This is a genomic window from Marivivens sp. JLT3646 (genome assembly GCF_001908835.1).
GTDB classification, from domain to species: domain Bacteria; phylum Pseudomonadota; class Alphaproteobacteria; order Rhodobacterales; family Rhodobacteraceae; genus Marivivens; species Marivivens geojensis.
Window position 1 is genome coordinate 57,672 of sequence record NZ_CP018572.1, and the last position, 57,206, is coordinate 114,877.

At 55.7% G+C, this 57,206-nt stretch carries 53 protein-coding genes, 1 pseudogene and 1 riboswitch (1 of these 55 only partly in view); of the genes and pseudogenes, 30 read left to right on the plus strand and 24 right to left on the minus strand.

Going from position 1 to position 57,206, the window contains the following annotated elements; translation table 11 throughout:
* Positions 1 to 260 carry the 5' portion of a cobalamin biosynthesis protein CobW gene (cobW, locus tag BSK21_RS00285; RefSeq protein ID WP_067552102.1) on the minus strand. 817 nt of this gene lie to the left of the window's left edge, so only the first 260 of its 1,077 coding nucleotides appear in the window; its start codon is at positions 258 to 260; its stop codon lies off the left edge, out of view.
* 13 nt (positions 261 to 273) lie between these two features.
* Here cobW and BSK21_RS00290 point away from each other — a divergent pair, with 13 nt between their 5' ends.
* Complete coding sequence (locus tag BSK21_RS00290) at positions 274 to 642, plus strand: DUF1636 domain-containing protein (RefSeq protein WP_232230443.1); 369 nt, start codon at positions 274 to 276, stop codon at positions 640 to 642.
* Here BSK21_RS00290 and BSK21_RS00295 read toward each other — a convergent pair.
* Positions 639 to 1,313, minus strand: coding sequence for a CbtA family protein (locus tag BSK21_RS00295; RefSeq protein ID WP_067552105.1), 675 nt, complete (start codon positions 1,311 to 1,313; stop codon positions 639 to 641). The genes BSK21_RS00290 and BSK21_RS00295 overlap by 4 nt on opposite strands.
* A gap of 18 nt (positions 1,314 to 1,331) precedes the next feature.
* The gene (locus tag BSK21_RS00300; protein ID WP_067552109.1) at positions 1,332 to 1,499 is read right to left on the minus strand and encodes a CbtB domain-containing protein; all 168 of its coding nucleotides are present in this window, start codon (positions 1,497 to 1,499) and stop codon (positions 1,332 to 1,334) included.
* Positions 1,500 to 1,531: 32 nt separating this feature from the next.
* Positions 1,532 to 1,750, minus strand: a riboswitch (cobalamin riboswitch).
* 201 nt (positions 1,751 to 1,951) lie between these two features.
* On the opposite strand from BSK21_RS00300, the gene smc reads away from it, so the two are divergent.
* Entirely contained in the window at positions 1,952 to 5,407 is a 3,456-nt protein-coding gene (gene smc, locus BSK21_RS00305) for a chromosome segregation protein SMC (protein ID WP_067552112.1), read from the plus strand.
* On the opposite strand, the gene BSK21_RS00310 is transcribed toward smc, so the two are convergent.
* The 6 genes from BSK21_RS00310 to BSK21_RS00335 all read right to left on the minus strand — a co-directional run bounded on the left by BSK21_RS00310 (position 5,394) and on the right by BSK21_RS00335 (position 10,789).
* Positions 5,394 to 6,284, minus strand: coding sequence for a glycosyltransferase family 2 protein (locus tag BSK21_RS00310; RefSeq protein WP_067552115.1), 891 nt, complete (start codon positions 6,282 to 6,284; stop codon positions 5,394 to 5,396). The two genes, smc and BSK21_RS00310, sit on opposite strands and share 14 nt — an antisense overlap.
* Positions 6,285 to 6,287: 3 nt before the next feature.
* Positions 6,288 to 7,451, minus strand: coding sequence for a lytic murein transglycosylase (locus BSK21_RS00315; protein ID WP_067552118.1), 1,164 nt, complete (start codon positions 7,449 to 7,451; stop codon positions 6,288 to 6,290).
* A gap of 53 nt (positions 7,452 to 7,504) precedes the next feature.
* Positions 7,505 to 8,404, minus strand: a complete 900-nt coding sequence (gene cbiB / locus BSK21_RS00320; protein ID WP_067552121.1) for an adenosylcobinamide-phosphate synthase CbiB — start codon at positions 8,402 to 8,404, stop codon at positions 7,505 to 7,507.
* Entirely contained in the window at positions 8,401 to 9,339 is a 939-nt protein-coding gene (locus BSK21_RS00325; protein WP_067552124.1) for a threonine-phosphate decarboxylase, read from the minus strand. Before BSK21_RS00325 ends, cbiB begins: the two co-directional genes overlap by 4 nt.
* Positions 9,339 to 9,710: a DUF1636 domain-containing protein gene (locus BSK21_RS00330; RefSeq protein WP_067552126.1), complete on the minus strand. Its 372-nt coding sequence runs from the start codon at positions 9,708 to 9,710 to the stop codon at positions 9,339 to 9,341. Before BSK21_RS00330 ends, BSK21_RS00325 begins: the two co-directional genes overlap by 1 nt.
* 104 nt (positions 9,711 to 9,814) lie before the next feature.
* Positions 9,815 to 10,789: a glutathione S-transferase family protein gene (locus BSK21_RS00335; RefSeq protein ID WP_067552129.1), complete on the minus strand. Its 975-nt coding sequence runs from the start codon at positions 10,787 to 10,789 to the stop codon at positions 9,815 to 9,817.
* A gap of 290 nt (positions 10,790 to 11,079) precedes the next feature.
* On the opposite strand from BSK21_RS00335, the gene BSK21_RS00340 reads away from it, so the two are divergent.
* The 8 genes from BSK21_RS00340 (at position 11,080) to BSK21_RS00375 (ending at position 18,267) form a co-directional block, all read left to right on the plus strand.
* Positions 11,080 to 11,316, plus strand: a complete 237-nt coding sequence (locus BSK21_RS00340; RefSeq protein WP_067552132.1) for a DUF6732 family protein — start codon at positions 11,080 to 11,082, stop codon at positions 11,314 to 11,316.
* Complete coding sequence (locus BSK21_RS00345; protein ID WP_067552135.1) at positions 11,313 to 12,656, plus strand: sirohydrochlorin chelatase; 1,344 nt, start codon at positions 11,313 to 11,315, stop codon at positions 12,654 to 12,656. Before BSK21_RS00340 ends, BSK21_RS00345 begins: the two co-directional genes overlap by 4 nt.
* A gap of 70 nt (positions 12,657 to 12,726) precedes the next feature.
* Positions 12,727 to 13,365 (plus strand): precorrin-8X methylmutase, encoded by a 639-nt coding sequence (locus BSK21_RS00350; RefSeq protein WP_074038924.1) that lies wholly within the window; start codon positions 12,727 to 12,729, stop codon positions 13,363 to 13,365.
* Complete coding sequence (locus BSK21_RS00355; protein WP_067552140.1) at positions 13,362 to 14,558, plus strand: bifunctional cobalt-precorrin-7 (C(5))-methyltransferase/cobalt-precorrin-6B (C(15))-methyltransferase; 1,197 nt, start codon at positions 13,362 to 13,364, stop codon at positions 14,556 to 14,558. The genes BSK21_RS00350 and BSK21_RS00355 overlap by 4 nt, the downstream gene beginning before the upstream one ends.
* Positions 14,555 to 15,256, plus strand: a complete 702-nt coding sequence (gene cobI, locus BSK21_RS00360; protein ID WP_067552294.1) for a precorrin-2 C(20)-methyltransferase — start codon at positions 14,555 to 14,557, stop codon at positions 15,254 to 15,256. The genes BSK21_RS00355 and cobI overlap by 4 nt, the downstream gene beginning before the upstream one ends.
* On the plus strand, positions 15,247 to 17,052 hold the full coding sequence (gene cobJ / locus BSK21_RS00365; RefSeq protein ID WP_067552143.1) for a precorrin-3B C(17)-methyltransferase: 1,806 nt from the start codon (positions 15,247 to 15,249) through the stop codon (positions 17,050 to 17,052). Before cobI ends, cobJ begins: the two co-directional genes overlap by 10 nt.
* Positions 17,049 to 17,816 (plus strand): precorrin-4 C(11)-methyltransferase, encoded by a 768-nt coding sequence (gene cobM / locus BSK21_RS00370; RefSeq protein WP_067552146.1) that lies wholly within the window; start codon positions 17,049 to 17,051, stop codon positions 17,814 to 17,816. Before cobJ ends, cobM begins: the two co-directional genes overlap by 4 nt.
* A gap of 100 nt (positions 17,817 to 17,916) precedes the next feature.
* Complete coding sequence (locus BSK21_RS00375; protein WP_067552149.1) at positions 17,917 to 18,267, plus strand: hypothetical protein; 351 nt, start codon at positions 17,917 to 17,919, stop codon at positions 18,265 to 18,267.
* Positions 18,268 to 18,318: 51 nt separating this feature from the next.
* Here BSK21_RS00375 and BSK21_RS00380 read toward each other — a convergent pair whose 3' ends face one another.
* Entirely contained in the window at positions 18,319 to 19,488 is a 1,170-nt protein-coding gene (locus tag BSK21_RS00380; protein WP_067552152.1) for a MalY/PatB family protein, read from the minus strand.
* Between the two features lie 114 nt (positions 19,489 to 19,602).
* Here BSK21_RS00380 and def (BSK21_RS00385) point away from each other — a divergent pair, with 114 nt between their 5' ends.
* Genes def (BSK21_RS00385) through BSK21_RS15800 form a run of 4 tightly spaced genes read left to right on the plus strand, consistent with a single transcriptional unit; the run spans position 19,603 to position 21,686 of the window.
* Positions 19,603 to 20,124, plus strand: a complete 522-nt coding sequence (gene def / locus BSK21_RS00385; RefSeq protein ID WP_067552297.1) for a peptide deformylase — start codon at positions 19,603 to 19,605, stop codon at positions 20,122 to 20,124.
* Positions 20,124 to 20,621, plus strand: coding sequence for a peptide deformylase (def, locus tag BSK21_RS00390; RefSeq protein ID WP_067552155.1), 498 nt, complete (start codon positions 20,124 to 20,126; stop codon positions 20,619 to 20,621). Before def (BSK21_RS00385) ends, def (BSK21_RS00390) begins: the two co-directional genes overlap by 1 nt.
* 4 nt (positions 20,622 to 20,625) lie before the next feature.
* Complete coding sequence (gene fmt, locus BSK21_RS00395; protein ID WP_067552158.1) at positions 20,626 to 21,522, plus strand: methionyl-tRNA formyltransferase; 897 nt, start codon at positions 20,626 to 20,628, stop codon at positions 21,520 to 21,522.
* The gene (locus BSK21_RS15800; protein WP_156529616.1) at positions 21,522 to 21,686 is read left to right on the plus strand and encodes a hypothetical protein; all 165 of its coding nucleotides are present in this window, start codon (positions 21,522 to 21,524) and stop codon (positions 21,684 to 21,686) included. Before fmt ends, BSK21_RS15800 begins: the two co-directional genes overlap by 1 nt.
* Here BSK21_RS15800 and BSK21_RS00400 read toward each other — a convergent pair whose 3' ends face one another.
* Complete coding sequence (locus BSK21_RS00400; RefSeq protein ID WP_067552161.1) at positions 21,687 to 22,310, minus strand: trimeric intracellular cation channel family protein; 624 nt, start codon at positions 22,308 to 22,310, stop codon at positions 21,687 to 21,689.
* A 245-nt stretch (positions 22,311 to 22,555) separates the two neighbouring features.
* On the opposite strand from BSK21_RS00400, the gene BSK21_RS00405 reads away from it, so the two are divergent.
* From BSK21_RS00405 to BSK21_RS00420, 4 genes are all read left to right on the plus strand, one after another.
* On the plus strand, positions 22,556 to 23,806 hold the full coding sequence (locus BSK21_RS00405) for an integrase arm-type DNA-binding domain-containing protein (RefSeq protein WP_067552164.1): 1,251 nt from the start codon (positions 22,556 to 22,558) through the stop codon (positions 23,804 to 23,806).
* On the plus strand, positions 23,803 to 24,135 hold the full coding sequence (locus tag BSK21_RS00410; protein WP_067552167.1) for a hypothetical protein: 333 nt from the start codon (positions 23,803 to 23,805) through the stop codon (positions 24,133 to 24,135). The genes BSK21_RS00405 and BSK21_RS00410 overlap by 4 nt, the downstream gene beginning before the upstream one ends.
* Before the next feature lie 143 nt (positions 24,136 to 24,278).
* A complete protein-coding gene (locus BSK21_RS00415; protein ID WP_074038925.1) occupies positions 24,279 to 24,473 on the plus strand; it encodes an AlpA family transcriptional regulator in 195 nt (64 codons plus the stop codon).
* 93 nt (positions 24,474 to 24,566) lie between these two features.
* On the plus strand, positions 24,567 to 27,803 hold the full coding sequence (locus BSK21_RS00420; protein WP_156529617.1) for a toprim domain-containing protein: 3,237 nt from the start codon (positions 24,567 to 24,569) through the stop codon (positions 27,801 to 27,803).
* 805 nt (positions 27,804 to 28,608) lie between these two features.
* On the opposite strand, the pseudogene BSK21_RS00425 reads toward BSK21_RS00420, so the two are convergent.
* The 9 genes and pseudogenes from BSK21_RS00425 to BSK21_RS00465 all read right to left on the minus strand — a co-directional run.
* Positions 28,609 to 28,716 (minus strand): annotated as a pseudogene (locus tag BSK21_RS00425) (transposase); the annotation flags it as partial.
* A 200-nt stretch (positions 28,717 to 28,916) separates the two neighbouring features.
* On the minus strand, positions 28,917 to 30,002 hold the full coding sequence (locus BSK21_RS00430; protein WP_067552172.1) for an alpha/beta hydrolase: 1,086 nt from the start codon (positions 30,000 to 30,002) through the stop codon (positions 28,917 to 28,919).
* 152 nt (positions 30,003 to 30,154) lie between these two features.
* On the minus strand, positions 30,155 to 31,279 hold the full coding sequence (locus BSK21_RS00435; protein ID WP_067552175.1) for an ABC transporter permease: 1,125 nt from the start codon (positions 31,277 to 31,279) through the stop codon (positions 30,155 to 30,157).
* Positions 31,280 to 31,281: 2 nt separating this feature from the next.
* Entirely contained in the window at positions 31,282 to 34,050 is a 2,769-nt protein-coding gene (gene rbbA, locus BSK21_RS00440) for a ribosome-associated ATPase/putative transporter RbbA (RefSeq protein WP_067552178.1), read from the minus strand.
* A gap of 3 nt (positions 34,051 to 34,053) precedes the next feature.
* Positions 34,054 to 35,091, minus strand: a complete 1,038-nt coding sequence (locus BSK21_RS00445) for an HlyD family secretion protein (RefSeq protein ID WP_067552181.1) — start codon at positions 35,089 to 35,091, stop codon at positions 34,054 to 34,056.
* Positions 35,092 to 35,094: 3 nt separating this feature from the next.
* Positions 35,095 to 35,973: an LOG family protein gene (locus BSK21_RS00450; RefSeq protein WP_074038926.1), complete on the minus strand. Its 879-nt coding sequence runs from the start codon at positions 35,971 to 35,973 to the stop codon at positions 35,095 to 35,097.
* Positions 35,970 to 37,382: an MBL fold metallo-hydrolase RNA specificity domain-containing protein gene (locus BSK21_RS00455; protein ID WP_067552185.1), complete on the minus strand. Its 1,413-nt coding sequence runs from the start codon at positions 37,380 to 37,382 to the stop codon at positions 35,970 to 35,972. The genes BSK21_RS00450 and BSK21_RS00455 overlap by 4 nt, the downstream gene beginning before the upstream one ends.
* Positions 37,379 to 38,023: a TetR/AcrR family transcriptional regulator gene (locus tag BSK21_RS00460; RefSeq protein ID WP_067552187.1), complete on the minus strand. Its 645-nt coding sequence runs from the start codon at positions 38,021 to 38,023 to the stop codon at positions 37,379 to 37,381. The genes BSK21_RS00455 and BSK21_RS00460 overlap by 4 nt, the downstream gene beginning before the upstream one ends.
* Positions 38,023 to 38,430: a hypothetical protein gene (locus tag BSK21_RS00465; protein ID WP_067552190.1), complete on the minus strand. Its 408-nt coding sequence runs from the start codon at positions 38,428 to 38,430 to the stop codon at positions 38,023 to 38,025. Before BSK21_RS00465 ends, BSK21_RS00460 begins: the two co-directional genes overlap by 1 nt.
* 173 nt (positions 38,431 to 38,603) lie before the next feature.
* On the opposite strand from BSK21_RS00465, the gene BSK21_RS00470 reads away from it, so the two are divergent.
* The gene (locus BSK21_RS00470) at positions 38,604 to 40,526 is read left to right on the plus strand and encodes an alpha/beta hydrolase (RefSeq protein WP_231924837.1); all 1,923 of its coding nucleotides are present in this window, start codon (positions 38,604 to 38,606) and stop codon (positions 40,524 to 40,526) included.
* A gap of 41 nt (positions 40,527 to 40,567) precedes the next feature.
* On the plus strand, positions 40,568 to 40,969 hold the full coding sequence (locus BSK21_RS00475) for a hypothetical protein (protein ID WP_067552193.1): 402 nt from the start codon (positions 40,568 to 40,570) through the stop codon (positions 40,967 to 40,969).
* A 65-nt stretch (positions 40,970 to 41,034) separates the two neighbouring features.
* On the opposite strand, the gene BSK21_RS00480 is transcribed toward BSK21_RS00475, so the two are convergent.
* From BSK21_RS00480 to BSK21_RS00490, 4 genes are all read right to left on the minus strand, one after another.
* Complete coding sequence (locus BSK21_RS00480; RefSeq protein ID WP_067552196.1) at positions 41,035 to 41,484, minus strand: hypothetical protein; 450 nt, start codon at positions 41,482 to 41,484, stop codon at positions 41,035 to 41,037.
* A gap of 212 nt (positions 41,485 to 41,696) precedes the next feature.
* Positions 41,697 to 42,404 (minus strand): IS6 family transposase, encoded by a 708-nt coding sequence (locus BSK21_RS00485; protein ID WP_067552199.1) that lies wholly within the window; start codon positions 42,402 to 42,404, stop codon positions 41,697 to 41,699.
* Positions 42,405 to 42,445: 41 nt separating this feature from the next.
* Positions 42,446 to 42,661: a hypothetical protein gene (locus tag BSK21_RS15805; protein WP_156529618.1), complete on the minus strand. Its 216-nt coding sequence runs from the start codon at positions 42,659 to 42,661 to the stop codon at positions 42,446 to 42,448.
* 88 nt (positions 42,662 to 42,749) lie between these two features.
* Complete coding sequence (locus tag BSK21_RS00490; protein WP_067552201.1) at positions 42,750 to 43,448, minus strand: helix-turn-helix domain-containing protein; 699 nt, start codon at positions 43,446 to 43,448, stop codon at positions 42,750 to 42,752.
* Positions 43,449 to 43,705: 257 nt separating this feature from the next.
* On the opposite strand from BSK21_RS00490, the gene BSK21_RS00495 reads away from it, so the two are divergent.
* The 10 genes from BSK21_RS00495 (at position 43,706) to BSK21_RS00540 (ending at position 56,729) form a co-directional block, all read left to right on the plus strand.
* Positions 43,706 to 45,118, plus strand: coding sequence for an MFS transporter (locus tag BSK21_RS00495; RefSeq protein WP_067552204.1), 1,413 nt, complete (start codon positions 43,706 to 43,708; stop codon positions 45,116 to 45,118).
* A 65-nt stretch (positions 45,119 to 45,183) separates the two neighbouring features.
* Complete coding sequence (locus tag BSK21_RS00500; protein WP_074038927.1) at positions 45,184 to 46,581, plus strand: NarK family nitrate/nitrite MFS transporter; 1,398 nt, start codon at positions 45,184 to 45,186, stop codon at positions 46,579 to 46,581.
* A gap of 64 nt (positions 46,582 to 46,645) precedes the next feature.
* Positions 46,646 to 50,374 carry a nitrate reductase subunit alpha gene (locus BSK21_RS00505; protein ID WP_067552207.1) on the plus strand — a complete coding sequence of 1,243 codons (3,729 nt, stop codon included), beginning with the start codon at positions 46,646 to 46,648 and terminating at the stop codon, positions 50,372 to 50,374.
* On the plus strand, positions 50,371 to 51,894 hold the full coding sequence (gene narH / locus BSK21_RS00510; protein ID WP_067552210.1) for a nitrate reductase subunit beta: 1,524 nt from the start codon (positions 50,371 to 50,373) through the stop codon (positions 51,892 to 51,894). Before BSK21_RS00505 ends, narH begins: the two co-directional genes overlap by 4 nt.
* Positions 51,894 to 52,607 carry a nitrate reductase molybdenum cofactor assembly chaperone gene (gene narJ, locus BSK21_RS00515; protein ID WP_067552303.1) on the plus strand — a complete coding sequence of 238 codons (714 nt, stop codon included), beginning with the start codon at positions 51,894 to 51,896 and terminating at the stop codon, positions 52,605 to 52,607. The genes narH and narJ overlap by 1 nt, the downstream gene beginning before the upstream one ends.
* 11 nt (positions 52,608 to 52,618) lie before the next feature.
* Positions 52,619 to 53,317, plus strand: a complete 699-nt coding sequence (gene narI / locus BSK21_RS00520; RefSeq protein WP_067552212.1) for a respiratory nitrate reductase subunit gamma — start codon at positions 52,619 to 52,621, stop codon at positions 53,315 to 53,317.
* Positions 53,318 to 53,322: 5 nt separating this feature from the next.
* A complete protein-coding gene (locus BSK21_RS00525) occupies positions 53,323 to 54,132 on the plus strand; it encodes a peptidylprolyl isomerase (RefSeq protein WP_067552215.1) in 810 nt (269 codons plus the stop codon).
* Between the two features lie 178 nt (positions 54,133 to 54,310).
* On the plus strand, positions 54,311 to 54,928 hold the full coding sequence (locus BSK21_RS00530; protein ID WP_074038928.1) for a carbonic anhydrase: 618 nt from the start codon (positions 54,311 to 54,313) through the stop codon (positions 54,926 to 54,928).
* The gene (locus tag BSK21_RS00535; RefSeq protein WP_067552218.1) at positions 54,925 to 56,199 is read left to right on the plus strand and encodes a molybdopterin molybdotransferase MoeA; all 1,275 of its coding nucleotides are present in this window, start codon (positions 54,925 to 54,927) and stop codon (positions 56,197 to 56,199) included. Before BSK21_RS00530 ends, BSK21_RS00535 begins: the two co-directional genes overlap by 4 nt.
* Positions 56,200 to 56,210: 11 nt before the next feature.
* On the plus strand, positions 56,211 to 56,729 hold the full coding sequence (locus tag BSK21_RS00540; RefSeq protein WP_067552221.1) for a DUF2478 domain-containing protein: 519 nt from the start codon (positions 56,211 to 56,213) through the stop codon (positions 56,727 to 56,729).
* The last annotated feature ends 477 nt before the right edge of the window (positions 56,730 to 57,206 follow it).

Below are 57,206 nucleotides of genomic sequence, written 5' to 3' on the forward strand. Positions count from 1 at the left end.
AGTTTTTCCATGGTCGGAATGAAATCGTCGGCAACGGTGCAGCAGATGCAACCGTTCGACAGTTCCATGATGTCGTCTTCGGTGCAGGTTTCTTCTCCGCAGCCTTTCAGGATGTCACCGTCGACGCCCAGATCACCAAACTCGTTGATGATGAGAGCAATACGTTTGCCCTTGGCATTTTGCAGGATGTGGCGGATCAACGTGGTCTTACCAGCACCGAGAAAGCCGGTGACGACGGTTGCAGGAATCTTGGCAGGCATGGCGGGCTCCGTTATGGGTCGCGTATATTTGGCCCGAATGGGCGGGAAAGGAAAGGCGATGGCGGATCGCATCACCATTTGTGAAAGTTGCCAATCCGGCGGTGCGCCCAAAGGGGCCGCGTTGGCGGATCAGCTACGGTCTATGGTGCAGGCTGAGGTCGCAACAACAGACTGCATGATCGTTTGCGGCAAACCCGTCACCGTTTCATTTCGTGCAACGGGCAAGGCCGCGTATCTGTTCTCGGGCATCGATCCTGACACGCAGGCCGAAGAGATCGCAGAATTCGCCCGACTTTATGCAGAGGCCGAGGATGGCATCGTGAATGATGTCAGGTCCATCGGCCAACTGCGGTTTTGTTTGATCGGACGTATTCCAGCCTAATCGCGTTCCCAGAGGGCGCCGGCGAAATAGCCAAGCGATAGCCAAGCGATTGCTGCGACCCCAAGACTGCGGGCGACGAATAGCGATCCGACCTCTGGCGGGGCATACCCATAATAGGTGTCCAGATGCGGCGCACCTATGAGATGGGGTAGCGCGATCAGGATCACCGCAAGCGCATAGTGGGCATTCATCTTCCCAAACGCAAAGAGGCCTAGACCCGCTGCCGTTGCGGCAACCGTTGCAATCCACCAGTATTGACGGATGTCCAAGTCTGCGCTTGCCGTTCCAGGAAGTTCAGGTGGAAGACCGAACGCTGGCGCGAGGTTCATCGCAAAAAATCCGCAAAGCCCCCAAACCAATCCCGAGCGAGCGGTAATTTCCACGCCCCGCTTCGATACGATTGCGAACAGCGCGACCATGATAAAGGCGAGACCCGTGTAAGTCACAAGGTTGCTTGCGAAGGTCGAAAAGTGCCGCGGCAACTCTGACCAAACATCGGGACGTCCTGCAGGCGACATGGGGCCGAGATCAGTAAAATGAACCCGATCACCAAATTCATAAAGTTCACCTTCCATCATCACAGGAACGACAAAGGTGAATTGCAGAAGGGCTGCGAGAGCCCCCGCAGCCAGACCAGCGAACAACGCGCTGGTTAAAATCTTTTTGCTCATTGGATCAGCAGTGCTGCCTTAGTGGCAGGGGAAGCCGATCGAGTGACGCGAGTCGTGCGTCAGATCGTGCGCGGTAGCCGAGTGGCTCAGGCCAGCTGCGAAAACGAGGCCGAGGCCGAGGATTGCAGCAGCGGCGATGGACATCACTTCAGAGTTGATGCGCGCGATAGCGAAAACTTTGGTCATATTTCTTCTCCTGTTCCGTCACACCCGACGGATGGTTTCCAACTGTGCTCGGTCGGTCTCCTGGCTCGCGGGTCGCTGCGTTTCCCCTACCTTCCCGGTTTCCCAGTGGTTTTTAGGGGCACGCTCGCCGCATACAGTCGCGGGGGCGGCTGCGGAATTGGCCCTCCGGATGGGATCCGGCCTTACCGCATTCCCGGTTATCCTCTGACGCTTTGCGTACGTGGTGAGGCACCGAACATCTCTTTGTGCGATTTTGAAGGCCCCTTCGTCAAGGCGGATTCGCGACATCTTGCGTAGTCCAAACGTCGCGATCTCAACGGATACAGGGCTATGAGCTTTCGATATTTTGTGGATAACTCGCTCAAATCCGCCACATGCGGGGTGGTTTCGTTGACTCTACAGGGCAAGGGTCGCCAAACTGCGAAACGTTCAGAATCATATGAGTTTTCCGCGTGAAGTTTACCAAGCTGCGTCTCAATGGCTTTAAGAGCTTTGTTGATCCGACCGATCTTATCATCGCGGACGGTCTAACGGGCGTTGTTGGGCCGAACGGCTGCGGTAAATCCAATCTTCTTGAGGCCCTGCGCTGGGTGATGGGTGAAAACCGTCCGACCGCGATGCGGGGCGGCGGGATGGAAGACGTGATTTTTGCGGGGGCTGCGACGCGGCCCGCTCGGAACTTTGCCGAAGTTTCTTTGGTAATTGATAACGCAGAACGGCTGGCGCCAGCGGCGTTCAACGACGCGGATAACCTCGAAATTGTTCGTCGTATTACCCGCGATATCGGCTCTGCTTATAAAGTTGGTACCAAAGACGTCCGCGCTCGCGATGTGCAGATGCTGTTCGCAGACGCGTCGACGGGTGCGCATTCTCCTGCCTTGGTCCGACAAGGACAGATTTCAGAGCTGATCAACGCGAAACCTAAAGCACGTCGTCGTATCCTCGAAGAAGCGGCGGGCATTTCCGGCCTTTATCAACGTCGTCACGAGGCTGAGCTAAAGCTCAAGGCCGCAGAGGCGAACCTCGAACGCGTTGATGATGTGATTGAGCAATTGTCGAACCAACTGCAGCAATTGGCGCGTCAGGCGCGTCAGGCAGCGCGATATCGCGAGATCGGTGAAAAGCTCCGTCAGTCCGAAGGCATGCTGCTCTATCGCCGCTGGAAAGAAGCCGAAGAAGCTCGAATGAAAGCGGTAGAGGTCTTGCGAGAGCGGACCGTTGAGGCCTCTCAGGCCGAAGGGAACGCGCGTTCTGCAGGGAAACTTCGAACAGAAAAAGAGGATGCGCTGCCAGCCCTGCGCGAAGAAGAAGCCATTGCCTCGGCGGTGTTGCAACGTCTTCAGGTCCAGCGCGACGCGCTAAAAGATCAAGAGGCGCGGGCGCTAGAGACAATCCAAACGCTGAAGAATCGGATCGATCAGTTGGCGCGGGATATCGAACGCGAGGCGGGCCTGAATAAGGACGCGGGCGAAACGATTGAACGGCTCGAGTGGGAGCAGCGTGAAATCGCGAAAGCTGGGCAGGGTCATGAAGGCCGCCTTGAAGCTGCGCAGGCCGCTGCGCGTGAGGCCGCGGCGACCTTGCAGGATCGCGAAACGATGATGTCAGAGCAGACAGAGGATGTGGCCCGTTTGGCGGCTCGACACCAGTCTGCGCAGCGATTGATTGAAGACAGCCGCAAGACCTTGGCCAAGGCAGAAGAAGACGCGACCCGTGCCCGCAAAGCCATGGCTGACGCTGAGGCTGCATTGGAAAAAGCCGAAGCAGATTTCGAGTTGGCGCAAGAGGCCGAAGAGATTGCCCGTGCGACGGCTGAACATGCCGAAGAAACCCTGATTGAGGCCGAAGCTGCCCGTGCGGATGGTCAATCGCATGAGGTTGATGCGCGGGCCTTGCGGTCGGCTGCTGAGGGTGAGGCAAATGCCTTACGTGCTGAAGTCGCGGCATTGTCAAAATTGGTCGAACGTGACGCAAAAGAGGGCGGTCAGATCCTAGATCTGTTGTCGGTCAAGTCCGGCTATGAAAAGGCACTGGGTGCAGCATTGGCAGATGACCTGCGCGCGCCTGCGGTTGGTGCTGATGCCAAATCTGGTTGGGCGGCTTTGCCTGCATACGCGACGCCGCAATCTTTACCGTCAGGTGTGGAACCTTTAACCATCTACGTTGACGTTCCAGACGTTCTGGTTCGCCGTATGGGGCAAGTCGGTTTGGTCGATGCCGCAGATGGTGCGCGGCTCCAAGTTGATCTGCAGCCTGGGCAAAGGCTGGTGAGTGTAGAAGGCGATCTGTGGCGTTGGGATGGGTTCCGCGCTGGGGCCGAAGATGCGCCGTCGGCGGCTGCGCTTCGTTTGCAGCAGATCAACCGACTGAATGAGTTGCGTGCGGATTTGGATGTTGCGACCGAGCGTGCAGATGCCGCACGTATCGCCCACGAAGACGTCACAATGCGACTCGAGAAGCTGACGCAAGCTGACCAGATGGCGCGCACCGCGCGTCGTGCCGCAGATCAACAGGTCGCGGATGCGGCCCGTGCACTGTCGCGTGCTGAGGCGGAGCGCAACCTGTCCGAGGGTAAGAGAGAAAGTTCTGGCCTTGCTCTGCGTCGCCATGAAGAAGAAGCGATGACTTCGCGCAAGGCGTTATCAGAGGCCGAAGCGACAGCCCGTGCACTGCCAGATTTGGCGGATGCGAGAGCAGCGGTCGAGGACGTCAAGATGACGGTCGAAGCCGCCCGCATGATGATGATGACCAAGCGCGCTGCGTTCGATGAAGTGCGCCGTGAAGGCGATGCACGTCTAAAACGGTCTCAGGAAATCACCAAAGAGATCAGCGGATGGCGCCACCGTCTGGATACCGCGACGAAACGGACGTCCGAATTGGAAGAGCGCAAAGCGGAGAGCGAAGAGGCGCTCTATGAGGCCAATGAGGCGCCAGAAGAAATTGCTGCTAAGCGCGATGAACTAGCTCAGGCGATCGAAGAAGCTGAGGAGCGCCGTAAAGGGGCTGCAGATAATCTGGCAGAGGCTGAAACGGCACTTCGTGACGCACAAATGGCGGAACGGGATTGCGAACGTCTGGCATCCGAGGCGCGCGAGGCGCGTGCCCGCGCTGAGGCCCGCAATGAGGCCGCTCGCGAAACTGTGGCTTATGCCGCCGAACGGATCATGGAAGCGCAGGAAACGACGCCTGATAAGCTCCTTGATGCGTTGAACGTTGATCCAGACAAGATGCCGCCTGCCGAAGAAATCGAAGTTCAGGTGAACAGCTATAAACGTCAGCGCGACGCGCTGGGCGCTGTTAACCTTCGAGCCGAAGAAGACGCGGTTGAGGTTCAAACCGAGTACGACAAACTCACTGGCGACAAAGTAGATTTGGAAGAAGCGATTAAAGCCCTACGGCAGGGGATCTTTGGTCTGAACCGCGAGGGTCGCGAACGCCTTTTGACTGCATTCGAGCAGGTTAACGAGAACTTCGGTATGCTGTTCACTCACCTCTTTGGTGGTGGCGAGGCAAAGCTGGTTCTGGTCGAGTCTGATGACCCGCTCGAAGCTGGCCTTGAGATCATGTGTCAACCACCCGGTAAAAAACTGTCGACGCTTTCGTTGTTGTCGGGTGGTGAGCAAACCTTGACCGCGATGGCGTTGATCTTTGCGGTATTCCTCGCGAACCCTGCGCCTATATGTGTTCTGGACGAAGTTGACGCGCCATTGGACGATGCAAACGTGACGCGCTTCTGTGACCTTTTGGACGAGATGACACGTCAGACGAACACGCGTTTCTTGATCATTACCCACCACGCTGTGACGATGGCGCGGATGGATCGCTTGTTTGGGGTGACGATGCAAGAACAAGGTGTTAGCCAGCTTGTGAGTGTCGATCTCAAGAAGGCTGAAGCTATGGTTGCCTGAAGGCAGCGACCTTGGCTGGCAGGTCTAGGTTTGCCTCAATGAGTAAGTTTTCCTCGGCCAATTTCAGGGCGAGCCATGGTTTTATCGTCATGACTTGCTCGTAGAATGCGGCGATGTCGTCGACAGTGGCACCGTTAAGGTGGCGCTTCATTTCCTCATTGCCGCGATACCCGCCGTGTTCGAGCCGATATGGAAGACGCGCAATCCAATCGGCGCGATTTTGGGCATGGAAATGCAGCAGTTTGATGCCGTCATGAAAGGGAATGCCGCGTAGTTGTTGCCCATCAACCCAAGCCCCATGAATGCGCGGTTCGAGATCGGTGCGCCCTGTTCGAAAAAATGACTTTCCAGCGACATGGCTCAACGCGCCCTTACGGAGGGCGGGGGCATATTGACGAAACGACTGTCGCCAGCGTTGGCGCAGGTCTTTGCCCTTGAGCGGCGCACGAAAGAGGTTCGCATCGAAAACAGGAAGCCCGTGAGGGGAATGGACCGCTTCCCATGGACGCATGCGGACCATGCAATCTGATGCGGTATTCAACACCGAGCCAATCGGTTCGTCACTGTAGATAAACTCGTCCACGTCAATATGCGCGAGCCAGTCTAAGGGTGCGGTATCGTAAACCCGCTTCATATTCGCGGCTTGGCGGGGTTGGTGCGCGTCAGGACGCGAACCGAGGAGGTTAATCCAATAGGTTTCGTCGCATTTGACCACCGTTAACTTTGGGTTGCCCTCAAACGCAGCGGCCGCTGGGTCGTCTGGATCATCAAAGTGAAGCCAAATATGCGAAGCCCCGATGGACAGATGATAGGCGACAAATGCCTCCACCTCGGCGTATGGAGCCTTGACCGTCGTGCATATTCCCCAGTCGGCCATTGATTAGAGGCGGTTCAATAGATCGCGCGTTGGCCAAGCGTCCGCGGGCAAACCGAGCCGCTCTTGCTCTGTCTGAACGGCTTCGCGGGTCATTTCACCGATGATCCCATCGACCCCACCGACATCGTAGCCGCGGGCTTCTAGTCGACGCTGCAGGGTCATGATTTCTTCGCCGCTCAACGCAGGGTCGGGGTTGCCTGCGTTATAGGCTGGGGCCCCTTCTAGACGGGTTGCAAAGTACGCTGCGGTGGTCACGTAGACCATCGACTTGTTCCATTCGAAATAGACATGGAAATTCGGATAAGCGAGGAAGGCTGGTCCCTTTCGGCCCATAGGTAGCAGGATCGAAGAAGGCAAATTGGCAATTGATCCACTACGGGCCTGAACGCCTAAATTCGCCCACTCGCGCCCAGACATTTGGTGGTTCAGCCCAGTGAGAGACCAGTCGAGGTCTGCGGGAACGGTGACTTCTTGCAGCCACGGTTCATTCGCGCGCCAGCCGAGAGACGACAGCATCGCAGCACCGGACATCAAGGCATCAGGCGAAGATCCTTTGAGGTCTACGTGCCCGTCCCCATCTCCATCTTGACCGTTTTCAAGGATGTCTTTGGGCAACATTTGCACCTGTCCTATTTCGCCGGCCCACGCGCCTCTGGTGTTCGTCGGGCTAAAATCCCCGCGTTCAAACAGGGCGAGAGCTGCGAAGATTTGCGGACGGAACAGGTCTGGTCGGCGGCAATCATGAGAAAGCGTAACAAGCGCATTGAGGGTGTTAAAGTCGCCTTGAACCTGTCCGAAATCGGTTTCGAACGCCCAAAACGCCAAGAGAACCCCGCGATTGATGCCATATTCACGTTCAATGCGGTCGAAAACGGAATCGAAACGGTCAGAATAGATCGCGCCGTTGTTGACCCGATTTTGTGAAATGAGGCTGCGCGAGAAGTCGATAAAGTCCTTTTGGAAAACACCTTGCCGACGGTCAGCCCGAATAACGGCATCGTCTTGGCTGACGTTCGCAAAGAACTGGTCGACGGTTGCGCGATCGTGGCCACTCGCAATGGCTTCTTGTTTGAGGCCGCCGACAAAACTCGCAAAAGAACCACCGCAAGTCGCGGCCTGTGCCGAAGTTGCGCAAAAGGCGACGATGAAAGGCAAAACAAAACGCATGGGACCTCCGACAATTTGGCTAGAGGGTATCAGTCGGATCAGCGCTTGCAACCTTAGATAAAAGTGATGCCCAAGATCACGATAAATGCGATGCCCCACGCCCGCCAGAGTTCGCGAACAGCGCGGTCCACGTCCTCGGCGGCGGCGTCTTTTCGTCCGTCTACATTGACCCACGGATAATCGCTCATTTCGCCGTGGTAAGCGCGAGGACCCGAAAGAGCGATCCCGAGGACGCGAGATAGCGCTGCCTCAGGCCATCCAGCGTTCGGGCTACGGTGCAAGCCTGCATCCTTACGGATCGGTGAGAATTGCCATAGGTTCGGTTTTAGAGCCACAAAAAGGATGGCGGTCAGGCGAGCAGGAATGAGGTTCAGGAGGTCATCGAACCGCGCGGCGGCCCAGCCGAACTGTTCATGGCGCGGTGTTCGGTAGCCGATCATGCTATCGGCGGTGTTCGTGATCTTGTAAATTAAAAGACCGGGCAACCCGCCTACCGCAAACCAGAACAGCGGAGCCAGTACGCCGTCGCTAAAATTCTCGGCAGCGCTTTCGATTGCTGCGCGGGCGACGGCGGGCTCGTCGAGTTCGGCAGTGTCACGCCCTACGATCATGGCGACAGAGGCACGGCCTGCCTCAACCGAAGTACGCAGTCCCTTAGCTACGTCTGAAACGTGTTCTACCAGAGACTTTTGCGCGAGGAGCATCGCGCCGACGATCGCTTCAGCCCAGACGCCAGGCAAATCCTGAAGGCCCTTGCCTAATAGTGCGAACATCACGACGAGAATAGCGAAGGATGCGATGCCTTTGTCCTTGCGATGCGAACCCTGATTAAAATTCGTGTCGATAAAACTGACGCATTTCCCCATCAAAACAGCAGGATGCGGAAAGCGCGACCAGAGCCACTTTGGCTCTCCAAAAATCGCGTCCAGCACCATGGCCAACAGAACGCTCATAGCGCGGCCTCTAGTTGATCCCATTGGTTGGGCGCAGGAAGACCAAGACGGATCCACGTTTTCGAGTAGGGGAAAATGCGCGACCAGATATGGTTTTGGGCCAAACGATTTTGCCAGTTGGCTGCATCATCGACATCGTAGAGCCTAAAGAGTGGTGTTCCCCCGACCAACGTCGCACCTTTTCTCAGCATAAGGTCATCGAGGCGTTGTGCGTCTTGGTTCAATCTAATTCGTGTATCGACGGCCCATGCGGTGTCTCGCAAAGCTCGCGCACCAATCTCAAGAGCGGGGCCATTCACGGACCACGGTTCTTGAAGGGCTTTCATTTGATTGATGAACGACGGGGCAGCGATCATGAACCCCAAGCGTAGTCCCGCAAGACCCCAGAATTTGCCAAAGCTCTTGAGAACGACAATTCCCTCGTCCGCGGCGCGGGCGATATGGGATTGTTCAGGCCAAACGTCGCAAAAGCTCTCGTCGATCACGGTTAGAGGGCGGTCACCGAAAATGTCACTGGACCAGAGTCTGCCATCGGGATTGTTCGGATGAACGTAAACGTGGCTGGTCGCGTTTGCCGCATCGCCATTGGCGAGCTTGCCCGCTGCATCAAACGCGGCGGCATGTTCGTTATAGGTCGGCGTAGGGATATAGACGCTTTTGCTATCTGACAGGTTGGGCATTCGCGCGATGAGCGCTGAGGCGCCATTCGCGGGCAAGATTTCGGCGCCTTCGGGCACGTTCCAAAACTCACGAGCGGCGGAAATGACCTGATCCATTGCATCGCTGTCAGGAAGGGTATTCCACGCATCTGGCGAGATATCACCGACGGGGTAGGGGACTGGATTTATCCCTGTAGACAGATCAATCCAGTCAGAACGATGGCCGCCCCATTTTGCGACGGCCGCATCAACGCCCCCACCATGATCGCGGGCCATTAGTTTTGCTCCGGCAAGGGAATGTGGCGAGAGACAAAATGTCCTTTCACGCCGATAGGCCATTGGCGGAAGGGTACTTGGCCCGTTTCGCTTTCTGAATGCATGATGGCGTAGTCGACGATTGCCTGCGCATCGGACGGGGTCGCATCAAACATGCCGAGGGAGTAGCTAATTTTCCCTGCGCCTTGAACAATCACGTTGCACGCACGTTCGCATCCCATTGTGCATGTTACGCGGCGCGTGTTGATCCCGGCAGGTTGCGCAGCGGCTTCAATCAGTTCAGCAAAGGCTTCACCGTCTGTTTTGTCCATGCCGCGTTCGCCCCAATCAGCGCGCTTGCACCCTGCACATATGGTAATCCAGCTGGTCATTGATCATCCTCTTGCTTCGCGCCTTTTGAACCCGATTGGGGACCGCGAAACAAGAGTAGGACGTCAACTTCGTCTGTACAGGTCAGGACACGACCAAGATGCTACTATCCGCGTCCATGTGGTGCGTTCCAGTCCAGATCGGGCCCGACGGGGACAATGCGGTGCGGGTTAATCGTGTCGTGGCTGTAGTGATAGTGGTGGCTGATGTGATCGAAATGGGTCGTCTCTGCAACGCCTTCGATCTGATAGAGCTCGCGGGTGTAGGCCCAGAGGTTCGGATATTCGATCAGCTTACGACGGTTACATTTGAAGTGCCCGTGGTAGACAACGTCGAAACGAACGAGCGTCGTCCAGAGACGCCAGTCGGCTTCGGTCAAGGTGTCGCCCGTCAAATATCGGTTGGTCGACAGAATACCTTCGAGCCAGTCTAGGCTTTCGAACAGAGGGCCTACAGCTTCTCCATAGGCGGATTGGCTGGTGGCAAAGCCTGACTTGTAAACGCCGTTGTTTACCGTGTCGTAGATGCGTTCGTTAAGCGTCTCGATCTGATCGCGCAGGCTTTCTGGCCAATAGTCGTCCGTGTTGCCCGTGATGTCATTGAATGCGGAATTCAGCATCCGAATGATCTCTGAACTTTCATTCGAGACAATCGTCTGACGTTCTTTGTCCCAGAGAATTGGCACGGTCACGCGACCAGAAATCGTCGGATCAGTTCGAGTGTAGATGTCTCGCAGAAACGGCAAGCCAAAGAGGGTATCGCCAGTTGCGCCGTCGAAGTCGGTTTCAAAGGTCCAGCCATCGCTTAGCATGTGAGGGTGAACGACGGAGACACTGATGTGGTTAGTCAGGCCCTTTATTGCGCGGAACACAAGCGTGCGGTGCGCCCAAGGGCAGGCGTAGGATACATAGAGGTGGTAGCGACCGCTTTCGGCTTTGAACCCACCTTCGCCAGTTGGTCCAGCTGATCCATCAGCGGTGATCCAGTTGCGAAAGGCAGCCGTCGTACGAACAAATTTTCCACCCGTCGATTCGGTGTCGTACCATTCGTCTCGCCATGTGCCGTTGTCGAGAAAACCCATCGTGTGTCCTTTCGTGTTGAGCCCAAGAGATAGGCAAACGGCCTGCGCAGGCAACCGAACTGTTCGAACATGTCCCTTGCGTCACCGCACAGGTCGTTTTCGATCTACCCTGCGACGTTTAACCGTTTGCCCCCTATGCCCTACCCCTGTAGGAAGTCCCGAGACGAAGCCTAAACTAGGCCAGAGCGGTTGGTGGTGCGGCGGTTGACCTGAACTGGGACCAAAGCTCACGTCGTCCGATCCCCGCACTTTCGCGGTCCTCTGGTCTTTATCGGAACGGAGGTCACGCCATGCGCAGCGCACTTACTCTTATCCTTTTGCTGACGGCAAATGCCGCCTCGGCCCACGTGGGCCATTTGGGCGAGATGGCTGGGCATGATCATTGGGTGGCAGGTGCGGCGCTGGGTCTTGCGATCCTTCTAGGGCTTCGTGAGGCTTTGAAGGCGCGTAAGGAAAACGCTGAGAAGGCGTCAAAAGAGGCTGAAGAAGCCGAAGAAGAAGTCGAAGGCGAAGAGGTGCCAGCATGAAAACGGGTGTAATGATCTGCGGCCACGGTTCGCGGAGCCAGTCGGCAGTTGATGAGTTCAAAGTGCTGGCTGAAAAATTGCCCGCTTATCTGCCGTCGGACTGGATGGTTGATTATGGCTATCTCGAGTTTGCGAACCCTGTAATCCGCGATGGTCTGGACAATCTGCGGAACGCTGGCTGTGAACGTATCCTCGCTGTTCCGGGCATGCTCTTTGCGGCGATGCATTCGAAAAACGACATTCCCACCGTGCTGAACACCTATGCGGCAAAGCACGGGATCGACGTGAAATACGGTCGTGAGTTGGGTGTCGATCCTAAGATGATCGCTGCTGCAGCAGACCGTATTCAGACTGCCGTTGACGCTGCGAACGCAGACCTTGGTGATGTGCCGATGCACGAAACCTGTTTGGTTGTGATTGGGCGCGGTGCTTCTGACCCTGATGCGAATAGCAACGTGTCCAAGATTGCTCGTATGCTTTGGGAAGGTATGGGATTTGGTTGGTGTGAGGTTGGTTATTCTGGCGTCACATTCCCGCTGGTCGAGCCAGCCCTCCAGCATGTCGCAAAGCTTGGCTACAAGCGCGTCGTTGTGTTTCCGTACTTCTTGTTCACGGGCATTCTGATCGACCGTATTTACGGCTTTACCGATCAAGTTGCCGCTGAACACACAGATATCCAGTTCGTCAAAGCGGGCTATCTGAATGATCACCCAAAGGTTCTCGAAACCTTTGCGGAACGTATCAAAGAACAGACGGGCAGCGTTCCTGTTCCGAACTGTGGTATCTGCCCGTTCCGTGCGCAGGTTCTGGCGGTTGAGGACGGCGAAACGAACCAAATTTCGCCAGAAGAGCGTCGCGCGGCACTTGAGGCGAGCGGCCACCCTGCCTACGGCGAAGTCCCTCCTCCGACTTGCGTATTGTGCAAATATCGCACCGAAGTGATCGGCTTTGAGGCCGAAGTGGGTGCTGTGCAAGAAAGTCATCATCACCACGTCGAAGGCCGAGGGGCGAGCGCGCCGGGGTCTAACGTTGCGGACTGTTCGCTATGCGATACCTTCTGTACGGGTCTGTGCCGTCTGCAAGGTCACGCTCATCACGACCACGGCCATCACCACCATGACCATGATCATCATCACCACCATGATCACGATCATCACCATGGGCACGATCATCACCATGGGCACCACCACCATCACGATGATGGGCATCATCACCATCATGACCACGATCACCACCACCATCATGGGCATGATCACGGGCACGACCATCACCATGCTCCTTATCCGCACGCCGATCACCCATTGGGTCCAAAGAGCGCGCTGAAATCCAAGAAGCCCTGAGTATCACACCCGCCCCCACCCCTCTGAACGAGGCGTCGGGGCGGCCGCTGCCCTGACAGGGAACCGAAATATGCGCCCTTACGAAAAAGACCCGTCCGCAATTTACGCGCAGAGCTTTGCCACTGTGCGCAAAGAGGCGCGGCTCGACCGATTTCCGCAGGACATGCAGCCTTTGGTGACGCGGTTGATCCATTCCTGTGGCATGGTCGAAATCGCAGATCGTCTGGCGTTTTCTCCGTCTGTATATTCCGCGGGTCATGCAGCGCTTCAGTCAGGCAAGCCGATCTTGTGTGATTGCGAGATGGTCGGCGCAGGGATCATTCGTCGCTATTTGCCCGCCCAGAACGACGTGATCGTGACATTGAACGATCCTCGTACCCCTGAATTGGCTCAAGAGATTGGGAACACCCGAAGTGCCGCTGCGGTTCGTTTGTGGGAACCTCATATTGAGGGCGCTGTGGTCGCAGTCGGTAACGCGCCGACAGCACTTTTCCACCTTCTTGAATTGATCGACGAAGGTTTCCCGAAACCCGCTGTCATTCTCGGTTTCCCTGTTGGTTTCATTGGCGCTGCTGAGTCAAAAGCAGAACTCGCTGCAAATTCACGTGGCATTGAATTCGTTGCCCTCAAGGGCCGCAAAGGTGGATCTGCGATGGCATCCGCTGCGGTCAACGCCCTCGCTGCAGGTTTGCCCGAGGAACGGACATGACCGCTTGGCTCAACATTGTTGGGATCGGCGAAGACGGGATGGACGGTTTGACGCCTGTCACCCGTGCGACGGTCGAGCAGGCTGATGTCGTCATCGGTGGTGAACGCCATCATGGACTGACCCCTAACCTCAAGGCCGAACGGATTGCATGGCCGTCGCCGTTTGATGCGCTGATCGACACGATTCGCACACATCGCGGAAAACGCGTCGTGGTTTTGGCGACCGGCGATCCGCTTTGGTATTCGGTAGGGCCAAAAATCGCGAAGTCTTTCGAAGCGGACGAGGTGGTGTTTCACCCACAGCTTTCAGCGTTTCAATGGCTCGCCGTTCGGATGGGGTGGAGCCTAGCCGACCTCGAAACGCTGACCGTTCACGGGCGACCAGTACAGCAGATGGTCCCGTTTATACGACCGAATGCGCGGCTGTTGCTATTGACCACAGGCGCACAAACGCCGTCTGAGGTTGCAGAGATTTTAACGGCGCGTGGCTATGGCGCATCGCGGATCACGGTGTTCGGTGCGCTGGGCGGTGATCGGGAAACGCGATTTGACGGGATTGCGTCTCAGTGGAACCACGTTGTGCCTGACTTCAACAGTATGGCTGTCGAATGCGTTGCTGGAGACGGCGCACAAGTGTTGCCGCTGATGGGGCTGCCTGATGATGTGTTCGCCTCTGACGGCACAATGACGAAACAAGAGGTCCGTGCAATCACACTGGCGAAGCTCATGCCGATGCGTGGTGCGGTCCTTTGGGACATCGGCTGCGGGAGCGGGTCGGTGGCGATTGAATGGATGCGTGGCGCACGGGATGCGGTGGCATTCGGAGTTGAGCCTCGGGCGGATCGCATCGCCCTCGCGACCCAGAATGCGTTGGCGCTGGGCGCGCCTCGGTTAACCGCAATTCAGGGTCATGCGCCCGAGAGTTTGGCTGGATTGCCGAAGCCCGACGCGGTCTTTGTCGGCGGCGGATTGACGGAACAGACGTTTCAGATCGCGTGGAACGCATTGTCTAGTCATGGCCGTTTCGTTGCGAATGCCGTCACCCTCGAAACCGAAGCCGTATTGCGCGACCTACATTCGAAATTTGGCGGACAACTGATCCGTCTCTCGGTTGAACGTGCAGAGCCCGTGGGCCGCCTGACAGGCTGGCGACCGGCAATGACCGTCACCCAATGGAGCCTTGTGAAATCATGACCGGAACACTCTACGGTGTTGGCCTCGGGCCGGGCGCACCTGACCTGATGACGCTGCGCGCCGCCCGCTTGATCCAAGGGGCAAAAGTTGTCGCTTACCCTGCGCTGGTTGGTGGCGAAAGTTTTGCCCGCTCAATAGCTGCTGATTTGATTTCAGTGGATGCAAACGAAATCCTCATGGAAGTCCCTATGACGACCGAACGCGGCCCTGCACAAGCGGCCTACGACGTAGGCGCCGCGCAGATTGCTGACGCGTTGGAAGCAGGGCAGGATGTTGTCGTTCTTTGTGAAGGTGATCCGTTCTTCTACGGTTCCTTCATGTATCTGTATGCTCGCTTGTCCGACAGATTTACATGCGAAGTCGTCCCAGGTGTGACGTCGATTACGGCATGCGCTTCCGTCGCTGGTCGGCCCTTGGTTGCTCGTAATGAACGCCTAACCGTGCTGCCAGGCCCCCTGCCAGAAGATGAACTACGTTCACGAATTGCTGGTGCGGAAAGTGTGGCAATTATGAAAGTGGGCCGTCATTTGACCAAAATTCGTGCGGTAATTAGCGAACTGGGGTTGGTCGAACATGCCACCTACATCGAACGCGCGACCCTGCAAAATCAAGTCGTCCTTCCGTTGCGCGATGCGCCGGAAAATGCGCCTTACTTCTCAATGATACTTCTGACAAAGGGAGCCGACCCGTGGCTGTAAAACCTGTTGTGATGGCGCTTTCGCGCTCTGGTGAGGCCGTGGCGCATAAAATTGCCGCTGCCTTGGGTTTGGCTGTTCACGGACGTGAAGGCCGTGTCGATCAAGCGGATGCGTATTTCGCAAATGCGTTGGATCATGCGCGTGATTTGTTCGCTGCGGGCGTTCCGATCATTGGTGTGTGTGCCTCTGGTATTTTGATCCGTGCTGTTGCCCCGCTTCTGTCTGATAAGCGCAGCGAACCACCCGTTCTTTCAGTGAGCGATGACGGTTCGGTCGTCATTCCGCTATTGGGCGGACATCGTGGCGCGAACCGTTTGGCGCAAGAGATAGCAGTTGCCTTGAATGCCAAAGCTGCGGTTACCACCGCAGGCGACGTTGCGATCGGTGTTGCGCTTGACGCGCCGCCCGCTGGCTATCGACTGGCCAATCCGCTGGACGCCAAAGATGCAATGGCAGCTATTCTGGCCGGTGAAGGGATTTCGCTGACCGGCGAGAACATTTTCGACCTCGAAGCCGATGGTGGAGCGGTCAACCTTGTCGTGTCAGAGACACCAGTCGAAGGGAACGCGAAGACGCTCGTTTACCATCCTCAGACCTACGTCGTCGGGGTTGGGTGCGCGCGCAATGCTGACGCCGAAGAGCTTTGGTCCCTTGTGACCACGACCCTGCAAAACGCAGGTATCGCACAGGGTGCTGTTGCCTGTGTTGCGACCATCGACCTCAAAGGTGACGAGCCTGCGATGAACACAGTCGCTAAACGCCTTGGCGTGCCGTTGCGTCTGTTTACAGCTGAAGAACTCGAGGCACAGAAGGTCGCGAACCCGTCTGATGTTGTGTTTGCCGAAGTAGGGTGCCACGGCGTGTCCGAGGGCGCGGCACTCGCTGCGTCGGATGGTAAGCTGGTCGTCGAAAAGACCAAGACCGCGAATACGACCTGTGCGATTGCGCGGGCAGATCCTCCGATCACCGAAATGAAGGGCCGTTCCCGTGGTCGTCTATCGGTCGTTGGAATTGGACCGGGTCAAGCAACATGGCGGACACCAGAAGTGTCCAAATTGGTCGCTGAGGCCGATGAACTAGTTGGTTATGGATTTTATATTGATCTTCTAGGCCCGCTCGCACATGGAAAAATTCGCAGCGATTTCCCGCTCGGCGGTGAAGAGGATCGTTGCCGATATGCGCTGGAACGCGCTGGCGAAGGGCGCAATGTTGCTTTGGTTTGCTCGGGCGATGCGGGCATCTATGCGATGGGTGCGCTGACGTTCGAATTGCTGGACCGTTCGCCAGAAGCCCTCGGCGTCTCGGATGCGGCACGTCGTGTTGATGTCGTCTGTTCACCGGGTGTTTCTGCGCTTCAGGGTGCGGCTGCTCGGGCTGGCGCGCCGCTGGGTCATGACTTCTGTACAATTTCGCTGTCTGATCTTCTGACACCGCGTGATGACATTATTCGCCGTCTCCACGCCGCTGCTGAAGGTGACTTTGTCATCGCGTTCTACAACCCCGTTTCGAAAACGCGGCGCACGCTGTTGGCTGAGGCACGTGATATCCTTCTGCAGCATCGCCCTGCAGATACGCCTGTGATGCTGGCTTCCTCGCTTGGCCGTCCCGAAGAATATGTTCGTTATCGTCGTCTCGCCGACCTTGAGGTGGATGAAGTCGATATGCTGACCGTTGTTCTGGTTGGTTCGTCAAATAGCCGTCTGGCGCAACTGGGCGAAGGTCCACGTATGTTCACGCCCCGTGGGTATGCTCGCAAAATTGATGGCGACCTGAGCGGTGAAAGGAATTCCAAATGACCGTATTTTTCATTGGTGCTGGACCAGGTGATCCAGAGCTGCTCACGATCAAAGCTCAACGTTTGATTGGCGAATGTCCTGTGTGTCTCTACGCGGGTTCGCTGGTCCCCGAGCAAGTCGTTGCCTGTGCGCCTGAAGGGGCACGGGTCATGGATACCGCACCGATGACGTTGGATGAAACGCACGCGGAAATCTTGGCTGCTCATCAGCGCGGAGAGAACGTAGCGCGCGTCCATTCTGGTGACCCGTCTCTTTACGGTGCAATTGCCGAACAGATTCGCCGTCTCAAAGCAGACGATATCGACTATCAGATTGTGCCGGGTGTGCCTGCTTACGCCGCTGCTGCTGCGGCGCTCGGTCAAGAACTCACGATCCCCGAGCTTGCGCAGTCGATAGTTCTCACTCGTATGTCGATGAAATCGACATCGATGCCCGCAGGTGAAACGCTTGAGAACTTCGCAAAGACGGGTGCGACCCTCGCGATCCACCTTGGCATTCGTGCACTTCGCGAAATCGAACGCCAGCTTGCGCCCTATTACGGCTCTGATTGTCCCGTTGCGGTTGTGTATCGCGTTGGTTGGCCAGACCAGATGATCATCCGTGGAACAATCTCTGACATCCATGCCAAAGTGCGCGACGCAAAGATCACTCGGACGGCTCTTATCCTAGCAGGGCCTGCCTTGGGTGGGGGGCATGGTTTTCCTGACTCGGCTCTTTATGACGCGGCGCGTCCACATGTTCTGAGGCCCAAAGCTAAGGCGTAACGCGGCGTTTCCTGTGGAAATTTTGCAACAGGCACAAATGGATAGGTTGATTTGCTTTTTATTAAGCTCATCATCCTACCCAAGTCTGGAGGAGACGCCCATGTCCGAATTTCTACCCGAAGCCGTTCGCCAAGGTCTTGAAGATGCGCGCCGCGCCGCATTGTTGCGGTCATCGCGCCTCTGCGTTCATGACGGTGATGACGTCTATCGTATCCTTCGCATGTGGGACACGGGCTTTGCTATGGATGCCAAAGACGCGCCAAAGTTGCGCGGTCACGTCAAGATCTATGACGGTCCCAAGTACATGTACCAAGCCCTAGTGGTCACGTCGCGCGAGGAAGAAGGCGAACGTGTATTCGACTTTAAATGGCATCAAGCGGCTGCGGACGGCCCCGCTGCCGATTTCGTACGCGCTCGAGAGTTGCCCGCTGGATATCTCACCAGCAGTTAAACTGTAGCAGCATTGCTGGGGGAGGCTGCCCTCACCCCAACTTGCGAATCGTTATTGAAGGTCTGAAAACGCTGCCTTGAGACGTCCTACAGCGTCTTCAATCCGCGATCTCGGTGTTGCTAAGTTGAAGCGCAGGAAGTTTTCACCACCGAGGCCAAAGCTTGGTCCATGGTTCGGCGCAATTTTAGCAGCGGTCTGGACCCGTGATGTAAATTCGTCGCGTGTCATTCCTGTGCCTTCAAAGTCGACCCAAGCGAGGTAGGTCGATTCTAGTGCCATCGATTTGACCCCTGGGATCGCATTTACGCCTTCGTCAAAGAGACGTCGATTGCCGTCCAAGTAGATGCAAAGTTCATCAACCCACGCGGCGCCTTCTGGTGAGTAGGCGGCCATGGCCATGAACAATCCGAATGAGTTGGGCGAAAGGCCAAGCGCAGCCATGCGAGCGGCAAATTTGGCCCGCAGGTCTGGATCAGCGATGATCACGTTGCCCGAATGGCTCCCCGCAATGTTAAATGTTTTAGTTGTTGCGGTCATCATGACGAGGCGGTCTTCGATCCCGTCGATCTTTGTCATCGGGATGTGAGTGTGACCAGGCATTATCAGGTCGTGGTGAATCTCGTCCGATACAAGGATGAGGTTATGGCGTTTTGCAAAGGCGGCGACGGCCTCTAGTTCTGCCTTTGACCAAACCCGGCCCCCCGGATTGTGCGGAGAGCAAAGAATGACCATTCTTTCCGAGCCTGTCATCTGAGCATCATAGGCGTCGAAATCGTATTCATACCGACCGTTGTTGTTCACCAGTTGGCATTCGACCACGTTACGACCAGCCGCACGAATGACGCGGGCAAAGGCGTGGTAAACTGGGGTAAAGAGGACAACGCCGTCACCGACATTGGTGAACGCGTCAACACAAAGCGCTGTGCCGTTGACCAGACCATGCGTGGTAAAAATCGATTTCGGATCCACGCTCCATCCATGGCGGTTTTCCATCCACCAACAAATCGCATCTCGATAGGGTCCGTCGTTTCCGAAATATCCCATGACACCATGGTTTGCCTGATTGTGGATCGCTTCGCGCACGCAATCGGGTGCTGCAAAGTCCATATCCGCGACCCACATCGCGAGGCCATCATCGGGAGAAACGCCATAGATGGCCTGCATCTCGTCCCACTTGACGTTATGGGTGCCGCGACGGTCGATGATTTCGTCGAAATTCATTGGGATCTCCAGAGTTCAGGCCAGCTTTGCGCCAATGTTTGCGTTGATCTGATCCAAAGGTCCAGTGGTGAGCCAATCCTTGCGGGATCGCACGGGAAACGCTACATGCCGATCATGACATTGCGACCCATCTTGATCCATCCCGACCCGCGCCTGAAAAAGGTTGCTGACCCCGTTGCAGAGGTTTCGAAAGAAATCCGCAAGCAGGCCGACGATATGATTGAAACCATGTACGATGCCCCTGGTATCGGGCTTGCCGCGCCGCAGATTGGTATCTTGAACCGACTGCTGGTCATGGATGCGCAGCGTGATCCAGAGGCAAAGCCAAATCCGATGGTTCTGATCAATCCTGAAGTCATTTGGGAGTCGGATGAAAAGAACGTCTACGAAGAGGGCTGCCTCTCTATCCCCGATCAGTTCGCCGAAGTTGAACGTCCGAAAATGGTGCGCGTCCGTTGGCTCGATCTGGACGGTAAGATGGTTGAAGAAGAGTTCGATAACCTCTGGGCGACCTGCGTTCAGCACGAAATCGACCACCTCAACGGAACGCTGTTCATCGATTACCTGAAGCCGCTCAAACGGCAGATGATCACGCGTAAAATGCAAAAGTTAAAACGCGAATTGGCGCGCGGCTGATGGCGCATCGTCCTTTCGTCATGTGGCCTCATCGGTCATTGCGCACACCTGCGGCACCTGTCGAGGCCATCACCGATGACATCCGTGCCATTTGGTCTGAGATGGTCGAGGCGATGGATGCAATGCCGGGCGTTGGCCTCGCTGCAGTTCAGTTGGGTATTGATCTACGTTTGGCCGTTGTTGACTGCTCGGACGAGCGTGGCAAAGCTGTAAAAATGGCGAACCCTGAGGTGCTTCACGCGTCGGTTCAGCCTCGCGACCATGAAGAAGCCTCTCCGAATTTGCCTGGCGTTTCGGCCAAGGTTACACGGCCACGTGCCGTGACTGTTCGCTTCTTGAACGAGCAGGGCGAAATGGAAGATCGCGACTTTGTTGGACTATGGGCAACCTCGGTTCAGCATCAGATCGATCACCTGAACGGCAAAATGTATTTCGACAATCTGTCGAAGGTGAAGCGTGATATGCTGATCCGTAAGGCAAAGAAACTGAACGGATAATCCAATGCGCATTGTGTTTATGGGGACCCCTGAGTTCTCGGTTCCGGTCTTGCAGGCGCTGGTCGATGCCGGCCACGAAGTTCTCGCAGCTTATTCTCAGCCGCCGCGCCCTGCAGGTCGTGGTAAAAAGGATCGCCCAAGCCCCGTTCAGGCTCGTGCAGAAGAACTCGGTATCCTTGTTCGTCATCCCGTGAACTTTAAAGACGCAGAGGATGTCGCGGCGTTTGAGGCTCTACAGGCAGACGTTGCCGTCGTGGTTGCCTACGGTTTGATCCTTCCGCAGAGCCTATTGGATGCCCCGAAGCACGGGTGCCTCAATATCCATGCGTCTTTACTGCCGCGTTGGCGTGGCGCGGCGCCCATTCACCGCGCGATTATGGCAGGTGATGCTGAGACAGGCGTCTGTATCATGCAGATGGAGGCCGGATTGGACACTGGTCCAGTTCTGATGCGTCAGACCACCGCGATCGGTGCGGAAGAAACGACAGGGCAATTGCATGATTGGCTGTCTGACATGGGGGCAAAACTAATCGTTGAAGCCCTGTCTCGCCTAGATACGCTGACCCCTGAGGTCCAGCCACAAGACGGCGTGACCTACGCTTCCAAAATCGACAAGGCAGAAGCGCATGTCGATTGGACTCAGCCTGCGGATGTGATTGACCGTCAGATCCGTGGATTGTCGCCATTCCCTGGTGCGTGGTGCGATGTGAATGGGGAGCGGGTTAAGCTTCTCGGTTCCAAATTGGCCAAAGGCGATGGTAAGGTTGGGCAAGTCCTGCACGGCTTCACCGTTGCATGTGGTGAGGGCGCGGTAGAGATCACGCGCCTTCAACGTGAAGGCAAAAAGCCAGTCACCACCGAAGATGCCCTCCGCGGCATGACATTGCCGGAGCACATCTGATGTTCCTCCTCATGGGATTGCCGCGCATGGCGCTGAATTTCATGATTTGGTTTCTTATCTGGATGTTCACGCGACCAGGTGGATGGCTTTTCGCCTGTGTTGCCGTGGTGCTTGCGGTAAAAACCCTCCCCCCCGAACTCTGGGGGATGGCTAACCCAGAATAATCACTGGCGCGGCGGACGGCTCTTATAGGCAGGCATCGACCATCCAAGGGCGAGGCTTCCAGCCCGCAGTGCGAACGTTACGCCAGCACACAACATCAGCGCGATGGGCTGTGTGATCCCTGCGCCAATCGCAAGCATCGCCGCCGCGGCCCCTATGAATGCCGCAGAGATATACAATTCGCCCTGTTTGAGGACCAGCGGGACCTCATTGCAAACCACGTCGCGCATCAAACCGCCGAAACAGCCTGTCGTCACACCCATAATCAAAACGATTGGCCATTCCTGAGAGTGGTTCACGGCCACGCCGACCCCGGTCGGAACTGCCACCGCCAGAGCGGCAGCATCTAGCCAAGTCAATGTTTTTAAGCGGCTTTCAAGGAGGTGGGCGGTAAAGAATGTGCCCATTGCAGCGACCGCCGCAATAACCAAAACGATTGGTTTGTCGATCCAAAACAAAGGGTTTCGATCCAACAAAAGGTCACGAACCGTGCCGCCACCGACCGCAGTCAAAGCGGCGATAAAGAAGAACCCAACTGGATCGAGCTGCGCACGACTGGCCACCAATGCGCCTGTCAGCGCAAAGATAAACACAGACGAGTATTCGAGAATTTCAAGAAATGACATCGCTCCTCCTCGGTCTGTCGTAGCACAGATTTGCTGCGATGGGACCAAAGAGTAAGTCTAATTAACGATGCCAGATAATGGCGGAGACGAAGGGAGCGAAACCCTTCAGTCATTATTGATGTAATTTGAAAAATTTACCTTATAAATATACATATATTGTGTATTATTGTGTAGGTTTGTATCTGACAGTTTCTTAAAATTTCATGTCATTTATGTATCCAAAATGTATCCAGGAAGGAGTGCAGATGACACTTGCTACAGACTTAGCAATCCGAAAGTGGAAGCCATCGAAGGACGGTGAAGCTGTCGGTACAGGTGGAAGGACTAGTCTTTATATTCGCGGTTGGAAAACCGGAGCTAAGGCTTTTTACTTCCGTGCTAAGACGTGGATCAAATTGGGTGATTATCCTGACGTTTCTCTTGCGCTCGCAAGGGAGATATCAACGGTTGCCAAGCGTATGTCGCGTGAAGGTTTTGGCGTTGATGCTCTCCGTCGTGGTTTTGCGAATGCAAAAACCGCGACAGAGTTTGAAGCGATTGTAAGGGGGGACATTCTGTCCGGACTTTCAGTCTGTGGCGCCACAACTGCACCTACCTATGATGAGCTCTGGAATGAATGGTACAATGGGCGCAAAGCAAAGCTGCAAGACGGGCCAAGTCGACGTCGACCTGAAGCAATTCACTTGCATCACATAAAGCCTGTATTGGGAAATCGACCAATTACAGAAATCAGAAGGCGGGAAATTTTTGATCTTTTAGAACCACTTTTCCACGAAAAGCCAGTCACCGCTGGGCATGCGCTAGGTCATATTCGAGCAGTTTTCGAGCGAGCTGCAAACAGAGAACTGATCGACGCAGACCCGACCCCCAATAAGTCGGCATTTGCCGACGCAATTGCAAGAAGAGACGTAAAGCATCACGGGACATTATCTCCCGACAGGATGCCAACTTTATGGACATGGCTCGGGACAACCGATGCCAGCAAAGCAACGCGCCTCGCTATTTTGACGGCTATGACCTCGGGTCATAGGATCGGGGTTATCATTAATGCTGAATGGGAGCATATTAACGAAGAAACCGCTGTTTGGACTGTACCAGCTCGTACGGACCACGTCACGCCGGGCCGCATGAAGTCCGGACGAGAATATGGATTGCGTTTACCTGATAAGCTGCTGGAAAGCTTACTTGACCTTAGACGCTCTCCAACGCAGCGGTATGTGTTTGAAAGTCCAACTACAGCTGGCCCGATCTCGTCGAACGCTATTCTCAAGACATTAAAGAGATTTGATGCTGATCTCACTGCGCATGGATTTAGAAATGCCATTAAGGGATGGTGTCGAAGCGCTAATCCGCCAGTTCCTGATCACATTGCTGATGCGTTTTGTGACCATAGTTTACGTGGTCTAGATGCAGCCTATCGACGTGGTGACACCAGTGCTGAGCGAGCTGATTTGGCAAGGCGTTTGTATGACTTTGTTACGGCGGCACCAGAATGATTGATGACAAACGCACCTTAGCTCGAGCAAAAGTTATACATGAACTTATCGACTACAAAGCAAATGGAGACAGGCGTCACCTGGCTGCCATTGCTGAGATGATGGCAGAATATATCGGATTACCTGATGCCGGCGCCGAAATAGCTGCCATCTTATTATCAGAAAAAACGCTGCCAAAGTTGAATGCAAAAATTGGAATAAATCAGCAAGTAGAGGATGCTCTCATACGCCATCTTTGGATCAGTTGGAGGGGAAAAAGGCCAAACCATGAAGTCTATACGGCTATTAAAAAATCCTCATCCAGAACAATTTGCCAGGGTGGGGCATGACCAACGAGGGTGCTGAGGAACGCATTCGCAAACGCATCGAGCGTATGGGGATCGATAAAGTGGACAATTCGTAAAAACTTGTCCTTGGACGGACCATTAGTATCTGTGTTCATTGCTGTGTCAGGACAAAACGGAGCGTATCCATGCCTGACACTCTCAACCAAATCCGCTGGCTAAATGCCCAGCAAGTTGCGGCGCGCTATGGCTGCGGTCGTGTAACCGTTTACCGGATGGTAAAACGCGGTTTAATTCCAGCTCCAATCCAGTTTTCTGGGCGAATGAGCCGTTGGGACATACAGGCTCTCGACGCAGCCGACACAAGTCGCGGCAGCAAATAACACAATCCGTCTGCTTTGGAGACCCCGGGTTCATATTCCCCAGTCGCGCACTGGGCATTTGACGCTGGTCCGCCAGCCACCAAGTGGCTCGATGTGGATCAAGTCAAATCAGCGCTGAATGAACGCGCTGAAGGGCTTTTCCGACAGTTCTGGGGTGAGCCTGAGCGTCCTAGTGCGCGCGAATGGCGGCTCAAGGGAACCACTAGCAAAGCGATGATTATGCGCGGCGCAAAACGTGGTCTCTGGTATAACCACAAAACGGGCGAGGGCGGCACTCTATTAGATTTTGTGGCAGTCGAGATGTCGGGCCTTTCATCCGCGAGGGATGACTTTCATCGCGTTTTACAGGATGCTTCCCGGCTGTGCGGCGCAGACCTTGATGAACCTTTGGACTTGGCAATCATCCAGGCCAAGGCTGCTGCACGCATTGCTCAACAGGCAATAGAGGAAAGAGAAGAAACAGCGCGCCGTGAGTTAATCATTGAAGCTCTAAAGTCTCGAAGCGAACCAATCGAGGGCAGTCCAGCGGCTGCTTATCTCCGTAGTCGTGGAATTTCTCAGGTGCCTCGAGGTTGGGTCTATTTACCATCGGTACCTGACTTACCGATAAAACATGCAAGATATGCGGCATTAGTTGTCTTTGGCGAGGATGATACCGGTCAGGTAAAAGGTGGGCAGCGTATTTTGCTTGGTCCAAATGGCACCAAAGCTGAGGTTGAGGTCCGGAAGGTTGGGTTTGGCCAAGTAAACGGATATCCAGTCAGGCTAAATAAAGGCTGTAATGGACCGCTCATTATCGCAGAAGGACCTGAGACTGCTGCTGCAATCGCACAGGTTGTAGATCACGAAGTCTGGGCAGTTTTTGGAGTTTCAGGGTTTGCCGGGGTCTCAGTACCAGTGGGTCGCGAAGTCATACTGTGCCCTGATCAAGATGCTGCCGATAGCCCAGCTGGAAAGACATTTTCTAAAGCCGTCCAGGCATTGGTTGAAAAAGGTGTCGCTGTCAGGATTGCGATTGCACCTGAACCAGAGGGTAGCAAGCGTGATCTCAATGACACGTTAATACACCAAGGCGCTGAGGCGGTCAGGAATGCGATAAAAGCTGCCAAGATTGTCAAACATTGCGAAGCAGTGGATTGTGATGAGTGCATCTCCCTTCCGGAAATCAGTGCCGAAGATGCACGGCTAATTTTACGTGATGAGGTGGTAGCTGGACTACGGCGCCCAGGTGTCACGTTGATTGAGGCGACCTTAGGCCTGGGAAAAACCTCCGCTACGATTTCCGCGCTTGATGACCTACTGGCGACCAGTGACGCGGGTGCAGTTGTTCTTGCAGTACCAATTCATCGTTTAGGCAGACAAATGGTCAAAGATATTCGCGCGGTAGTGCCAAAGCGTCGCGTCGTACAGGTGTACGGGGCAGAGGCCCAAGACCCTTTCAATCCGGATGAAACAGTCTGTAAGCGGCTTGACGAATATCGCGAGCAAGCTTCGCTCATGTTGGACGTCGAAGAGTTATGCAGTGTATGTGCGTGGAAAGACAAATGCCTGCACCAGACAAGCAAATCGAAGTGCGCCGACGTATATATCGTTTCACACCAACGATTGAAATCTGATGGATTGCCGTTGAAGCAGTGGCAACACCTTCTTGCAACGGTTGTCGATGAAAATCCTGTAAACGCTTTAGTTTCGGTATCTGGCCGTGGAGTGCCTTTATCAGCTCTGATTGAAGCGCCAACCCGCATTTCAAACAAGGAAGGCTGGCAGAGCTTTGCGGATGCGGATGCTGAAGCGAGTTTAAAGCGGTATCGGAAGAAAATTAAGGAAACGATAATCGCGAACGGAGAAGGTTATCTACGGAGACAAGCGCTAGAAAAATGGACGATTGAAGAGGTCGATGGGGCCCGAAAGTTAGAGTGGCGTCGCAAGATTAACGATCCCAGTCATCCCGAAGTGAGTGGCAACAAAAGTCTACCGACCATTAACCGTCTTCTAAAGGAGTTTGGGCGGCTGTTAGCCAAAGACGAAAGCCACGAGCTTAATGCACGGGTAGAAATCCGAAAAGGTGGACAAGGCCTCGAAATCCTATTGAACACTTTGCGGCCAATTAATGAAGCCTGGCTTCAGGCCCCAGTGCTGATGCTTGATGCTACCGCAAATGTTGAAATAGCGGCGCTCTTGGCTGGTCAGGAATTGGCACATCACGTCGAGATAAGAGCTTCTGAGAATATCTCGGTAAAACAAGCTATCGACTTGTCTGGTGCAAAGAGCCACTTCTTTGCGCGCGGTAGGACTACAGGAAACGTAGAACGGATAAGCAATTGGATTAGGTTGCAGACGCTAACGGATGGACAGACTGCCGTTATAAGCAACAAGCGAACGATTGAAGCTCTAGACCTGCCCGACAGTGTGGCAAAAGCACATTTCAACGCCCTGCGTGGGTTGAACAATATGCAGGAGACCGATCATCTCATTATCATCGGCCGCACTCTTCCTCCGGAGGCTGCAATCGCTCGTTATGTCGCCGCCCTTTGGGGCGAACCAGTAACCGGCGGATTAGTGCGTGATGCGTCGATCAAACGGATCGAAATAGGTGCGGTTGGAAAACCGCAAATCGTAAAGAGAGTTGGCACATCTCACAGCTGCCCCAAAGGTCAGGCAGTGCTGGCTATGATCCGCGACAACGAAGTTATTCAGGCGATCGGTAGACTTCGAGGCGCCAACCGCAAGGCTCCGGCTCGCGTTACCTTAACTTCGGATGCTGTTACTGGCTACGCCGTCGAACCAGCGATGTTAAAATCTGAAATCAAGCTCTCAAACATTCTGTGGCCGATGCTGTCACGTGGCGTTGCCTTCCTTTCAGCGGCACAAGCCGCAAAGGCTTATCCTGACTTATATGCGAGCCAACAGGCGGCGCAAAAGGTATTTGGCGCTGCAAATGACTGGACAACTTTTCCCATAAAGAGCCTGTATGGAAAAGGTTGTGCAGTCGCTACAATAAGGACACCACGGTCTAGAAATACGACAATAGCTTTGATTGCTCCATGGATTACTGATGTTTATGAGGAGATCGAAAAGCATTTGCCTGGTGCGCTAGTGTTAAATGTCGAATGGCCTCCAAATGCGCGCGCGACTGAAAATGCTGCTCAGGTTCACAATGAGGCCCAGCACGCAGAAGTGCTTGAAAGTGCAGCGGCAAACCGAATGCGAAAACTTGCAGACCCGGACGGTGTATCTCGAACACCGGAAGCTATTGAAGCAGTTTGGGATTGGGCAGAAGCCTTGGCAAAAAAGCTTCAACATAAAGATGCAGAAGACGGTAATGCCTAATAGCGGTTATCATTCAAAGTCGCTCCTACCACTTTGGTATTTCCAGAGTGGCGCACTTAGCCCCGATGACCTCAGCAATGTGCGAATTCATTCACTATTGGCAGCGTAGTTTCTTAATGCGCAAAATAAGCGGGTCCTTCTCGAATAACCCCGCTGCGAGTGGTTCGGGCCGCTGACTTTGGCTAGCGATGGGGTGTCCTATAGGGAGGTCAACAGGCCCCTCGGAAATTAAGCGAGCCGGTGAATTACTTTTGGGTCACCAAAGAACCTCTGGTTCGAATCTTGTTGCCACCGCCATTTCCCCTTTACAAAACTTCACATCGGACGCACTGGGCGTAATTTCCTCGTGAAATCAAAGGGACTTAGCAACGTTCAAGGGGCTACTGAGAGTAAACATTTCGGCAAAGTCGGTCTCAAACGGCGATTTGTCTCAAAAGCAACGAACCTCGTGGATTTTAGGCCCTTGTTTCAAAGTTATTTAAAATCAGTGTGTTGGTGAAATTTCGCCTCTTTGAATTTTCCAGATGATAACTCCTGAGCAGTCGATCCTATGCAAGAACTGATTGGTAAGCGCGTATTTAACTCCTTGTAGCGAACGGCACAAAGCGGACCTTCAGGCATGCTGCGGCGAACAGCGGCTTTGAGCCCACACTGTGAATTCGAACTTTGTGTTGCGAGCGCTCGCAGCACAAATAATGCTGCATCTGCTCAGTTGCCGGTGTCGCGATGCAGCAAAGAAACCGGTCAGTCATACGAACCGCCGCGAGCATGAAATGGCCAATTAACACACTGCGGACATGGCTCAATTCTGCGCGCCTGCATCGTGGCCCGCGAAGATCGCGTTTTTTCTTTGTAAGGCAATCGGGCGGATGTTGCGTTCAACGGCATTAGCCGTCAGAACTACGCGGTATTCTTGCGAGGAACTCATTTGTAGCATCCATAGAGATACTCCCTTCAAATCTATGAAGGGTCGGAATCGCAGAATAAAGTCATCACTGAAAGGTGGGGTCTAATCTGCGCTTACAATAGATCTGGAAAGGGTTGAAGCTATGTTTCGGAAGTCATTAACGGCATATCTACGAGACCACAATTTGGGGGCGAACTGATAGGTGCTCATTGACGGGTCGCCACAAGAGTGGCGCTTATAGGCTCCAGGACAAATGTACCCGCGTGAGCCAGTGATGCAAATGTGGTCAGCGTCTCGTGCGGAATGACACTCATCAATGCGGCGAACTTAGTGTGCGTAGTTCCATCCAATGTATCCACTTTTGATATGTCTACCACTCGGACACCGTTTGCTGCCGCAAGAGATTGAACTCGGGGATCGTTTATATCTGTTGTTCCCACTCTGCGACGTGATCCCGCCAGCCGTTCCGAAAACCGCAAAACGCGATCATCTGGAGAAACGAGCAGAGTCATCGGCGGGTTCAGCTCGCCAATGGTTTGTATCTGACGGCGAAAGACATCTATGTCGATATCCGGCGCGGCCAGTACCACATTTTCCAAACGTTCGATTACCCTGTCCTGGCCGCTTAGCCTGAGCTGGCGTAGAGCCTCGGCGACAAGAAAGCCGCCCATGCTGTGCCCAAACAAGGTGATGTTTCCGACTGCCGGGTCGGCAGCGGCAATCGTCAGCAGTTCAACCAGATCGTCCCGCGAATAGGTGACAGCATCCTTATCGGCGACATAGCCCGTCATGGATGCGGCAGACGGCCAGGCAAAGAGGATGGGCAATTCCTCTAGGTTTCCGTCGACAGAAATTTGCGCCAGCCGGAACAGGGATTCCGCGAAGTTATAGTTATAGCCATGAACAAAGATCAAGACATCGCGCTTGCCTGTGACGTTGGTACCTCGACTGGATCGCAATAAGCCAACATCCAACGTAAATTCTGGCAGAACCGTTCGATTTGTCACGGCAAAGCTAGTCTGTAGGTCCGGTTGGGACACTGGCCATTCAATCTGTGTGACATTGTGAATTGGTGGAATGGAGATCGTGAACGCTTCATAGTTGAGCGCGGGTGCTCGAACGTCGGAGTAGCTGCCTGTGCTGATATCTCGTGCGCGTGTCGTGGCAACGAGAAGGCTCACGCTTTGAGCCGTAGTGTCGTCTTCAGCGACAACTGACAGCGTCTCTGGTCCGAGTCGTAGTGCACAACCAGCCGCCGCAAGGAACAGCAAAATAGGAAGCAACTGGGTCAAAGGGTTGAAATCATTGCGTTGGGGAAGGATACACTCAGTGTATTCCTCGTGCTGTAAAATTTAAGGTCTATCCGTCACGTTCCGTATTCTACATGGATGCCCTGACACTGTGAGAACGTTGTTTGCTGGCGCACTCCACACATCTGTAATGGTCATCCGGACAAACTCATTGAACGACGAAACAGCGCGAGGCTCGCGAGGAAAAACCCGGTGCCCAATCCGGCCATCAACGACAATTCGAACCAGACTGCACTTGGACCGGCCCCCCTGAACACAACCGCCTTAGCGAATGCCAGAAAGTGCCGTGACGGCAAGACCATGGTCAGTCGTTGCACGATGTCTGGCTGGCTTTCGACCGCGCCCATGCCGCCCGACAGCATGATGATCGGGATCACGACCATAATCACCAAAAGTGCGAATTGCGCCATGCTACGCGCCAAAGTGCCCAGAAACATTCCGATTGCGGCAGCGGCGGCCAGATAAATCGCAGTTCCGGTCAGAAGCAAAGGAATCGATCCCGCCACCGGCACCTGCAACACCTGCTGCACAACGAAGAACAGCGACAGCGTGAAGGCCGCCAGCACCACGACGACATTGGCCAGCACCTTCGATAACGCGATCTCGAAGGGCGTCAACGGCATCACCATCAAATGCTCGATGGTGCCCTGCTCGCGTTCGCGCAGCATTGCGGCCCCGGTCAGCGCGATCGTCAATAGCGAGAGCTGGTTCAGGAGCGAGGACACGGCCTTGAACCAGACCGGGTTGCCATTGGGGTTGAAGGCGCGGCGCAGTTCCAGTTGCAAGGCGGGGGCTGGCGCGTCCGGGCTGCCCGAAAGAAAAGCGCGGGTCTCTGAGAGCAGGATGTTGGCGATGTAATCGGTGCCAAGCTGCGCCTGACTGACTGCGGTAGCATCGACCTCAAGCTGGGCGGCGGGCATCAGGCCGGCGATCACATCTGCCTCGAATCCGGGCGGAAAGCTGAGGACGAACATGATCTGCCCCGCGTCCATTTCAGGCCTTACCTGATCAGGTGTTATCATCACCGGCGGTTGGAACCACGGGGGGCCAAGTGCGTCGGTGAGTTGCCGGGTCAACGCAGAGCTGTCCTCGTCAAGAATGGCGATGGCTGCGTTATAAACCGTGTCTCCGGCCCCGCTGGCCTCGAGCATCACGGCGACAACAAACGACCACATGATCAGGATCACCATCACCGGATCGCCGAGCACACTTTTCAGCTCTTTACCTGCGAGCCAGAAGATATTTGTCAGCCTTCGCATGATCACTTCTCCTGCTTGCGCAGGGCCAGAACGGCCAACAAGGTCAGGACCGGTCCAAAGGCGGCCAGACGCAGCAGGTGCCCCGACAGTTCAGACAGGCCGAGCCCCTTGGTAAAGGTGCCGACGCTGATGCCCATATACCAAGTGGTCGGCCAGAACGTGCCCATGATCCGCGCCGCACCTTCAAGCGAGGAAACGGGCGTGATCATGCCGGAGAATTGCAGCGTTGGCATTACCGAAAGGATCGCCGCCGCGAAGACCGCCGTCACCTGCGTGCTGGTCAACATCGATACGACAAGACCGTAACCTGTCGCCGCCACCGCATAGAGCAATGCGCCCAGCACCAGCGCCGCAGGATCACCCTTGAGCGGCACACCCAGCACGGTCACCACAAGCGCAGTTAGGATCACGAAATTGAGCAGCGTGATGCCGATATAGACCAGTTGCTTGCCGATCAGGAATTCGGCGCGGGTGGTCGGCGTGACATAAAAGTTGGTGATTGTGCCGATTTCTTTTTCACGCGCCACGCTGACCGCCATCAGGATCGCTGGGAACAGCAGCAGCAATAGCGGCGGGATCGACGGGCCGATTGCGGGCAGGCTTTCCATCGCCGGATTGTACTGAAAGCGCGGGATCAGTTGCGCGGGCGCAGCCGCCGCTTGCGATTGGGACATGGCCAGCACGTTCAGCGCCGGGGTCGATTGCGCATCGCTGGACAGGATACTTGCTTGTGCGCCTTCGACATAGCTTTCCACCGTGCCTGCACGGTTGGTGTCGGACCCGTCGATCAGGGCAGCAATTTCGGGCGACTCGCCCCGCCGCACCATCCTGCCGAAATCCGGCGGGATTTGCAGCGCAAGCGCCAGTTCTCCACTCGCCATGCGGCGGTTCAGCTCGTCGTTGTCTGAAATCGGCGGGCGTTCGGAAAACCAGGCAGAGTCCTGAAAACCCGACAAATAGGCGCGGCTTTCGGGGCTTCGGTCAAGATCGAAGGCCGCGAAGGGGATATTGCGCACCTCTTGCGAGATGCCGAAGGACATGATCAGCAGCAAAAGCGCAGAGCCGACAAAAGAAAACACCAGTCGCACCGGATCACGCCGCACCTGCATCGCTTCGCGGGTGGTGAATGCCAGCATACGCTGGATGCTGAACCGCGACGCGGGTGTGTCATGCTTTTGATCATTGCTCACGGTTAACAGGCCCTCATCTGCCGGGGCCTCAGCTGGTTGAGCGTCTAGCATGTAAGCAATGAAGGCATCCTCCAGCGTCTCGACGCCACGTCCCGCAATCAGCGCCTTGGGAGCATCCGACACCAGAACCTTGCCGGCATGCATCAGGGAAATGCGGTCGCAGCGCATGCCTTCGTCCATGAAATGGGTCGAAATAAAGATCGTCACCCCATCGCGGTGCGCCAGTTCCAGCAGCATCTCCCAGAAGGCGTCGCGGGCCTGCGGATCGACGCCTGATGTCGGCTCGTCAAGGATCAGGATATCGGGACCGTGGATCACCGCGACCGCCAACGACAGGCGCTGTCGCACACCCAGCGGCAGCGATGCGGCGCCCTGATCGAGATAGGGCTCAAGCCCGAAGCGTGGGACCAATTCACCCATCCTCTGCGCGGTGAGCTCACTGCCGAGGTGAAACAGCCGCGCGTGCAAGAGCAGATTTTCGCGCACCGTCAACTCGCCATAAAGCGAGAAGGATTGCGACATGAAGCCGACGCGCCGACGCGCATCGAGGTTCTGCGCGTCCACGGGTTTGCCAAAGATCCACGCCTCTCCTGTCGTGGCGGGTGTGAGCCCGGTCAGCATCTTCATGGTCGTGGTCTTGCCGCAGCCGTTAGAGCCGAGAAAGCCGAAAATCTCGCCGCGCGCGATCTCGAAGCTGACAGAATCGACAGCAGTGAAATCGCCAAATCGTTTGGTCAGATTTTCGGCGCGAATGGCAGGAGGGCCCGTCTCGGTTGCGGTTGTAGGGGCAGGCTGAGGGGTTACTCCTGGCCCCTTGCTCTCGCCGCCAAGCAACGCCACATAGGCGGCCTCGACAGTTCCGGTTCCAGTGCGCTCCATAAGTTCGGCGGGGCTGCCAGTCGCCAGGATATTGCCCGCATCCATCGCCACCAGATGACCAAAGCGCGCGGCCTCTTCCATATAAGCAGTGGACACCAGCACGCTCATGTCGGGGCGGTCGGCGCGGATCGTGTCGATCAAATCCCAGAACTGGCGACGCGACAACGGGTCAACGCCAGTCGTCGGTTCATCCAGCAACAGGAAATCGGGATCGTGGATCAGGGATGCACACAGGCCCAGCTTTTGTTTCATCCCGCCCGAGAGCTTGCCTGCGGGCCGGTCCATGAACGGCGCAAGACCGGTGGCGCGGGTCAACCGCGAAATCTGTGCTGCGCGTTCGGCCTTGCCCAGCCCGAACAACTTGCCGAAGAAATCCAAGTTCTCCTGAAGGCTGAGGTCGTGATAAAGATTGCGCCCCAGCCCCTGCGGCATGAATGCGATCCGCCGCCCGACATCGGCCCGGTGAGCGGCACTGGCCATGTCGCCACCCAAAGTCTCAACGCGGCCGGCCTGTAACTTTTTGGCCCCGGCGATCAGCCCCATAAGGGTTGATTTTCCCACCCCATCCGGCCCGATCAGCCCGACCATTTGCCCTGCGGGGAGGTCGAGCGTCACATCGCGCAGCGCCAGCACCTTGCCGTAGTGGTGTTTCACCCCCGCCAGCCTTGCGGCTATCAGAATTGGGGCGTCAGCCGTAGTCATCGGTCAGTTCCCGCCATCCGCGCCATCCTGCAGCGCTGGCAGGACTGTTGCGACCGGTGGCGTCAGCCCTTCGGGCCAATCGGGAACAGAGCCGTCGGGCCCTGCCAGGCGCACCCAAGCCACACCACGCACCCCGGTTTTGACCTGCGCGAGGCGTTCGGCCACCAGCTCTTGCGGAATGCGCACACGGATGCGGAACATCAGGCTTTCGCGTTCTTCAACGGTTTCGACCTGTTTCGGGGTGAATTGCGCCTGCGGGGCGACGAAACTGACCAAAGCTGGTACTGCGATATCGGGCATGACGTCGACCACGATCCGCGCCTCGTCACCCAAACGCACCCTCGGGGCGGCGCTGGCGGGCAGGAAGAACTCCATATAGACATCGCCAAGGCTGACCAGTGTCAGCACCTTGCCACCCCCGCCCAGAACTTCGCCCGGCTGCGCAAGACGATAGAGAACACGCCCCGCCTGAGACGCATAAAGCGTGCTGTCGGCAATGCGCGCCTCGATTTCACGCAGGGCAGCGGTTTCGGCGTCAACAGCCCGTTGCTTGGCCACGACGCCAGCCTGTGCGGCGGTGCGGCCTGCCTCGGCCAGTTGCGCCTCGGTGCGGCGGATATCCAACTCTTCGCCGCTGACCACGCCGCGTTCATTCAGCGTTTCGGCGCGGGTAAGCTCGCTTTGCGACAACGCTAGCCGTGCCTCGGCTTCGGTCACCCCGGCCTGCGCGACGGCCACAGCCGCCTCGGCGCTGGCAACTGCTGCCTCAGCCCGCATTTTTTGCGCCTCCAACTCGGTTGTATCCATTACTGTCAGCACATTGCCGGGTTGCACCAAATCACCCTCGCGCACGGTGATTTCCGAAACCCGCCCGGCCAGACGGGTGGAAATGTCGACCAGATCGGCTTCGATCCGTCCATTGCCACGGGCAAACCCTTCAGGCGGCAGATCGCTGGGTTCCAACAAGACCTTCCAACCGGCGTAGCCCAGAAAAGCCGCCAGCACGGCGAACACGAGAATAATGGAAATCTTACGTGACATAACTTAGGCAACTCCTTCGGGGTCATTTTGCGGTGCGTCCGGCGGCTGGCCATGATAGAAATCAAGTAACGCCGCTATCGCCTGATCTGCCGTTTCGACTAAGGTGAACAACTGGCGATCCTGCGGAGAAATCATACCCTCGGCGACGAGGTAGTCGAAATCCACCGCCCGGTTCCAGAATTCCAGACCGAACAGAACGATTGGCAGCTTTGGCACCTTGCCAGTCTGCACAAGGGTCAGAACTTCGAACACCTCATCCATGGTGCCAAAGCCGCCCGGAAACGCCACAAGCGCCTTTGCCCGCATCAGGAAATGCATCTTGCGCAAGGCGAAGTAGCGGAAGCGGAAAGCAAGATCAGGGGTTATAAATGGATTTGGCGTCTGTTCGTGTGGCAACGTGATATTCAGCCCGGCCGAACGCGCGCCCACGTCGTATGCACCAAGGTTTGCCGCCTCCATGATCCCCGGGCCTCCGCCGGTCACGACTACAAAATCACGCCGATCTTCTTGTTGAAAACGCAACGATACCAATTCGGCAAAGCGCCGGGCCTCGACGTAGTAGCGCGACAGCCGCACCTGACGTTCGGCTTGGGCAACCTCCCGCTGGCCTTTCGGGCTCGCGGGGTCGCCTTGCGCCTGCGCGTCCTTTAGCTGCCTTTGCGCGGTGTCCGGTGAGACGATGCGCGCGCTCCCCATTACGACAACCGTTGAGCGGACGTCATGGCGACGCAAAGCGCGCTCGGGTTTGATCAGTTCGAGCTGCAAGCGCATGGCCCGTAGGTCATCCTGTTCCATAAGGTCGGCGTCCTCGTAGGCGAGGCGATATGCCGGATTTTTCTGGATGGCTTCGGCCAATACCTTGCGTTCGTCTTCGCTGATCATTGTTGACCTCTGAGGAGGTCGACTTTCGATCCAAGCTCCGGCACCGAAACTTTCCAGCCCTTGTCCGTACGCAGTTTCTCGGCGAATTCCTGTGCTGTATCGGCCTCGCCATGCACCACAAATGTCTGTTTGGGAGACGTCTTGAAACCATCTGCCCAAGCAAGCAATGCGGTGCGATCAGCATGGGCCGAAAACCCGTTCAGAGTGTGAACAGCGGCTCGCACTGGTACGTCTTTGCCAAACATGCGCACCTGTCTTGCACCATCCACAAGACGTCGTCCCAATGTACCCTTTGCCTGAAATCCCGTGATCAGGATCACGCTTTCGCGTCGGGGAAGGTTTTCACGCAGATGATGGCGGATACGCCCGGCAGTGCACATGCCGCTTGCGGAAATAATGATCGCACCAGAGCGAATCTGGTTGAGCGCTTTGGATTCCTCGACGCTGGCCGTGAACTTCAGATATGGCAAATCGGAACCAATCCTGTGCCACCCAGCCAGTTTTGTTGCCTGCTCGTCGAACAATTCCAGATACTGGCGCGTGATCCGGGTGGCTTCTGTGGCCATGGGCGAGTCCACAAAAACCATCAAGTCATGCAACCGTCCCTCGCATGTTAGCCGGTGTAGATGGTAAAGAACCTCCTGAGTTCGACCAACCGCGAAGGCGGGCACGATGATGTTGCCTCCTCCGGCATGGCGCGTGTGCTCAACGATGTCGATCAACTCCTCAACTGTCGAAGTTTGATCCTTGTGATCGCGATTTCCGTAAGTGGATTCGATCAACAGAAAGTCGGCCTCCTCGATGATGGTCGGATCGCGCAGGATTGGTCGCCCTGGCTGGCCCAGATCCCCGCTGAACACGATCTTTGTGGTCTTACCGCTTTCAGTGATCCAGACCTCGATAATGGCGGAGCCCAGAATATGTCCGGCATCCCGGAAACGGCAGCGCACCGCAGGGTGCGGATCATGCTTGTCGTCATAACCAACCGCCTGAACCTGGCGCAGGCATTCCCGCGTGTCTTGCATCGTGTAGATCGGCGCAGATGCTGCTGTCGTCTTGCCGCGACGGGACCTGCGTTTGGCCCTCTCAGCGTCAGCTTCCTGAATATGAGCGCTGTCTGGCAACATGACCCCAAGCAAATCTGCGGTGGCCGACGTCGTATAGATCGGACCTTTGAAGCCCGCGCGGGTCAGTTTGGGAAGCAGACCGCTATGATCAATGTGGGCATGGGTTAGAAGCACGAAATCGATCTTTTTGGCATCAAAACCGAACGGCTGGCGGTTGCGCGCCGGAGCTTCGCGCCCGCCTTGCACCATGCCACAATCCACCAGGAATCGCAGGCCCTTCGTTTCCATGAGATAGCAGGATCCGGTCACTTCCTGTGCTGCGCCCATAAAATGCAAATTCATGACGTAGTCCTTCCTGTCTCCGCCATGTCCTGCTTGGTCGCTATACCGCGCTGATAGATGGCGAACACGCGCGGCGCGTCGGCGCGCATCCTTTCCATATCCCCCGACATAAGGGATTGCATGACCAGCCCCTGAATGGTGCCAATGAACAGTGTGGCTGCAGCCTGACTATCCAGATCCTCGGCCAGTTCGCCGCACGCCTTTCCGGCCTCGATCAGGTGGTTCAGGCGCACCCCATATTGCTTCATCATCGCGCGCGCCAAGCGTTTCGCTGGCGTCGGTTTCGCCCCCTGAAGCTCACCGAACAACATGCGCGGTGCTCCGGGGTGTTCTGACACAAAGGCAACGTGGGCCAAAAACATCGAGCGCATCGCTGCCAGCGGCGACTCAATTCCTTCGGCCGCCTTGTCGATCCTTGCCATCAGGCGATTGGCCACCCACTTCATCACCGCCTGCCAGATCGCCTCCTTGTTGGGGAAGTGGCGAAACAGGGCACCTTGCGTGAGGTGCATGTGTTTGGCGATGGCCACCGTGGTGATGTCGCCCGGGTTGGTCGTCGCTGCAAGTTCGATCACTGCTTCGACGGTGACATTGCGGCGCTCTTCGGCGGCCAGGTTCTTTGACTTGGTGTGTGCTGTCATTACGGCAACTCCACCCGCCAGACTGCAAGTGCAAGCCAGCCCATTGCGACGACCATGGAAGCCCCGCCGACAATGACGAAGAGCGGCGGTGCGCCGATCAGCACTTCTGCCAGTATCCCGAGAGGCATGAGCATACCTGCCAGCGCCAACCAAGAAATCCATCGGCCAGATGCAGCGGGCAGCGGCAGGCGCAAAAGCACCAGACCGACCGCGATGTTGAGAAGCGCAAAAAGGTTGCCATGCGCGTGCGCCAAGCGCGATTCGAAATGCACCCCGACGCCGTAATCAGCGATCCACTGCTCTTTCCCCGGCGCAAAATCGCGCAGGAAGATCAACACGAACCCATAAAGCATGAAGAGGGTCAGAAACAGAAACCCTGTGACAATGTTGGATTTTCCAGTGTGCATCACGATCTCCGAATTCTGAATGCGGACCAATCCCCGCCGATAGCCGGAGTATGTCTTGAAATTTGATAGTAATCAATTACTATCTTCTGGTGAGTCGCGCAGACACGACAACAGATGATACGCAGGTCGAGCCTTCATCCTGCCGATCGGGTGGTCAGAAAGGGACAGCAACCATGGACAGAAACGGCGAGCATCAGGTCACCCAATTGCACGCGGATGGCAAAGGCAGTCGCTCTTCAAAGGCAGTGGCAAAGGGCAACATTCGCAAACCAATTGCGATGGTAAGGCCCATTTCAGCGCCCGATGGTGACGCTCCTTCTCCCGCGAAATCGACTGGAGCGTCAGGTCGGAAACCACATGAAAATGGTCCGACCACCTCATTGCACGACGCGATGAACCACACCGCTCAAAGCGCCATTTCACGCGTCACCCACGGGCTGTCACCCGCTGCGCTTATGGGGGCGTGGTTCGATTGGGCCACCCACATCGCCGCCGCCCCTGGCAAGCAATTGCAACTGGTCGAAAAGGCCGCTGACAAGGTCCGCCGCCAAACCCGTTTCGCAATCAATTGCGCGACAAAACCCCACAATTCGGCCCCCTGCATCACGCCTTTGCCACAGGATAACCGTTTCAGCGACGACGCTTGGCAAATGAAGCCGTTCAACATGATCTATCAGGGCTTCCTGCTGCAACAGCAATGGTGGCATAACGTTGTTACGGACGTTCCCGGTGTCACGGGCCAGCACGAGCGCGAGTTACAATTCCTGACGCGGCAGCTGCTCGATATGTATTCGCCATCCAATTTCCTGCCAACCAACCCCGAGGTTTTGCGCAAGACCCGTGAAGAAGCTGGTCTAAACCTGATCCGGGGCATGCAGAACCTCGTCGAGGACGCACAAAGCGTCATGACCGGCGCATACGCGACAGGCGCAGAGGATTTTCAGCCGGGTCGGGACGTTGCGGTGACACCGGGCAAGGTGGTTTACCGCAACCGGTTGATCGAGCTGATCCAATACGCCCCACTCACGGACACAGTGCGCCCCGAGCCGATCCTCATCGTTCCAGCCTGGATCATGAAATACTATATCCTTGATCTGTCACAGCAAAACTCGATGGTGCGGTATCTCGTGGAGCAAGGCTACACGGTCTTCATGATCTCGTGGAAAAACCTCGACGAAGATGATCGCGAACTGACGATGGAGGACTACCGTCAACTGGGCGTGATGGCGGCGATCGAGGCCATTCAGGCGATCGTGCCGGATCAGAAGATCCACGCAACCGGCTATTGCCTTGGCGGCACCCTGTTGGCCATTGCTGCTGCGGCAATTGCGCGCGGAAAAAACGACCCTTTTGCGTCGTTGACACTGCTCGCCAGTCAGGTCGATTTCACCGAACCCGGCGAGTTGCAGCTTTTTATCAACGAAAGCCAGCTTGCCTTTCTCGACAGTGTTATGTGGAAACAGGGCTATCTCGACACGACCCAGATGGGTGGTGCTTTCCAGATGCTCCGTTCAAATGATCTGATCTGGTCGCGCGCGGTTCGGGAATACCTGATGGGCGAGCGTCAGCCGATGAACGATCTTATGGCGTGGAATGCGGATGGTACACGCATGCCCTATGCGATGCATTCGGAATACCTGCGCAAACTGTACCTGAACAATGATCTGTCCGAAGGGCGGTTTCAGGTCGAGGACCGCCCGGTCGCACTTTCCGATATCCGCGCCCCGATCTTTGCGGTCGGAACGGTGAAGGATCACGTCGCGCCTTGGCATTCAGTCTACAAGATACACGCACTCACCGATACCGACGTGACGTTCGTGCTGACCAGTGGCGGGCATAATGCGGGTATCGTCTCGGAGCCGGGCCACCCGCGCCGCAGCTATCGGATCGGCAGCAAAGACGCGATGGATCGCTATGTCGACCCAGAAGCATGGCAAACGGAAACAGAGGCACAGGACGGATCCTGGTGGGAGGCTTGGGATCAATGGCTTGGATCAAGTTCGGGCAAGCGAATAGCGCCGCCGGATATGGGAAATGCAAAAACGGGCTATCCCGTCCTCACCGATGCACCAGGCACATATGTCTTTCAAAAGTGACCCCAGCGGGCAATGCCCGTATTTGAACAAAGGATAGGAAAATGGCTTCAAAGCGAAATACCAGCCTTATGGTCGCTGCGATCGTGGCGCTTGCATTTGGTGCGCTCACAGTGCTTTCGGGCGGTCGTGCCTTGTTCGGTAGCGCCGAGGCACAGGCCGCAGTGGGCAATGCGGTACCCTTTGTGCTGTGGTTCAACTTTCTGGCCGGGTTTGCCTATATCCTCGCAGGCATCGGGCTGTTTTTACGGCACTCGCCTGCCGTCTGGATTTCGATCGGCATTTTCGCGAGCACCGCTCTGGTAGCGTTGGCGTTCGCGGTCCACATGATGCAAGGCGGCGCTTTCGAGATGCGCACCGTTGGCGCGATGATCCTGCGCACGGGGGTTTGGGCGGGCATATCGGTTATCGCCTGGCGGCATATCAGGCAGGCTCAGGTCACCTGAGGCGAGGGGCAATCAATCCTCTTGAGCGGTCCTCGACAATATGTGCCACGCTACCAATGGGCTGCTCAAATATCCGGGCGACGGAAGGTATAACCACTATGCGGCCCCGCCACATCTTTTTCGCAGGAAGCGAGCAGCAGAAAAACCCGCTTCTCGATTGTTGATGTCAAACGCAGCGGATAAACGGTTTGAATTTCGCGGTCTACAACCTGGTCAATGGCCAGATTGGCGAACTTAGCTGCACCGCAGAACAAGCCGTGCTGCATTTGCGAATGGTTTCTGCGTGAGCGAAAGCTGCGACTGCACAAGTCCGGTTTGTCCGCATATCGAACATTGGTGTAGATCGCAATGAATGACCGCATTCCGCCCTGTTTGCACGACCGTCGCGACCAGCCCAAAGCTGCCGCTAAGCCCGTGGCCAACAGCCGCAGTGCAGCATCACCAGACCGGCCATTCGTCCATCGCGCAGCATTTTTGGGGGAGTAAAGGTCGGCGATGGAGGACGAAGGTGTCATTCAGTGTAACGTGACCCAAGTCCGCTTTATGGAGAGCACTCAATTGGTCTACATAAATCCGTTACCTGGGGCGCGTACCGAGGGCAGAAACTAAAGCCACCTCACCGACAGGAACCCTATGCACATTTGCATTGCTGCCTGCAGGGCAAACCCGCAGCTTGGTGCTGTCAGACTAATTCGAACTCGTCTCCGTTTGCCGTTTAGCCAAGCCCTCAGATCGCGCCAAGTTGGCGCCACTCGGCGAGAGCAGCGGCGCGTAGCGTCTTGAAGTTGCCTCGGCTATAGTGGTGTCGTTCCTGATTGAAGTGATTGTAGACGGAAGAGTGAACGGCGGCGAATTTCTGCAAACATCGCATTTGTCGAAACCTCAGCATGGCTCGCTCTCGTCGTCGAAACGGAAGGTGAGAATTTTCAATGCGGTTGTTGAGCCACCTGCCCGTTTGCTGTTTCTCAGTATTTCCTAGGTCTCTCATAGCTGCGCCATAAGACCTAAGATTGTCAGTGACTATCGCCTGCGGGCTTCCATATCTACGCAGAGATTTCCTGAGGAATTTCAGTGCCGCCTTACGATCTCGGCGCTTTGTAACATAGCTTTCAAGCACTTCACCTTCGTGATCAACAGCACGCCACATGTAATGCTGCACGCCATTCACCTTCACGAAGACCTCATCCAAATGCCATCGCCAATTCGGACAGGACTTTAATCTGTCCGCTCTTCGCTTCCGGATTTCAGAAGCAAACAACGGACCAAATCTGTTCCACCAATAACGGATCGTTTCATGGCTAACATCAATCCCCCGCTCATGAAGGAGATCTTCAACATTACGAAGAGACAGAGGAAACCGAACATAGAGCATCACCGCAAAGCGGATCACCTCTGGGCTCGTTTTGAAGTACCGAAACGGAGAGCGCTTGATCATACGAAAACGCTAGCCACGGACCCTACCCTGCTCAAGGCCGTTTAATCTGACAGTGCCCCAAAGACGCTAGGGACAGCGCGCAACTGAGACAGGCGTTCCCCCAGAACCGAAGCGATCCGTTTGAACCGCCTGATTGCACCAACCTTACCAGCCGGGCAGCCGCTCGATCCACCCCCGAGATCATGACGCGCGAACACCGTCGTGCCCATGTTTACAGTAGCGTTACGGCGTGGTTGCAAGTATGAAATGCTGCTCATTCAGTTGGCACCCTCCGAATCATACAGACACCAAAGTGGCAACATTTTGCGCTGCCCCTTGGCTCACTTTTACTCTGCCGTTGACACCTCAGGCTGAAAAGTCATCAATCAGTGGATTTGGTTTCGCAAAGCGCTCAAGGTCCGCCTGATTTTCGATGGTGATGTGGGTGCCGGTCACGACAACTCCGTAAGGCTGCAGCCCCTTGAAGGCGCGGCTGAGATTTTCAGGCGTCATGCCCAGCACAGAGGCCAGACGCCGCTTTTCGAAATTCAGCTCGAACGCAGCCCGGCCGCCAGCGTGCCTTTGTTGCCTGAGCAGGTAGTTCGCGAGCCGCTCGAGCGAGGTTCTGAGTTTCAGATCCTTTTGCGCCTTGATGACCGAGCGATAGCACTGCGCCAGTTCCGTGACGATCGCACGGGCAAAGTTGTTGTCGGCGTCGAAGATCGCGCGCACGTCCTGACTGGGGATCAGCGCAATCCGGCTTTTCTCGAGCGTGCGGGCCGACATAAGGTAGGGCGCATCCTTGATGGTGGCGGCAAGAATGAAGGTCGAGATCGGGCGGACAGTCGCCATGCTGGTATCCCGCCCATTCCAGGCCGAAAAAAGATCCACCGAACCCGAAATGACGATATGAAGAAAATCGCTCGGCTCTCCTTCAGTGATCAATTCGATCTGTGCAGGGAAATTCTGCACGTAGGCGCCACGCATCAAGGACGTGAAATTGTCATCCGCCATCTGCGCAAAGAGATCGAGTTTTCGAATATCCCGGTATTCGGAATCGGGCATGTCGTCCCCCCCTTACTTTGCGTGCTTAACAATTGTCATCAAATCAACTGATAAAAGTCAACCTGCCAATTGATCTTCACCGCCGCAGCCTTGATCTGCCACCGCGCACCGGATGACATATTTCCGTAAACCATTTATTTCGTTATCTTTTTCCGGGTTTTTGATCTGAATCAACCATTCCGGCCGCGATCAAGTGCCTTGTCTCTTCAACCAACGCAGTCGCCCGCTTGCAGACCGACAGATGGAAGGGACAGCACATGGAACTACAGAACAAGGCCACAGCACTGTGGTCGAATTTCTTCAACGTGAAGATGGTGCAGATGCGCACGTTCCACATGACGTGGTTCGCGTTTTTCTCGTGCTTTTTCGCCTGGTTCGGCATCGCACCGCTGATGAGTGTGGTGCGCGACGAACTGCAACTCACCAAGGACCAGATCGGCTGGGCGATCATCGGATCGGTCGCGATCACGGTCTTTGCTCGATTCTTCATCGGGTGGCTGTGTGACCGCATCGGTCCGCGCAAAGCTTACACCTGGTTGCTGATCCTTGGCGCATTCCCCGTCATGGGAATCGGGCTGAGTTGGAACTTCGAAAGTTTCCTGCTGTTCCGAGTCCTGATCGGCGGCATTGGTGCTGCCTTCGTCATCACGCAGTACCATACCACGGTGATGTTCGCGCCCAACGTGGTCGGACAGGCCAACGCGACATCTGCAGGCTGGGGGAACCTTGGCGGTGGTGTCACGCAATTCGTCATGCCGCTGCTCTTTTCGGTGTTCGTCGTGGGCTTCGGTTTCTCCGAAGCGATCGGCTGGCGCCTGGCGATGGTCGTGGTCGGGGTGATCATCTTCCTTGTCGGCATCGCCTACTACTTCCTGACCCAGGACGCCCCTGACGGCAACTTTGACGACCTGCGCGCGCAAGGCCGGATGCAGGCGAAGAAAGACGTGACCGGCAACTACATGAACGCGTTGAAAGACATCCGTGTCTGGATCCTGTTCGTCATCTACGGCGCCTGCTTCGGGATCGAACTGACGGTCAACAACGTCGCAGCACTCTACTTCTTCGATTATTTCGATCTGAGCCTCGTCGCCGCCGGTTTCGTCGCCGCCTCTTTCGGCCTGATGAACATCTTCGCCCGCACGCTGGGCGGGTTGTTCGGCGACAACTTCGGATCGCTTTGGGGCCTGAAAGGTCGCGCGTTCTGGCTGTTCGTCTGCATCCTGTTCGAAGGCATCGCGCTGATGATCTTCAGCCAGATGCAGGTTCTCTTCCTTGCCCTGCCCGCGCTGATCGTCTTCTCGCTGTTCACCCAGATGGCCGAAGGCGCGACCTATTCGGTTGTTCCGTTTATAAACAAGAAAGCGCTTGGCGCGGTGGCCGGTGTGGTCGGTGCAGGCGGCAATGCAGGTGCGGTTCTGGCAGGCTTCCTGTTCAAGAACATGATCGACTGGTCCGAAGCTTTCCTGATCCTCGGGATGGTCGTGACCTGCGCCTCGTTCCTGGCCTTCTTTGTCCGCTTCTCGACGCAGCAAGAAGATGAGGAACGCGCCAATTTCGCCGCCGCCAACATCGAGACCCTGCGTCGCAAAGCCGAGAAGGCAAACGCCGACCTAGAGGAAGGTCTCGAGGCGATTTCTCGCAAGAACGGCGGTCCGCAACCGGCCGAATGATATCGCGCCGCGCGCCACATCGGCGCGCGGTCCTTCCCAAACATGCCTCAGCGGAGGATCTACCCATGGCATCGTCAGCAACCCAAACCGCCAACCGGGGCCCCGTGCTCGCGGATTGGCGCCCCGAGGACGCAACCTTCTGGAAAGAACGCGGCCACGGCATCGCCACGCGCAACCTTTGGATTTCGATCCCCAACCTTTTGCTGGCCTTTTCGGTCTGGATGGTCTGGTCGGTCGTCGTCGCCAAGCTTCCAGCGATCGGGTTCAACTATTCGACGGGCCAACTTTTCTGGCTGGCTGCCTTGCCGGGCCTGTCCGGTGCCACGCTGCGCATTTTCTACAGCTTCATGATCCCGATCTTCGGCGGCCGCAGATGGACGGCGATCTCAACTGCTTCGCTGCTGCTTCCGGCGCTTGGTATCGGGTTTGCGGTGCAGAACCCCGAAACGCCTTACGTGATGTTCCTGATCCTGGCCCTGATGTGCGGCTTCGGCGGCGGCAACTTCGCCTCTTCGATGGCCAACATCGCCTATTTCTACCCTAAGAAGACAAAGGGCAACGCGCTGGCGCTGAACGCGGGCCTTGGCAATCTCGGCGTGTCGGTCATGCAGTTCGTCGTGCCGATGGTCATCACCGCGGGTGTCTTTGGTGCCATCGGCGGCGAACCGGTGACGTTGTCGGACGGAAGCCAGCTCTGGATCCAGAACGCGGGCTTTGTCTGGGTGCCGTTCATTGCCCTCAGCGCCATCGCCGCCTGGTTCGGCATGAATGACATCGCCGATGCCAAGGCGTCCTTTGCGGAACAGTCGATCATCTTCTCGCGCAAGCATAACTGGATCATGTGCATCCTCTACACCGGCACCTTCGGCAGCTTCATTGGCTATGCCGCAGGCTTTCCGCTGCTGATGAAGACGCAGTTCCCGGATGTGAACGTGCTGCAATACGCCTTCCTCGGGCCGCTTGTCGGCGCGCTGAGCCGCGCCGCGACGGGCTGGGTGTCCGACAAGTTCGGCGGTGGCCGCGTTACTTTCTGGACCTTCCTCGGCATGATCATCGCGGTGTGGGGCGTGCTTCAGTTCCTGCCCTCCGAAGCCAGCCCGGCTGGCAACTTCTGGGGCTTCTTCGCCTGCTTCATGGCGCTCTTCTTCCTGACCGGCGTCGGCAACGCGTCGACCTTCCAGATGATCCCGTCGATCATGCGCCAGGAAGTGCCGCGCCTGATGCCGCAACTGGACCAAGCCGCAACGCTCAAGCAGTCCGAGCGGGAAAGCGCCGCGATCATCGCCTTTACCTCGGCCATCGCAGCCTATGGCGCCTTCTTCATCCCCAAGGCCTACGGCACCTCGATCGGCATGACCGGGGCACCCAACGGCGCGCTCTGGGCCTTCCTCGGGTTCTACGTGGTCTGCGTCGCGATCACCTGGATCTTCTACAGCCGCAAGAACGCTCCGGTTTCTTGTTAAGCCAATGAACTCCTCCCGCGCCAGCCGTCTGGTTGGCGCCCCCCCCGCCTCAAGGAGAAATAACATGAGCCATCTGCTCGACCGATTGAACTTTCTTCAGTCCAAAGAACTGGGACAGTTTTCGAACGGCCACGGACAGGTCACGCGCGAAAACCGTGACTGGGAAGACACTTATAGGAACCGCTGGCGCCACGATAAAATTGTTCGCTCTACGCATGGCGTAAACTGCACGGGCTCGTGTTCTTGGAAAATCTATGTGAAGTCGGGGATCGTGACCTGGGAAACCCAGCAGACCGACTATCCGCGTACACGTCCTGACCTTCCGAACCACGAACCGCGCGGTTGTGCCCGTGGTGCGTCATATAGCTGGTATCTCTATTCAGCTAACCGGGTGAAAAATCCACTGGTCCGTGGCCGCCTAATTAAGGTCTGGCGCAAAATGCGCGAGACAAAATCGCCGATTGAGGCCTGGGCAGCGATCCAAAATGACCCGATCCTTCGTCAAAGTTATGTCGAAAACCGCGGAAAGGGCGGTTTTGTGCGGGCTTCATGGGATGAATCCACAGAGATCGTTGCAGCCGCTAATGCGTATACAGCTAAAACTTACGGCCCCGACCGAGTGTTTGGTTTTTCGCCAATCCCGGCGATGTCTATGGTCTCTTACGCTGCGGGCTCTCGTTACCTGAGCCTTCTAGGTGGCGTATGTATGTCGTTCTATGATTGGTACTGTGACCTTCCTCCTGCATCTCCGATGACATGGGGTGAACAAACTGATGTTCCGGAATCTGCCGACTGGTATAATTCGGGATACCTTCTGCTTTGGGGGTCAAACGTTCCACAAACACGTACACCAGACGCGCACTTCTATACTGAGGTCCGCTATAAGGGTACGAAGTCCGCTGTAATATGCCCTGACTATTCTGAGGCCGCTAAATTCGGTGATGTTTGGCTGAACGCTAAACAGGGGACCGACGCAGCGCTCGCCATGGCATTCGGCCATGTGATCCTCCGTGAATTCCACCTCGACCGTCAGGCGGATTATTTCGAGGAATACACCCGGAAATACTCCGATTTTCCGATGCTAGTGAAGTTGGAAGAAAAGAATGGAAAATGGGTTCCTGGTCGTTTCCTGCGCGCCGATGATCTAGATGGAAAACTGGGCGAAAATAATAATCCAGAATGGAAAACCGTAGCTATTGATGAGAAATCTGACAGGCTTGTCGCTCCGAATGGATCGATCGGCTATCGCTGGGGGGAAGACGGTGAGTGGAACCTTGAAGAAAAGGCCGCCGAGACTGACACACACCTCAAGATGTCTCTGGTCCTTGAGGAAGATCACGACAGTGTTGTTGGCGTTGATTTTCCATACTTTGGAGGCGATGCGACTGCTCAATTTAAAACTGATGCAGATCATCCCGACGTTCTGACACGTAATATTCCAGTCAAGACAATCAGAACCTCTCAAGGAGAAGTCAAGGTCGCAACCGTGTTCGACTTGTTCTGTGCCAACTATGGACTGGATCGCGGTTTGGGGGGCGACTGGGTCACTTCAGATTATACTGATGATATGCCTGGGACACCTGCTTGGGCAGAAAAAATCACCGGTGTTTCGGCAGACAAAATTATCCATGTCGCGCGTGAATTCGCACAAAATGCCGAGGATACCCAGGGCAAGTCGATGATCATCATCGGCGCTGCGATGAACCACTGGTACCACATGGACATGAACTACCGTGGTGTCATTAATATGCTAGTGATGTGCGGTTGCGTGGGGCAGTCTGGCGGGGGTTGGGCGCACTATGTAGGTCAAGAAAAGCTCCGACCGCAAACTGGCTGGCAGCCATTGGCGTTCGCTCTCGACTGGTCACGTCCGCCGCGTCATATGAATTCTACCTCCGCGTGGTATGCCCACACAGACCAGTGGCGTTATGAAACGCTGCGAGCTGATGAAATTTTGTCACCGACTGCGCCAGAAGGTGATTGGGATGTGTCGATGATCGACTACAACATCCGCGCTGAGCGGATGGGATGGCTTCCTTCGGCTCCCCAATTAAAAACCAACCCACTTGAAGTCTCCAAAGCTGCCAAAGCCGCGGGCAAAGACATTCCCACTTATGTTGCCGAACAGCTTAAGTCCGGCGAATTGGAAATGTCATGCGAAGATCCCGACGCGCCAGAAAACTGGCCGCGTAACCTGTTTGTCTGGCGGTCGAACCTACTCGGTTCGTCGGGTAAAGGGCACGAGTATTTCCTCAAACACCTGCTGGGCACCGACAACGGCGTTATGGGCAAGGATCTGGGCGAAGAGGGTCGTCAGCTTCCGAAAGAAGCAAAATGGCATGACGAGAGCCCGAAGGGTAAACTCGACCTGCTGGTGACCATTGATTTCCGTATGTCCACCACTTGTGTCTATTCCGACATCGTACTGCCGACCGCGTCTTGGTACGAAAAGGACGACATGAATACCTCGGACATGCACCCGTTCATCCACCCGCTTCAGGCGGCGGTTGATCCAGCCTACGAGAGCAAAAGCGACTGGGAAATCTTTAAATCCATCGCCAAGAAGTTCTCAGAAGTTGCTCCGGAAATTCTGGGAACTGAGACCGACATCGTCGCACTTCCAATCCTCCACGACACTCCTGCGGAGATTGCGCAGGATCAGGTGAAAGATTGGAAGAAAAGCGAATGTGATCTGATCCCTGGTAAAACCGCGCCAAACTATATTGCGGTCGAACGGGATTATGCCGCGCTCTATGACCGGTTCACGGCGCTTGGCCCGCTACTCGATAAACTCGGCAACGGCGGAAAAGGCATCGGTTGGAACACTCAGGACGAGGTCGATGCGCTGGGTGCACTGAACGGTATCCGTCACGAGGGTCATGCCGAAGGTCGTCCGGTCATTGAAACGGCGATCGACGCGGCCGAGGTGATCCTGATGCTCGCCCCCGAAACCAATGGTGAAGTTGCCGTCAAAGCATGGGAAGCCCTGTCCAAGGCTACAGGGCGCGAACATGCCCACCTTGCCGAAGGCGAACATCACAACAAAATTCGGTTCCGCGATATCGCTGCCCAACCGCGCAAGATCATCTCGTCTCCGACTTGGTCGGGGATCGAGAGCGAAAAGGTCAGCTACAACGCGGGTTACACCAACGTGCACGAACTGATCCCGTGGCGCACGCTGACTGGCCGTCAGCAGCTCTATCAGGACCACCTGTGGATGCGGGCATTCGGCGAAGGGTTCATGTCTTACCGCCCTCCGGTCGACCTGAAAACGATCACCAAGGACGTGCAGGATGACGGCGATAACCTCGTTCTGAACTTTATCACCCCGCACCAGAAATGGGGCATCCACTCGACTTATTCTGATAACCTGCTGATGCTCACGCTGAACCGTGGCGGGCCGGTGATCTGGATTTCCGAGAATGACGCCAAATCGGCGGGGATCGTCGATAACGACTGGGTCGAACTCTACAACTCCAACGGCGCCCTAACGGCGCGGGCGGTTGTGTCCCAGCGGATCAAGGAAGGCACCACGTTCATGTATCACGCTCAGGAAAAGATCGTGAACACGCCCGGTTCGGAAAAGACCGGCCATCGCGGCGGCATCCACAACTCTGTCACCAGAACGGTTCTTAAACCGACCCACATGATCGGGGGCTACGCCCAGCAATCCTATGGCTTCAACTACTACGGAACCGTGGGCGCAAACCGTGATGAATTCGTTGTCGTTAGAAAAATGAAAAAGGTCGATTGGCTCGATGAGGAAGCGACTGAGAAGGAGGCAAACCAATGAAGGTGCGCGCACAAATCGGCATGGTGCTGAACCTTGATAAATGCATCGGGTGCCACACCTGTTCTGTGACGTGTAAAAACGTCTGGACGAGCCGCGACGGCGTTGAATACGCATGGTTCAACAACGTCGAAACCAAACCGGGCACTGGTTATCCGACCGACTGGGAAAACCAGAAACGTTGGAATGGCGGTTGGGAGCGGACCCGTTCTGGCAAACTCCAACCGAAACAGGGGGCCAAGTGGCGTATTCTGGCGAATATTTTCGCCAACCCCGATCTGCCGGAAATCGACGATTACTACGAACCGTTTGACTTCGACCACGATCACCTGAAATCCGCGCCGGAGATGAAAGCGTTTCCGACCGCGCGTCCGTACTCGAAGATAACCGGCGAACGGATCGAAAAAATTGAGAAAGGCCCGAACTGGGAAGAAATCCTTGGCGGTGAATTTGCCAAGCGGTCGCAGGATTATAACTTCGACGGCATCCAGAAGGACATCTACGGGGAATACGAGAATACATTCATGATGTATCTCCCCCGTTTGTGCGAACACTGCCTCAATCCGGCCTGTGCTGCATCGTGCCCCTCTGGTGCGATCTACAAACGCGAAGAAGACGGGATTGTCCTCATCGATCAGGAAAAATGCCGTGGCTGGCGGATGTGCGTATCGGGCTGCCCGTATAAAAAGGTCTATTACAACTGGTCGACCGGTAAGTCCGAGAAATGCACGCTCTGCTATCCGCGGATCGAATCCGGCAACCCGACAGTATGTTCGGAAACCTGTGTGGGCCGTATCCGCTATCTGGGCGTCATGCTCTATGATGCGGACAAGATCAGCGAGGCAGCCGCCGCCGATCAAGCGACCGATCTCTATGATGCACAGTTGGGTGTGTTCCTTGACCCGAACGATCCCGAAGTGATCGCCGCTGCAAAACGCGATGGTGTGCCGCAGGACTGGATCAAATCTGCTCAGGAAAGCCCGATCTGGAAAATGGCGATGGAATGGAAGGTCGCTTTCCCGCTGCACCCCGAATACCGGACGCTGCCGATGGTGTGGTATATCCCGCCGCTCAGCCCGATCCAGAACGCCGCTGAGGCGGGTGCGATTGCGTCGAACAACGGTATGCCGGATGTCCGCAATCTGCGTATCCCGTTGCGCTATCTGGCCAACATGCTGACCGCAGGGGACGAGGCGCCGGTCGCTACAGCTCTGGAACGGATGCTGGCGATGCGGTCCTACATGCGGACCAAATCGGTTGAGGGTGTGATTGACGAAGGTATTGCGCAGCGCGTCGGTCTTACTAGTCGGACTATAGAGGACATGTATAAAATCATGGCCCTCGCCGACTACGAGGACCGGTTTGTCATCCCGACAACCCACCGCGAACAGGTCGAAGAGGCCTATGACCTCAAAACCGGCTGCGGCTTTACTGACACCAACGGCTGTTCGACGGGCATCTCCAAAGGCTCGCTTTTTGGCGGCTCCAAACGACCGCTGAAAATGCCACAGGAGGTGCTATGATGGAACTCCGTGATCGCACTCTAAAAGCGTTGTCTCTTCTTCTGAGTTACCCGACACGCGAACTGCAATCGGCCATGCCGGAAATCGGGGGTGTTCTCGCCTCCGAAACCCGCCTGACCGCTGCGGCCCGTCGTGATCTGCGTCCGCTGGTCGAGGAACTCACCACGCGGGACATCTACGACATCGAAGAGCAATATGTGATGCTCTTTGACCGGTCGCGCACGCTGTCGCTCAACCTCTTTGAACACGTTCATGGCGAAAGCCGTGACCGTGGTGGCGCGATGGTGTCACTAATCGAAACTTATCGCGATGCCGGTTTTGAACCAGACACATCAGAACTCCCAGATCACCTCCCTGTTTTGCTCGAATTCCTGGCCACTCGTTTCCCTTCGGAGGCTCAGGAAATACTGGCGGACGCGGCGCATATTTTCGAGGCCCTTAGCGCCCGGCTTGTCCGGCGCGAGAGCCCCTATAGCGCCGTGTTCGCCGCCCTTTTACAGCTTGCAGGTGTCGCCGCGGATCAAGAGGCGGTGGCCGAAATGCTCGACCAGCCCGACGATGATCCGAACGATCTGGAGGCGCTGGATAAGGTCTGGGAAGAGTCCGAAGTTCGTTTCGGTCCTGATCCAAACGCCGGTTGCCCGCAAGTGCGTGACATGCTCGCACGGATGGATGAACCCGTAAACTCCGCGCCCAATGTCGCGGCTGAGTAACGGAGGCTCAGATGCATAATTTCCTTTTCGGTATATACCCTTACATCTCGCTTTCGGTTCTGCTTGTAGGGTCAATTGCGCGCTACGAACGTGACCCGTTCACATGGAAAACCTCGTCTTCGCAATTGCTGCGGCGCAAACAGCTGGTGATCGGGTCGATCCTGTTCCACTTGGGCGTTTTGGTAATTTTTGCTGGTCACCTTGTTGGTCTGTTAACTCCGATCCAGATATTTGATGCGCTGGGCGTAAGCCATGGGGCGAAACAGACCCTAGCCGTCGTGGCAGGTGGCATCGCTGGTGTGTCGGCCCTGATCGGCGGGGGGATGCTGTTCCATCGCCGCTGGACCGATCCGCGCATCCGCAAAACGTCTAGCTTTGCCGATATTGCGATCCTTGCAATGCTTCTGGCGCAACTCGTGCTGGGCTTAGGGACGATCTTTGTATCGCTCCAGCACCTCGATGGGCATGAAATGACCAAATTCATGGCTTGGGCGCAGGGTATCTTTACCTTCCAAGCAGGTGCAGCAGATCATATCGCCGATGTGGCGCTTGTGTTCAAACTTCACCTGTTCCTTGGTCTGACGATCCTCTTGGTGTTCCCGTTTACGCGGCTTGTTCACATGCTGTCGGTTCCGGTGCGCTACTTTGTTCGTCCGGGATATCAGATCGTGCGCTCGCGCCGGTCGGCACCTCGTACGCCAGCGGAGTAGGTGGGATGGGAACTGCACTTTTTCCCGATCTGATAGTCAATGGTGAAACTGTCCCGCACGCGGTTGTTGCCGCCGAGGTCCAGAACCATGATGCCCCCGCTGGAAAACCGGGCATCGCATGGCGCAAGGCCGCCCGGGCGGTCGCCATCCGCACTTTGCTGCTGCAAGAGGCAAGAGCGCGCGGGCTAATCGCCGAACCTTTAGAGGTCGCGCCGGACAAGTTCGAAACCGAAGAGGAGGCCCTGATACGGGGCCTTCTCGATACGGAAGTTGAGGTCGCGCCGATTTCAGAGGCTGCGATCCGTGCCGAATTTGACCGTGATCCGGATCGGTTCCGCGCACCGCCGCTGTGGGAGGTTTCCCATATCCTCATTGCGTGCGATCCGGCAGACAAAACCGCCGTGGGAAAGGCCAAACTCCACGCAGAGGACCTGACCGCCAAAGTGCTAAAGTCACCCGAGAGCTTTGCGCGTCTGGCCGAGGACAACAGCGATTGCGGATCGCGGAACAACGGTGGCGCCCTCGGCCAAATGGGGCAGGGCGACACGGTTCCCGAATTCGAAGCGGTGTTGCGTCACCTGCGCGAAGGCGAGACGACCAAGGCGCCGGTCCAGAGCCGGTTCGGTTGGCATATCATCCGCATGGATGCCGTCGCTGCGGGTAAAGTTCTACCTTTTGAGACCGTTCGTCAAAAGATCACCGATGCAATAGAAAAAGCAGCTTGGTCCTCTCAGGCCCGTGCCTTAGTTCAAGTTCTAGCTCAAAAAGCGACAATCAGCGGAGCTGACCTTAGTTCGACGATCGACGCGAGCTAGATCATGTCCTCTTTCAATATGAATACTCAGTATGATGGTGTTCGATTTCAAGTTGGTTTGGTTCGGTTGATAAACCTGCGTGGTCTCTACACAATGGTGAACGGCCTTGCTTTCCATAGTTTGAGCCATAATCGCATCCATGGCTACAAACCGAATAAGATTGCTGAAGGGGGGCGATATGCTTTCTGAGCTTCTAAAAAGAAATGTGGCATGGTCGACGCTTCGCAATTCAAATGAACCGAACTATTTTTCACGCCTGGCAACTCAGCAGGCGCCAGAATTCTTTTGGATTGGATGTTCTGACAGTCGTGTTCCTGCCAATGTGGTTGCGGGATTAGATCCTGGTGAAGTTTTCGTACATCGAAATGTAGCCAATGTGGTCCACAGTTCAGACATGAACCTTTTGACTGCTTTGGAATTCGCAGTTGAAGCACTAGAAATCCGCGAAATTATCGTTTGCGGCCATTATGGATGTGGCGGAGTGCGTGCGGCGACAGAAGATCTTCCACATGGATTGGTAGATCACTGGCTGGAGCCCATTCGACGCTTGTCTCGTTCTTATGCTGTGGATCTCGCACAGGCTCCAGACAAGGAAACCTACAGAGATCGTTTGGCGGAATTAAATGTGATTGAGGGTGTACGGCGTGTGTCTGAAACACCAATTTTACAACGTGCTTGGAAGCACGGAACAGAAATACGCGTACATGGCCTAATCTATAGCCTTAGGGATGGATTGCTACGAGATCTAAATTGCACAATCGACGAATCCCATTCCAGATTAGAGGCCGCGGAATGAATGTTGTTGAACGGCGTGACCTATCGGGATGTGGGTGTGAAGCGCATGACATGAAACGGGGCCTGATTTCTATTGATCACGCGTTGCATCTCATTTCTGAAGCCGCTTTTCCTTCTTTCGGAAATGATGTGGTTCCGTTGGATATGTCTGTTGGGAGGGTCTTGTCGCGGCCTGAGTTTGCCCTCACGTCTAATCCCCCTTTTGATAATTCTGCCATGGATGGATACGCCATTGATACTTCCAGTTTGGTTGGGGAAGGACCGTGGTGTTTAGAGGTTAAAGGTCGAGTTTCTGCGGGGCAATCTCTGGGTTGCGACCAAGGCGGTGCCGTTCGCGTCTTCACAGGCGCACCTATGCCCAGCTGGGCAAACGCGGTCATCATGCAAGAAAACGTTGAGCGACTTGGGGACACCATCTGCTTTTCAGCTCGACCATTGCCTGGATTAAACGTTCGGCGCCGAGGCGAAGACATTCGGAAGGGAGATTTAATTCTCTCCGAAGGACAGAGGATTAGTCCTAAAGATGTTGCAGCACTAGCTGCTGCAGGGATTGGTGAAGTTGTTGTCAAAAAGCCCATTCGTGTGGCGCTTCTGGTTACAGGAGATGAGGTTCAATCGGCAAACCACGTGTCCAGCGACGCGCATATTTGTGACGTAAATTCTCCGATGCTTCGTGCCGTTATATCGCGCCCATCCGCGCACATAACCCACGTGACATTTGCAGAGGATGATAGACAAGCCCTTGCGGCCCAAATCGCTCGTCTTTCGAAACTAGTGGATCTAATCGTTACCACGGGCGGATTATCTGTTGGTGAAGCTGATTTTGTAAAGCCGGCGCTTCTCGATGCCGGAGGACTGATCTACTTCAGTGGAGTTGCTATCAAACCTGGAAAACCAGTTTCATTTGGCCGCGTCGGCGATGCTCTTTGGCTTGGGTTGCCAGGAAACCCAGTGGCGGCCCTCGTAACCTGGACGATTTTTGGCGAGAAACTGTTCGCAAGCTTTGTCGGTTCGCATCGAGGAACCAAGCGGCGAAATGTTGTTTTGCTTGATCCAGTGCAAAATCGTGGAGGACGATGTGAATTACGTCTCGCCCGATTGGGTGACTTTGACGAAACAGGACGTGAAGTTGTGACTTGTCCTGCGGCTACGCACTCGGCCCGCGTTGCAGGTTTGATCGATGCAGATGGGCTGATTTTAATTCCAGCAGAAACGGATTCCATTCCCCGAGGGGGGCTTGTCGAATTTCTTCCTTTCGCTGTGAACAACTAAGAGGAACTTCAATGCATCTTGCTTATACAATGGCTCCCGGACGAGGTGATACTGACTTCATCCTCGAGCAAGTTTCTAGTGCACTCATCGGACGCGGTTTGCGACTTTGTGGAACAGTACAGATCAACACTGAACGAAAAACAGATGGTCCGTGTGACATGGATGTGAAAGTCCTACCAACTGGTCCTATTGTTAGGATTTCTCAAACGTTAGGCCCTGGATCACGAGGATGCCGTTTGAACCCTGAAGCACTAGAAGAAGCCGTGGGCAAAGTTCAGGCTCGCTTGGCAAGAGGCGCTGATCTTCTGATCATCAATAAATTCGGGAAACATGAAGCTGAGGGGAGGGGCTTTCGAGAAGTTATAGCAACGGCAATAGACCTCAACATACCGGTAGTTGTTGGCATTAACGGTCTCAATCGTGATGCATTTCTCGAGTTTTCAGGTGGTTTAGCGGAAGAAATCGCGCCCAAAACAGAAGAGATCCTTAGTTGGATTGAGGGGGCTTCGGTCGCCGCATCTGTAGGCTGAGATTACGGTAGATGACACTCAAGCCTTGTGGGTTTCCTTGCTGATCACCGGCAAGGGTGACTTCGTGTAGAATGCTTTTTGTAAGCAGTATTCGGTGGATTTTGCGTAACCGCTGCACTTCGCTTGCGAGCATAGTTTTTCTTCAGATTTCTCAGTTTTTACCTGAGCTAAAATGGCTTTCGTTGCAAATCCGCCGCCACTTCCCCCTTTCCAAAAATAAATACGTCCGCGCTGGGCGTGATTTCCTTTTTATTTCAAAGGGACTTAGTGATCCTCCAGGGGCTGCTGAGCACGAAACGTTGGACGATTTTCGTCTCAGATGTGGTTTTGTCTCAAAAGCACCGAACCTGAGTACCATTGGGTCTTTGTTATGAAACACATTAGATACAATAAGTTAGCGGAAATTGGTCGCTATCGAGTTGCGGTTTGCAAATGCATGGCGCTTGAACGTCGGAAGACAATAACCGTGCAATAGCG

Bases quoted from the DNA above. Each gene is read 5' to 3' on its own strand.
- BSK21_RS00290 (WP_232230443.1), top strand. From the start codon at position 274: ATGGGTCGCGTATATTTGGCCCGAATGGGCGGGAAAGGAAAGGCGATG.
- BSK21_RS00295 (WP_067552105.1), bottom strand. From the start codon at position 1,313: ATGAGCAAAAAGATTTTAACCAGCGCGTTGTTCGCTGGTCTGGCTGCG.
- BSK21_RS00300 (WP_067552109.1), bottom strand. From the start codon at position 1,499: ATGACCAAAGTTTTCGCTATCGCGCGCATCAACTCTGAAGTGATGTCC.
- BSK21_RS00310 (WP_067552115.1), bottom strand. From the start codon at position 6,284: ATGGCCGACTGGGGAATATGCACGACGGTCAAGGCTCCATACGCCGAG.
- BSK21_RS00315 (WP_067552118.1), bottom strand. From the start codon at position 7,451: ATGCGTTTTGTTTTGCCTTTCATCGTCGCCTTTTGCGCAACTTCGGCA.
- cbiB (WP_067552121.1), bottom strand. From the start codon at position 8,404: ATGAGCGTTCTGTTGGCCATGGTGCTGGACGCGATTTTTGGAGAGCCA.
- BSK21_RS00325 (WP_067552124.1), bottom strand. From the start codon at position 9,339: ATGGCCCGCGATCATGGTGGGGGCGTTGATGCGGCCGTCGCAAAATGG.
- BSK21_RS00330 (WP_067552126.1), bottom strand. From the start codon at position 9,710: ATGACCAGCTGGATTACCATATGTGCAGGGTGCAAGCGCGCTGATTGG.
- BSK21_RS00335 (WP_067552129.1), bottom strand. From the start codon at position 10,789: ATGGGTTTTCTCGACAACGGCACATGGCGAGACGAATGGTACGACACC.
- BSK21_RS00340 (WP_067552132.1), top strand. From the start codon at position 11,080: ATGCGCAGCGCACTTACTCTTATCCTTTTGCTGACGGCAAATGCCGCC.
- BSK21_RS00345 (WP_067552135.1), top strand. From the start codon at position 11,313: ATGAAAACGGGTGTAATGATCTGCGGCCACGGTTCGCGGAGCCAGTCG.
- BSK21_RS00350 (WP_074038924.1), top strand. From the start codon at position 12,727: ATGCGCCCTTACGAAAAAGACCCGTCCGCAATTTACGCGCAGAGCTTT.
- BSK21_RS00355 (WP_067552140.1), top strand. From the start codon at position 13,362: ATGACCGCTTGGCTCAACATTGTTGGGATCGGCGAAGACGGGATGGAC.
- cobI (WP_067552294.1), top strand. From the start codon at position 14,555: ATGACCGGAACACTCTACGGTGTTGGCCTCGGGCCGGGCGCACCTGAC.
- cobM (WP_067552146.1), top strand. From the start codon at position 17,049: ATGACCGTATTTTTCATTGGTGCTGGACCAGGTGATCCAGAGCTGCTC.
- BSK21_RS00375 (WP_067552149.1), top strand. From the start codon at position 17,917: ATGTCCGAATTTCTACCCGAAGCCGTTCGCCAAGGTCTTGAAGATGCG.
- BSK21_RS00380 (WP_067552152.1), bottom strand. From the start codon at position 19,488: ATGAATTTCGACGAAATCATCGACCGTCGCGGCACCCATAACGTCAAG.
- def (WP_067552297.1), top strand. From the start codon at position 19,603: ATGACATTGCGACCCATCTTGATCCATCCCGACCCGCGCCTGAAAAAG.
- def (WP_067552155.1), top strand. From the start codon at position 20,124: ATGGCGCATCGTCCTTTCGTCATGTGGCCTCATCGGTCATTGCGCACA.
- fmt (WP_067552158.1), top strand. From the start codon at position 20,626: ATGCGCATTGTGTTTATGGGGACCCCTGAGTTCTCGGTTCCGGTCTTG.
- BSK21_RS15800 (WP_156529616.1), top strand. From the start codon at position 21,522: ATGTTCCTCCTCATGGGATTGCCGCGCATGGCGCTGAATTTCATGATT.
- BSK21_RS00400 (WP_067552161.1), bottom strand. From the start codon at position 22,310: ATGTCATTTCTTGAAATTCTCGAATACTCGTCTGTGTTTATCTTTGCG.
- BSK21_RS00405 (WP_067552164.1), top strand. From the start codon at position 22,556: ATGACACTTGCTACAGACTTAGCAATCCGAAAGTGGAAGCCATCGAAG.
- BSK21_RS00410 (WP_067552167.1), top strand. From the start codon at position 23,803: ATGATTGATGACAAACGCACCTTAGCTCGAGCAAAAGTTATACATGAA.
- BSK21_RS00415 (WP_074038925.1), top strand. From the start codon at position 24,279: ATGCCTGACACTCTCAACCAAATCCGCTGGCTAAATGCCCAGCAAGTT.
- BSK21_RS00435 (WP_067552175.1), bottom strand. From the start codon at position 31,279: ATGCGAAGGCTGACAAATATCTTCTGGCTCGCAGGTAAAGAGCTGAAA.
- rbbA (WP_067552178.1), bottom strand. From the start codon at position 34,050: ATGACTACGGCTGACGCCCCAATTCTGATAGCCGCAAGGCTGGCGGGG.
- BSK21_RS00445 (WP_067552181.1), bottom strand. From the start codon at position 35,091: ATGTCACGTAAGATTTCCATTATTCTCGTGTTCGCCGTGCTGGCGGCT.
- BSK21_RS00450 (WP_074038926.1), bottom strand. From the start codon at position 35,973: ATGATCAGCGAAGACGAACGCAAGGTATTGGCCGAAGCCATCCAGAAA.
- BSK21_RS00455 (WP_067552185.1), bottom strand. From the start codon at position 37,382: ATGAATTTGCATTTTATGGGCGCAGCACAGGAAGTGACCGGATCCTGC.
- BSK21_RS00460 (WP_067552187.1), bottom strand. From the start codon at position 38,023: ATGACAGCACACACCAAGTCAAAGAACCTGGCCGCCGAAGAGCGCCGC.
- BSK21_RS00465 (WP_067552190.1), bottom strand. From the start codon at position 38,430: ATGCACACTGGAAAATCCAACATTGTCACAGGGTTTCTGTTTCTGACC.
- BSK21_RS00470 (WP_231924837.1), top strand. From the start codon at position 38,604: ATGGACAGAAACGGCGAGCATCAGGTCACCCAATTGCACGCGGATGGC.
- BSK21_RS00475 (WP_067552193.1), top strand. From the start codon at position 40,568: ATGGCTTCAAAGCGAAATACCAGCCTTATGGTCGCTGCGATCGTGGCG.
- BSK21_RS00480 (WP_067552196.1), bottom strand. From the start codon at position 41,484: ATGACACCTTCGTCCTCCATCGCCGACCTTTACTCCCCCAAAAATGCT.
- BSK21_RS00485 (WP_067552199.1), bottom strand. From the start codon at position 42,404: ATGATCAAGCGCTCTCCGTTTCGGTACTTCAAAACGAGCCCAGAGGTG.
- BSK21_RS15805 (WP_156529618.1), bottom strand. From the start codon at position 42,661: ATGAGCAGCATTTCATACTTGCAACCACGCCGTAACGCTACTGTAAAC.
- BSK21_RS00490 (WP_067552201.1), bottom strand. From the start codon at position 43,448: ATGCCCGATTCCGAATACCGGGATATTCGAAAACTCGATCTCTTTGCG.
- BSK21_RS00495 (WP_067552204.1), top strand. From the start codon at position 43,706: ATGGAACTACAGAACAAGGCCACAGCACTGTGGTCGAATTTCTTCAAC.
- BSK21_RS00500 (WP_074038927.1), top strand. From the start codon at position 45,184: ATGGCATCGTCAGCAACCCAAACCGCCAACCGGGGCCCCGTGCTCGCG.
- BSK21_RS00505 (WP_067552207.1), top strand. From the start codon at position 46,646: ATGAGCCATCTGCTCGACCGATTGAACTTTCTTCAGTCCAAAGAACTG.
- narH (WP_067552210.1), top strand. From the start codon at position 50,371: ATGAAGGTGCGCGCACAAATCGGCATGGTGCTGAACCTTGATAAATGC.
- narJ (WP_067552303.1), top strand. From the start codon at position 51,894: ATGGAACTCCGTGATCGCACTCTAAAAGCGTTGTCTCTTCTTCTGAGT.
- narI (WP_067552212.1), top strand. From the start codon at position 52,619: ATGCATAATTTCCTTTTCGGTATATACCCTTACATCTCGCTTTCGGTT.
- BSK21_RS00525 (WP_067552215.1), top strand. From the start codon at position 53,323: ATGGGAACTGCACTTTTTCCCGATCTGATAGTCAATGGTGAAACTGTC.
- BSK21_RS00530 (WP_074038928.1), top strand. From the start codon at position 54,311: ATGCTTTCTGAGCTTCTAAAAAGAAATGTGGCATGGTCGACGCTTCGC.
- BSK21_RS00535 (WP_067552218.1), top strand. From the start codon at position 54,925: ATGAATGTTGTTGAACGGCGTGACCTATCGGGATGTGGGTGTGAAGCG.
- BSK21_RS00540 (WP_067552221.1), top strand. From the start codon at position 56,211: ATGCATCTTGCTTATACAATGGCTCCCGGACGAGGTGATACTGACTTC.